The following is a 57,671-nucleotide window of genomic DNA, read 5'->3' on the forward strand; positions in this document are numbered from 1 at the left end:
TCGCGAAACAGCCGCACAGGCTTGCGACCGCTGTCCAGCCATGACTGCCATCCACCCTGGGGTTGCAGCACAACCTGATTGCCGCCAGGCGGAATGTCGACTTTGAGGGTGTGCTGTACGTCGAGTACGAAATCCAGCGTGACGCGATCATCGTCCGGCTGAAATTGCGATCCGAAGCTGAAATCGCCACTGGGCCCCATGCTGTAGGTCAATGAACCGGTATACAGGCCCGAAGACATACCCAGGGGATTGGGCGTGCGCAATTCGTAAGCGAAGTCGAGGGTGTCGAAATACATCGACGGAATGGTGGCCGTGGTCGCCTTGGTACACAGCGCTTCGACAGGCGTTTTCCAGAAAAACCGGTAACTGTTCGGCGAGAAGAAACCGACACCGCTGTAGCGGCAGGGCGAGGGTGCGTACACCCAACTGCTGCCGCTCCACAGCAATTGATGGCCACGCAGCACGTCGCTCACACCAACCAGCTCGTGTGCCGGCTGACTCAGGACATACGTGGAGCCGATGCCGGTAATACGCACCTCTACGGTTTCGGTCTCCATCGTTTCGGCGTTGGTCACGGTCAATCGGCGCCAGTTGGCCGGCACCTTTATGCCCACACCCCAGCCAGGCGGGAGACTGGACTTTGAGTCGAATCGAACCGGCAACTGAATACTGAACACCGAGTTTTCCGCACATTGACCGGGATAACTCGCGCAATAACCGCTATTCGGAGTCTTGTTCACGAACACGTTCTTGCTCGGTTGCGCAGGGTCGGGTTGAAACAGCGCGCGGATCTCCTGGTTCACCGCCTGCGCCTGCCCCATGCTCAACGCAAGCGTCAGGCCCAACCCGTAAATCGCAGGCCTTGAAAGCGGTTTGATTGGTTTTGCAGTCATGTTCATTACTCAGCGCCTGGCGTACTGGCACTGAACATCAGCAGTACGTTGCCGTAATAGTTCCCTGAACGGTATCCGCCTACGGGCTCGACCGGCTCGATCTTCAGCGCGACGCGCTTGCCGGCGGCGGCCTCCTCCCGGGAGAGCACTTGTCGCGGAAGGACGTGAGAGCTCAACTCCACATTGTTGAACGTGACCCGCAATTGGATAATCTCTCCCGGCCTGCCGTTTTCCAGAAAAGGATCAAGCAGCAGGCGGGCATCAATGGCGCTGCTGTCATGGCGTGCATCGAAATTCTTCTCCAGGCTGCCCAGCGTGGCTTTCGGATAATCCCAGAACAGTTGCTGGGGCCGGTGAATCCAGTCCGGCTCTGCTGGAATCACATAGAACGGGCGGCTGGGAATGGTCAGCGACACTTCGAAGGTGTGCTCTTCTCGCGCTCCCCAGGCCTCGCTGCCGCTCAGGCTGGCGGCGGCCAGCAGCACGAGCGCGGTAGATTGCTTGATCATTTTGGTTACCCGGTGCGTCATTGGAAAACCGTGTTAGCGGCTGGCGATCTTCATGGTCTTTTTGGCGTTGCCTTCAATCAGGAAGAAGCGGTACTCGCGACCCTTCTCCTTGTCGAAGGCGAACGTCCTGCCAGCCAGAACGTGATGTTTGGTGGTCGCCCCGCAGTCGCTTTCCTTGCTCAGCGAGCAGCTTTTGAACTCGTCGACGATGACCACGGTGTTGCCGTTGTTGCGCAGTTCGTAGCGGTTCTCGGTGTCATTGACTGCCGTGTCGAAACGCGCATCCCTGGGCCGCACGAAGAAGATCGTGCCGAACCCGGTCATGACGTTGACGCCCGCCGAGAGTGATTTCCTGTATTCGTCGCGCTCTTCGCCGCTGACCACGAAGTCGTCTTCCTTTTCCGGTACCACCGGTACGAAGCGCACGCGAAAATAACGCTCTTTATCGCGAGCGCCCATGTACAGCAGACGCGTGCCCTGCATGCCCTGCGCCGGCACGATCAGCCGTGCCGGGCTGGCCATCAGGCCGTTTCGCGAGGCGCCATCGGCAGCGTTCACCACCGGAATTTCCTGCGGCGTACCGTCGGTGCCGTAAACGATTTCCAGGACATTGATCTTGACGAACGCCGTGGCGTCGCCGCTGTTGAAGACCCGTTTGAGATAGGTGCTTTTATCGGCATCGAGATAGTCGTACACCGTGCCGACATTGATCTGCGGCCCGGCCTGCGCCGTCAGGCAAAACAAGCTGAGCAGGCTCAGCAGCAAACTGCGATTCATTGTTTCAACTCCACTGGATTGGAAAAGGCCCTGTCTGACGTGCTCATACATCCGAATCCCATATAACGGTCACGTTGCCGCGCAGCCTGTCGGCGACGCCGGGTCTGAGCAGAAAATCGATGGCGAATGGGGTCATGTCGAAATGCAGAGTGCCGGGCTTGCGGTCGACATACAGGCCTGGCTGGAACGGACCGGCCCACGTGTTGAAGTTCAAACGATGACGGGTGACCGTCTGGCCGGGACTGCCAGGACCACTGATGCCGGGAGGCAACGACATCCAGACCTGGATATCTGTGGTGTTGCCCTCAGCACTGCCCAATCTGCACGTGTTCCCTCCGGGAGAGTTGCACAGCATCATGACCTTGAAGCGCGACGACGCTGAGATGTAGAACAGCTGATCGCGAAAAACCTGCGTCGGTTTGCGCCCACTGTCCAGCCAGGACGCCCAGCCGCCCGCCGGCTCCAGGGTTACGTTGTTGGCGCCAGGCGGAAGATCGATCTTCAGGGTGTGCTGTACGTCGAGTACGAAGTCGAGATTGAGGCTGGCATCGTCCGGGCGCAGCACCGAGCCGAAATCGAAGTCGCCAGCGGGTCCGATGCTGTAGGCCATCGAACCGGTATACAAACCTGAAGACATGTTCAGCGGATTCGGCGTACGCAACTCGTAGGCAAAATCCAGAGTTTCGAACGATATGGTCGGAATCATGAACGCCGTATATTTGGTGCAGCGCGCTTCTACCGGTGTTTTCCAGAAAAAACCGTAGTGGCTGGGACCGTAGGGCAGATTTCCGCTGAAGAGGCAAGGCGCGGCGGCGTTCACCCAACTGCTGGTTGTCCACAGCGCACGGTGTCCTTCGAGGTCATCGTCAGCCCCCGTCAGTTCTTTGGCCGGTTGACTCAGGCGATAGGTGGATCCGATACCGGTAATGCGGATTTCGACAGTCTCCACCTCCTGGGTATCGGCATTGGTCACCGTCAGCCGCCGCCAATTGGCAGGTGCCTTCACCGGTATGCCCTCGCCAGGCAGGAGAAAACGACTGGCGTTGAAATTCACCGGCACGCGAATGCTGAACATGACATTTTCCGCGCACTGGTTCGGGTAATTCGCGCAGTAACCACTGTTCGGCGTTTTGTTGACGAATACGTTTTTCGTCGGCTGGGCGGGATCCGGGCGAAACATTGCGCGAATTTCCTGACTCGCGCCGTGAGCGGTGGATATCCCCAACGCCAGTGCCAGTGCGCAACCCTGTGCTAAAAGCTTCATCATCAGCCCGCCTTCTGTGCAGTGGAGGTAACGTCCGCCAGGGTGTCCGGCGTGCAGCGCAGATCGCCGATCATCAACACGTTGTTTTCGCTGCGATGGTCGGCCTCGTTGAGGCGGAACTGGCACAGCAGTTGGTTGCCCTGACGCACTTCCAGGGTCGGCGAGCCGGCATTCATTTCCATCGAGAAGAAGCCGTCGACTTCGGTCACGCCCCGGCTGGCATGGTTGATCACGTGGTGGCCCTTGAGGGGCTGCCCGCGTCCATCGACCAGGCGACCGAGCACGGTCAGGGTTTTCATCACGCGAATCTTGCGGTACTCGACCCCGCCCTTGTTCAGGTGATAGCGAGTGCGCGCCGGTTCGATGGTGGCAGCCGGGACGGCGTTGCCTTCGAAATCGAAACTCACCGAGCTGTTCTGGTAGGCGGTGATCGGAATGAAATTGCGCCCCGGTTTCAACGCCGTGCCGCTGCCGCTGTAATCGTCGGCACGCAGGACGATGTCCTCGATATCCGACTCCACATCAACGATCATCCCGGCGCCGCGCACTTCGCTCTGGCTGGTCATGAGCATTTGCTCACCGCCAACCACCAGGGTGCTGTCAACGTTTAGGCCGCCGGTGAAATTGCCGTTGTACGACGAACGCTGGATGAAGCCGTCGCCGTTGATCGAGTCGGTGCGGAAGTTGGCCAGGCTGGAAACACCCAGGCCATAGGTGTCGGTCAGCGCGGTCACCGACACGCTCTGCAGCACGTGATCCTTCAGTTCCTTGCGCCAGCCGAGCGAGGCATTGTTGTCGCGTTTGCCATCGCGAGCGGTGCGTGAACCGATGCTGCCGGTGAGTTGCTGGCCAGGCGCGCCGAGTGCCAGGTTGATGCTCAGATCGACGCCGCGGTTGCGCGCATCGCCGCTGCTGTAACTGCCGGGCCGATCGAAAATCGACAGGCGCCAACTGGCATCGCTGCCCAACAGCACGGTGCGCTGGGTCCAGCCCAGATCGACGCCCATACCTTCGACATTGCCTTCGCTGTGCGAGACCCGAGCGTTGAGCGAACTCTTGCTGCTCACGCGGTGGTTGAGCGCCAGCGATGAATTGCTGGTCTGGCCAACGAAGACGTTACGCGGACGAATACGAGTGCCGTCAGGCAATGTGTCATAGGTGTTGGTGGTGTCGAGCCAGCTGCGGTTGTGGCTGATCACCAGACTGCCCGAGCCATAGTTGTAAAGGCTTTGCAGATCCAGACCGGTGCCGTAGTCCTCGGTCTTGTAGACGTTGGCGTACAGGCTGAGGTGGTTGGCCAGGGTCCAGTCAATCGACGTGCCGTACTGCAGTTTTTCGCGGATCTGGCGCGCCGAAGCGCCGATAATCACCCGCGGGTGCAGCAGATAGTTCACCGCCGCGCCGGCGGTGGGACTGCCGCTCGACTGCGTGTCCCAGTTGCTCAGCAGTTTGCTTTCTTCGCCGGCGAACAGGTTATAGCGCCAGCGCTCGTCGAGGTTGCGCCAGTTGTTGGGCTTGTACACCAACTCCTGAGTCGTCGAGGTGATCTGGCCGTCTTCGATCAGGCGCACCTCCACTTCATAGATGCCGCCGGGCAAAGGTCGAGTGTCGAGCGTCTGCAATCCGGCCGGCACCGATTGCGTATTGATCAGCAGACCGTCGCGCCAGATCTCCACCGACCCCTGACGATTGGCCGTTACATAGATCGGGTAAACGCTGGGCATCGGGCTGTTGATGGCGAGGCTGTCGGAGCTGCCGTACATGACACCGACTGCCGTATCGGGGCTGGTACCAAACGTACGCGGCTGACGCGTCAGTCCTTCGGAATTGGGGGTGAAATAGCCCAGGCGGAAGAAACTGCCTTGCAGTTCGCGCTGGGTGTGCAGCTCGTGCACGGCGTGGTACAGCTTATCGTCGGGGCCGCCGAGCCGGGCAACTTGCAGGTTGAGCGTCTGGCTCCAGTTGCCCAGGCTGGAACTGGCTTCCAGGCCAAAACGTCCACCCAGGTCCTGATCCTGACCACCGTTGAGATTGAGCTGGTTGCGCACCATCAGGCCGCTGCTGCCCCCGCTCGGCTGTTCGTAATAACGCTTGGCCGCTACGTCGCGTTCGGCGTTTTCGGTGGCGATCGAGACCAGCGAGTTCTCCAGGTTGTAATGCACCGCCAGAAACTGGTCTGGGCACGAGCCGCTGCACGCCCCCAGAGGCACGCCGGGCTTGAAAAAACTCGCCCATTTTTCCCGCTCGGCAGGGCCGAAGCGGTTTTCGCTGGTGTCGGTGAATTCGAGAAGCGTAATGCGATCATCGCGAGACAAGACCACCATGGCCTCACCCAGCGGCTGCTGATCGACTTCGACCCGCACCGCCAGCGGTACATCGAAGAAATGCTCCTCGAAATCTGCGGGCAAACCTTTTGCCTGCGCCAGCAGACTGCGTGGTGTGGTACCGGCGGTGTTGGATGCGACGGCTGCGCTGGCACAAAACAACAGCGCAAGCGCAGCCGCGATGGGGGTCATCGGGAACATGAACTTGTACTCAGATTTTTTCTAACGAAGGAAAATCCGGCGGGGCGGACACGGGTGTACGCCCCACTGGTCAGTGTTCTGCATGAACGAGAACACTTAGCGCCTGATCATGGGATCAAGGTGCTGGCGGAACGGCGTCGAAGATCATCGCCACGGAACCGGTGTAATCACCTGGCTGGAAGCTGTTGCCCTTGGCGGAGATTTTCAGCGGTGCGCGGTAGTTGACGTCAGACTCGGCTTCACCCACGACCAATTGCGGAGTCAGTGTCAGTTCCTTGTTGTTGAGCATTACTTGCAGGTCGATCGAACTGCTGCCGGAAACCAGTTTCGGCTGGCTTTCGAGGCTGGCATGAACCGAGCCATTGTTATTGCGCACATCGAAGAAACCATTGACTTCGGCCATTTTGCCGGTGCTTGGCTGATAGCTCATGTCCTGGTCCTTGTTGACCAGATCCGGGTCGGTCGGTACGACATAGAAACCATTGGTTGGCACGTGAGCGATCAGACTGATGGAGTGCGACGCTTCGCCCGCAGCGAAGGCGGTCGAGGACATTGCCAGAAGAGCCAGTGGAGCAGCGATTGCGATTTTCTTGAACATCGTTCAGTACCTGTTTGCTTTATATAGGGGGGTGTCATTGAAAGTTCACAAACGCTTTTGCTCATCGACCGCCGGAGCAACTTGAACTTTCAATGGCGGGCATCATCGACTGTTGCCTCTGGAATGTAAGCAGGCAACTTCCGACAAACTCGTAGTTAAACAACCCCACACCCCGCCAGAAAAAAGAACAAAAAACAGATACTTGCAACATTCACTGTAAGTTGCGCCCTACACACAGTTACAGGCAAAAAACCATACAGCAACTTAGCCGCTTTAAAGCGGCAACTTGCGAGGAATTAGAATATATACTCAACTACAACTAGAGCGATAACTTTAACTTTAAGGTCACCGCTTTGATTTCTGCATGAAAAAGCGTTTTCCGGCTATTTTTTGCCTTCACCGCTCGTCCGCCCAAGCCAAAGCGAGGTCAAAAACGTCTTGCACAGGCCTTAAGATATATCTTAAGTTGTATCTAAATACGACGAGAGAGAGAAAGCATAAATGAGAGACCATCATTCCCCACACCGCGAGCACGGCGATGGCCGCGACGGCTTCGAGAAGCGCCCCGGTCGCGAACGCGGCGGCCGTGGCCCGCGCGTCTTCGCCCCCGGTGACCTGAAATTGCTGTTGCTGGCGCTGATCGCCGAGCAGCCCTGCCACGGCTACGACCTGATCCGGCAGATCGAAGGCATGTTCGACGGCGCTTACAGCCCCAGCCCCGGGGTGATCTACCCGACCCTGACCTTTCTGGAAGAGAGCGATCTGATCGCCGGTGATGCCGAGGCTGGCAAAAAGCGTTACAGCGTCACCGACGCCGGTCGTCTGTCTTTAAGTGAACAAGCGGTGGCGCTCGACGGCGTACGCATGCGCATCGACGTCAGCAAGCGCTCGCTGCGCGGCCATGATCGTCCGGCGGAAATCCACGAAGCGGTGCATAACCTGCGCCATGCCTTGCAGCTGCACCACGGCCGCTGGAGCGCCGAAGAAATCCTGCGGGTGCGCGACCTGCTCAACGACACCGCCAAAGCCATCGTCGACGGCCCTGCCGTTCAACCTGCCTCGGAGAAAGCCGAATGACTGCAGTCGATACTCAAACCATTCACCGCGTGATGCACGAAATCAAACGGCGCAAACTTGAAGTGCTGCGCGTCACCGACCTGACCCCGCGCATGCGCTGCATCACCCTTGGCGGGCCGGAACTGGCCGGGTTCATCAGCCTCGGGACGGACGATCACGTCAAACTGCTGTTCCCGCAGAATGCCGAACAGGCCGCCGCGCTGGAAACTCTGCAACTCGGCGCCGGCAAGGACAACGGCCCGCTGCCGCAGATGCGCGACTACACCCCGCGTCGTTACGACCTGGAAAAAATGGAGCTGGACATCGATTTCGTCCTGCACGGCGACGGCCCTGCCTCGACCTGGGCGGAGCAGGCGCAACCGGGGCAGTTCCTGCATATCGGCGGGCCGCGCGGTTCGATGATCGTGCCGGACATCTTCGACAGCTACCTGCTGATCGGCGACGAAACCGCCCTCCCCGCCATCGCCCGGCGCCTCGAAAACCTCGCGGCGAATCGCAAGGCGCTGGTGGTGATCGAAGTGGAAAACGGTGCCGAGCAGCAAGTGCTGGAAAGCGCGGCGCAGTTCAATGTGATCTGGGTGCTGCGCGAAGGCGGCAAGGACAATCTGCTGACTACCGTCAAGCAACTGCAAGTGCCCAAGGGCAATCTGTATGCCTGGGTGGCGACCGAAACCAAGGTCTCGCGGCAGATCCGCCGGGTGCTGATCGATGAGCATGGGCTCGACGAACAGTTCATCAAGGCGGTTGGCTACTGGCGGGCGGAAGGCTCTGACGAGGAGTGATTTTCCTCTGACCACAATTCCCCTGTGGGAGCGAGCTTGCTCGCGAAAGCGGTGTGTCAGTCAACATCCATGCAAACTGATACACCGCATTCGCGAGCAAGCTCGCTCCCACACTGGATCTCAACTTCGTGCGGACAATCTGCGGTCGAGACCGATAATCAGCAACCCCACCAGCACAAACCCCACCAAGATCCCGCCGGCATTCGCCAGCACCTGTGGATAACCCAGCACCGCCACATCAATGAACGGATACGCATAGGCGCCGAGCAGATGTCCGCGCAGCAAGGCGTAGATGAAATACACCAAGGGGTAGATCAGCCACAGCGGCAGGTGCCACAGGCGCAACGTGCCTTTGGGGACGCAGCGCCACCAATAGCCGAGAAACAGCAATGGCATGACGTCGTGGAGCAATTCATCGGCAACAAACTGCCAGCCTTCGGGATGCCACAAGTGCCGCAGCAGGATGCTGTAGGCCAGAGCGACGACGGCGATGCTCACAGCGATCCCGCTGCTGACCCACGGTTGCAGAAACCAGCGCCGCGCTGCGGATGCGCGCTCGGTGGCAGCGCAGGTCAATACCGTCGCCACCAGGGTGTTGGTCAATATGGTGAAGTAGCTGAAGAAACTCACCAGCCCGCCCAGCAGGCTGGCGCCGATGCTCAATCGTGCGAAGAGAATCAGGTACAGCTGAATTGCCAGCCCCGCCCAGCCCAACACGGCCAGGCCGGTGATCAGGCGTCGGCGCCTCGCGCTGTCCATCTCAGAGCGGTCGCTTGGTGCGCATCAGCTTCACGTACAGGCGTTCGACCTTCTCCCGCGCCCATGGGGTTTTACGCAGGAAGGTCAGGCTCGACTTGATGCTCGGATCGCTCTTGAAGCAACGGATGTCGATACGCTCGGCCAGCCCCGACCACTCGTAGTGAGCAACCAGTGCATTGAGGATCTGTTCGAGGGTCACGCCGTGCAGCGGATCGGGGGATTGTTCGTTCATGCCGGGCCTTTGGGCGAAGTGATGTGCAGAAGCCGCGCACCTTAGCCGAGGGGCCGGGCGGGTGGAAGGCCTTCCTTTCAAATGTAGGTCAAGGTCAAAAGATCGCAGCGTTCCGCAGCTCCTACAGGTACGCATTTCAACACGAGAGCTGCCGAAGGCTGCGACCCTTTTCGTACTGTTACCAAATCCGAAAGGATGCATGTTCATAAAAGGCCTTTGTCTTTTTGTTACAGATCATTATCCTGCCGCCCTTTCGCTGAAACGCTTCACTGCCTGCGACAATCTGAAGCGCTCAGCCAGCACTTGAAAAACATCAAAAAAAGACTTCTACATGCCTGACTTTTCCTTCTCCCGGGACAGCGCTATCTCTGCCCTGCGTACTCTTGGCGGCTGCACTGCCCTCGGCCTTGCCACCTGCGTCCACGCAGCTCCCGCGTTCGACAGTGAATCACCGTACATGCTCGGTGACTGGAACGGCACGCGCACGGAACTTGCGGAAAAAGGCTACGACTTCAAACTCGATTACACCGGCGAAATGGGCAGCAATCTGCACGGCGGTTACGATCACGACCGCACCGCCCGCTACAGCGACCAGTTCGGCCTTGGCACCCACTTGGATCTGCAAAAGATCCTCGGTTGGAACGACGCCGAGTTTCAGCTGACCATCACCAAGCGCAGCGGCAACAACATCAGCAACGACCGCATCAACGATCCGCGCGTTGGCGGCTTCACTTCCGCCCAGGAAGTCTGGGGCCGTGGCCAGACCACGCGCCTGACGCAGATGTGGTATCAGCAGAAATTCTTCGATCAGAAGCTCGACTTCAAGGTCGGTCGGTTCGGCGAAGGCGAGGATTTCAACAGCTTCCCTTGCGACTTCCAGAACCTGGCCTTCTGCGGCTCGCAGGTCGGCAACTGGGTCGGCGGCATCTGGTACAACTGGCCGGTCAGCCAGTGGGCGCTGCGGGTCAAATATCACCTGACGCCGGAGCTGTATGCGCAGGTCGGCGCCTATGAGCAGAACCCGTCGAACCTCGATCGCGGCAACGGTTTCAAACTCAGCGGCAGCGGCACGCAAGGTGCGATCCTGCCGGTCGAACTGGTGTGGACGCCGAAGCTCAACGGCCTGCCGGGCGAATACCGCGCCGGTTACTACTACAGCAATGCCAAGGCCTCCGACGTCTATAAAGACCGCAATGGCCAACCGGCAGCGCTGAGCGGCGAAGCCTACCGCAGCGCGTCGAGCAAGCACGGCGTGTGGCTGGGCGTGCAGCAGCAGGTGACCAGTATCGCCAGCGACCACTCGCGCGGCTTGAGCCTGTTCGCCAACGCGACGATGCATGACAAGAAAACCAATTCCATCGACAACTACGTGCAGGCCGGCCTGACCTACAAAGGTCCGTTCGATGCCCGCGCCAAGGATGACATCGGTTTCGCCCTCGCTCGTGTGCACGTCAACCCGGCCTATCGCAAGAACGCCGAAATGACTAACCGCGCCAACGCCGTCTACGACTACGACTACGACAATCCGGCGTTCCTGCCACCACAGGACACCGAATACAGCGCCGAGCTGTATTACGGCGTGCACGTGACCAACTGGCTGACCGTGCGCCCGAACCTGCAATACATCCGCCACCCCGGTGGCGTGAACGACGTCGACGACGCCCTGATCGGCGGGATCAAGATCCAGTCGTCGTTCTAAAGATCACAGTTAGCCCCTGTGGGAGCGAGCCTGCTCGCGAAGGCGGCCTGTCAGTCGCTGCAGTGTTGCCTGATACACCGCTTTCGCGAGCAGGCTCGCTCCCACAGGAATGCATTTCGTTAGCCGAACAAGTTTTTATCTGAACCATGCCTGCGCCAAATCGTCATCTAAAGTGACTACAGCGCGGGACTACATAAACGTCACGGAGAATCACACTATGAGCACCGAAAGTGCTTCGAGCCGGGGTCGGCTACTACCCGCCCTGCTCGGCATCCTGCTTCTACTGATGGGCCTGGCCATGCTGGCCGGGGGAATCAAGCTGAGCACGCTTGGCGGCTCGCTGTACTACCTGCTGGCCGGTATCGGCATCGCCCTGAGCGGCATCCTGCTGCTGATGCGCCGCCGCGCGGCACTGGGCCTGTACGCCATCGTGCTGTTTGCCAGCACGGTGTGGGCATTGTGGGAAGTCGGTCTGGACTGGTGGCAACTGGTGCCACGTCTGGCGCTGTGGTTTGTCCTCGGCTTCGTGATGCTGCTGCCGTGGTTCCGTCGTCCGCTGCTGCTCAACGGCCCGGCGAAAATCGGCACTGGCGGTCTGACCGTCGCGGTAATTCTGGCCGGCGTAACCGCTCTGGCCAGCCTGTTCACGCATCCGGGCGAAACCTTCGGCGAACTGGGCCGCGACACCGCAGACATGACCAGCACCGCACCGGCCATGCCGGACGGCGACTGGCAGGCCTACGGTCGTACCGAGTTCGGTGACCGTTACTCGCCGCTCAAGCAGATCACCCCGGAAAACGTCGGCAAGCTGCAGGAAGCCTGGCGCATCCAGACCGGCGACCTGCCAACTGCGGATGACCCGGTCGAGCTGACCAACGAAAACACCCCGCTCAAAGCCAACGGTATGGTCTACGCCTGCACCGCGCACAGCAAAGTGCTGGCACTGGACCCGGACACCGGCAAGGAAATCTGGCGCTTCGATCCACAGATCAAGAGCCCGGTCGGCTTCAAGGGCTTCGCCCACATGACCTGCCGTGGCGTGTCGTATTATGACGAAGCCGCCTATGCCAAGTCTGAAAACGCTGGCTCGGCCGTCATCTCCGAAGCCGGCCAGGCCGTCGCTCAAGCCTGCCCGCGTCGCCTGTACCTGCCAACCGCTGATGCCCGCCTGATCGCGTTGAACGCCGACACCGGCAAGATCTGCGAAGGCTTTGGTAACAAGGGCGTAGTCGACCTGACCCAAGGCATCGGCCCGTTCACTGCTGGTGGCTACTACTCCACCTCGCCAGCGGCGATCACCCGTGATCTGGTGATCATGGGCGGTCACGTCACCGACAACGAATCGACCAACGAGCCATCGGGCGTGATCCGCGCCTTCGACGTGCGCGACGGTCACCTGGTGTGGAACTGGGACAGCGACAAGCCGGACGCCACCGAGCCTCTGGCCCCGGGCGAAACCTACAGCCGCAACTCGGCGAACATGTGGTCGCTGGCCAGCGTCGATGAAAAACTCGGCATGGTTTACCTGCCACTGGGCAACCAGACTCCAGACCAATGGGGTGGCAACCGCACTCCAGGCGCAGAGAAATTCAGCGCCGGCCTCGTCGCCCTGGACCTGGCCACCGGTAAAGTGCGCTGGAACTACCAGTTCACCCACCATGACCTGTGGGACATGGACGTGGGCAGCCAGCCAACCCTGCTCGACATGAAAACCGCCGACGGCGTGAAACCTGCGCTGATCGCCCCGACCAAACAGGGCAGCCTGTACGTCCTCGACCGGCGTGACGGCACGCCGATCATTCCGATCAAGGAAATCCCGGTACCGCAAGGCGCTGTCAAAGGCGACCACACCGCACCGACCCAGGCCCGTTCGGACCTCAACCTGCTGGCCCCGGAACTGACCGAAAAAGCCATGTGGGGCGCCAGCCCGTTCGACCAGATGCTGTGCCGCATCCAGTTCAAGGAGCTGCGTTACGAGGGCCAGTACACCCCGCCATCGGAACAGGGCAGCCTGATCTATCCGGGTAACGTCGGCGTGTTCAACTGGGGCGGCGTCTCGGTCGATCCGGTTCGCCAGCTGCTGTTCACCAGCCCGAACTACATGGCCTTCGTCTCGAAAATGGTCCCACGCGAGCAAGTCGAAGCCGGCAGCAAACGCGAGAGCGAAACTTCGGGCGTGCAGCCAAACACCGGCGCGCCATACGCGGTGATCATGCACCCGTTCATGTCGCCACTCGGCGTACCGTGCCAGGCCCCGGCCTGGGGCTACGTCGCCGGTATCGACCTGACCACCGGCAAAGTCGTGTGGAAACGCAAGAACGGCACCAGCCGCGACAGCTCGCCAATCCCGATCGGCTTCACCCTCGGCGTACCGAGCATGGGCGGTTCGATCGTGACTGCCGGCGGCGTCGGCTTCCTCAGCGGCACCCTCGACCAGTACCTGCGCGCCTATGACGTGAATACCGGTAAAGAGCTGTGGAAATCGCGTCTGCCAGCCGGCGGCCAAGCGACCCCGATGACCTACACCGGCAAGGACGGCAAGCAATACGTGCTGCTCGTTGTTGGTGGCCACGGCTCGCTGGGCACCAAGATGGGTGACTACATCATTGCGTACAAACTGCCGGAATAAGATTTAACGGCGGTAAAACAAAGGCGCCACCTTGTGAAGGGTGGCGCCTTTTTACATAGAGGAGCGCTCAAAATGCTCCATCCACGGCAGAGCATGTACCAATGAAGGCTATCCTATTTCGCTCGCGGCTATTTGAGCGTCGATTGACTGTTGTACATCCGCCAAGGTTGCAAACAGACCGCCAAGGTTCCCGGCAGAGTAGAGAATCTGGAAACGGTAGCCTGAGTTGGCAGGACCATGTTCCAAAATGGTCCAGCCTCGATAGGTTGTCGTAATAGGGGAACTGATAATTTATCTTCTTGATTTTGCGCACTTCCCTAGTGTGAAATCGCCCTACCAATGTCGTACAACATTATAAAAACCGTCAACTGTCAGAGTTGATAGGTATTCAATACGCATTCGAGATAAGGACCAATCCGAAGCGGAATATGAACAACTCTGGGAAAGAGTGCGCCTTCCGCATTAAAACCCAAAGAGCATAAGCTCGATCGAAACCCAGCAAAAACGGACTAAAAAACTGTCATCTATGACAGTAGCCATCTATATCAAAAAAGATGAGGATGCAGTCGCATTAATAGCACTTCTTGCCAGGAAAGTAACTGCGCACCTCCTGAGCCGTGGTTCCGGAAGCTGCATTGAATATTCAAGGAGATCAACCATGAACAATACGAGAAACAGGGGCGCTGCGCTCTTGATAACCATCATGGCGCTGACTGCTTCAACGTTTGTCAAAGCCGACGCACTTACAGACAAGGCAAACAATTGCAATAAGGCGCTGAGTGAGCTGAAGACTATCGGAGTGACGCCTGGCGAATACAGTTGCGAAGCAAATACGAAGAAGGAAATGTACTGGCGAGCCTATGCACCAGGGGAGTTATTTAGAAAAATTCTTGATATTTGCGAAGCAAATGGACCAGTCACATCAGTTCCCTATGAATTATCAGAAGTCGTTGCGTGTAACTACTACTCTCCAGCGGGCTTTAGCAAATAACTGCACTACGACATATTTGGACAAGCGATCCCATAGCTGATGATGCCGGCGGGTTAGTGCTAAACAATGTGCTTAAGATGGCGAGTCTCCTGTGGGCGCTAGCCTGCTAGCGATTGCGGCCTGACATCCAACATCTGGGTTTACTGAAAGTGCCCCATTTCAAGCAGGCTAGCTCCCACAGGTTGAAAAGTGTTTGTCTTTGGGAAAGGTGCTTGTCCTACAGATGTTGAAAGTGGCGCGGAGTTTTCCGACAGTCGCGTCGGTTGTGCCTCGGAAATCGGCTGGATAGGCTCTGGGGGGCGCTGCAAATTCAGCAAATTTCTCGGCCTGTTTGCTGGTCTCAATCATCAAGCTCTATTCTGTCGCACCATAGATCACCCGAAAATGCCTCATATTTTGAATTGTATAACTCTGTCTACTGTCAGAAATTACAGCGACTCAAGACAGGTTCGAGATGGACCGCAATGAATTTGATCTATGGGTGATTCGCCAGATCGAGATGACCTCCCGATAGACATCGCCTTTTCTGTATTTACTCTTTTCAGAATCACCAAAGATAAGTTGTGCCCCCCCTATATAACTGGCCTTGGTAGCATAAGATCGCGAATAGGCATAAAAACCTGTCAGAGGTGACAGTTAACCTTTTATGCCGTTTCTTCCAGACTTTCTTCTCCCACCCAAGTCAGTCAAGGAAGCACACGTGATAACTCCAAAAGCGTCTCCAGCGGTCTTCGCAGTCGGTTCACTCACCGTAGATGTGAAAGGCACCATTGGCGGTACATATTTAGACCTGACCAGTTATACGGCGACCGCCTCATCGGTATCTTTCAATCCGTTAGGGGGTTACGACTTTTCCTTTCGGGAAAACGATGGCTTGTCGAGCAAACGAACCCTGTCCATCTCGCTTCGCAACCTGCTGATTCCCTCCCCACCCGACTACTCTGAAAGTGTCGTTACGGAACGGGGCATCTTCGTCTATGAATATGACATGAAGTCCTCTTCAACTATCGCGGTCACTCAACCCAACCCCAACCTATACCGATATGCCTTCAACGATTTCAAACTTTCCGGCAAGGCACGACACACGGATGACACGCGTGAAATCACCTGTAACGGGTTCTTTCTGCTTCAGGAACTGACGTGGCCTTTGTAATGAGCTTGGTCAGGTAAACCCGTACCCAAATGCAGAATGTAAAAAAATCAAAAGCCCCTCACCCTAACCCTCTCCCAGAGGGAGAGGGGACTGACCGAGGTGTTTGGAAGAGGTACGCCGACGTGCGATACCACGCTGAACTCAGACTTTGAAAAACACATAAACCGGCCCCCTCTCCCTCGGGAGAGGGCTGGGGTGAGGGGCAAATCCACCACAAAACCAAAGCCGACTACGCTGTGCTCCTCACCACTCGATAGGCCGAGTGTCAGCTCGCCGGCTCTTGATCTTGATCCACGGGCGACGTCGGAAGGCTGAGTGGTGGGATTGATCCGGGCGTGGGAGCGCAGCGACCGTTTGGCGCAGCCAAACACAGAGAGGAGGTGCAGCGAAGCAAACCGTAGGCGCAGCACCCGAAGCAAGGATATACCCCTAAACCCCAAGAACCTGGTCGGCCCAAAGGCCGCCAAGTCAAAAGCGTGAACCCTGTCAAAACCCTGAACACACAAGTAGAAACACCGCCCCCCATTGAAACCACCCAAACCCTGCCCCATCTAAGACCCATACCCCATTGCGCAGGTGCCCCATGACCGACCAGCAAGATCGCCCGGACAACCACGACGACTACGAAACCGACCACATCGAACACACCTCCTCCGGCACCGGCCTGGCGCTGCCCGGGCAAAACCTGCCGGACAAGGTCTACATCATCCCGATCCACAACCGTCCGTTCTTTCCGGCCCAGGTCCTGCCGGTCATCGTCAACGAAGAACCGTGGGCTGAAACCCTCGAACTGGTCAGCAAATCCGAACACCACTCCCTGGCCCTGTTCTTCATGGACACGCCCCAGGAAGACCCTCGCCACTTCGACACTGGCGCCCTTCCCGAATACGGCACGCTGGTCAAGGTCCACCACGCCAGCCGCGAGAACGGCAAACTGCAATTCGTCGCCCAGGGCCTGAGCCGCGTGCGCATCAAGACCTGGCTCAAGCACCACCGCCCGCCGTATCTGGTCGAAGTCGAATACCCGCATCAGCCGACCGAGCCGACCGACGAGGTCAAGGCCTACGGCATGGCGCTGATCAATGCGATCAAGGAGCTGCTGCCGCTCAACCCGCTGTACAGCGAAGAGCTGAAGAACTACCTCAACCGTTTCAGCCCCAACGACCCATCGCCGCTGACCGACTTCGCCGCCGCCCTGACCTCCGCCACCGGCCCCGAGCTGCAAGAAGTGCTCGACTGCGTGCCGATGCTCAAGCGCATGGAGAAAGTCCTGCCGATGTTGCGCAAGGAAGTCGAAGTCGCGCGCCTGCAAAAGGAGATTTCGGCAGAAGTTAACCGCAAGATCGGCGAGCATCAGCGCGAATTCTTTCTCAAGGAGCAACTCAAGGTCATCCAGCAGGAACTTGGCCTGACCAAGGACGACCGCAGCGCCGACCTCGAACAGTTCCAACAGCGCCTCGAAGGCAAAACCCTGCCGGCGCAGGTGCAAAAACGCCTCGAAGAAGAAACTCACAAACTGTCGATCCTCGAAACCGGCTCGCCGGAATACGCGGTCACGCGCAATTATCTGGACTGGGCAACATCGGTACCGTGGGGCGTGTACGGCGAGGACAAACTCGACCTCAAGCACGCGCGCAAAATTCTCGACAAACACCATGCGGGCCTCGACGACATCAAGGATCGCATTCTCGAATTCCTCGCCGTCGGTGCGTACAAAGGCGAGATCAGCGGCTCGATCGTGCTGCTGGTCGGCCCGCCGGGTGTGGGTAAAACCAGCGTTGGCAAATCCATCGCCGAATCCCTCGGCCGGCCGTTCTACCGCTTCAGCGTCGGCGGCATGCGCGACGAAGCCGAAATCAAGGGCCACCGCCGCACCTACATTGGCGCGCAGCCGGGCAAACTGGTGCAGGCGTTGAAAGACGTCGAAGTGATGAACCCGGTGATCATGCTCGACGAGATCGACAAGATGGGCCAGAGCTATCAGGGTGACCCGGCCTCGGCACTGCTGGAAACCCTCGACCCGGAACAGAACGTCGAATTCCTCGACCACTACCTCGACCTGCGCATGGATCTGTCGAAGGTGCTGTTCGTCTGCACCGCCAACACCCTCGACTCAATCCCCGGCCCGTTGCTGGACCGGATGGAAGTGATTCGCCTGTCCGGCTACATCACCGAAGAAAAGGTCGCCATCGCCAAGCGCCACCTGTGGCCGAAACTGCTGGAAAAGGCTGGCGTATCAAAAGGCAGCCTGAGCATCAGCGACACCGCGCTCAAAGCCCTGATCGACGGTTATGCCCGTGAAGCCGGCGTGCGGCAGCTGGAAAAGCAAATGGGCAAACTGGTGCGCAAAGCGGTGATGAAGCTGATCGACGATCCGAAAGCGGTAATCAAACTCGGGCCGAAAGACCTTGAAGCCTCGCTCGGCCATCCGGTGTTCCGTAACGAACAAGTGCTGTCCGGCACCGGCGTAATTACCGGCCTGGCCTGGACCAGCATGGGCGGCGCCACCCTGCCGATCGAAGCCACGCGGATTCATACCTTGAATCGTGGCTTCAAGCTCACCGGGCAACTCGGCGATGTGATGAAGGAATCGGCGGAGATTGCCTACAGCTACGTCAGCTCGCACCTCAAGCAGTTTGGTGGTGACGCGAAGTTCTTCGACGAAGCCTTCGTCCACCTGCACGTACCCGAAGGCGCGACGCCAAAGGACGGCCCGAGCGCCGGCGTGACCATGGCCAGCGCCCTGCTCTCCCTCGCACGCAATCAGCCACCGAAAAAAGGCGTGGCCATGACCGGCGAATTGACCCTGACCGGGCACGTATTGCCGATCGGCGGCGTACGCGAGAAAGTGATCGCGGCGCGCCGGCAGAAGATTTTCGAGCTGATTCTGCCGGAGCCGAACCGGGGTAATTTTGAAGAACTGCCGGATTATCTGAAGGAAGGGATTACTGTGCACTTTGCCAAGCGGTTTGCGGATGTGGCGAAGGTGTTGTTTTGACCGGTAGCCCGTAGCCCCTCACCCCAGCCCTCTCCCCAGGGAGAGGGAGCCGACCGAGTTGGCTTGCGCTATTCATCGACCTGAAATACCGAGGCGATTATGGATGCGCTGACGCGCGCTCAGGTCGGCATACCTCGCCAATATCCCGCGGTCAGTCCCCTCTTCCTCTGGGAGAGGGCTAGGGTGAGGGCTTGGCGTTAGTCCAGTAAACGCGGCACCCGGCTGTCACACTTTGTCTCATCTTCAGTTATGCTCGCCGTTCGTCGTAACCGCCGGAGCTGCTGACCCCATGTCCCCCACTCGCCTGTTTCTCCCCCTCGCCCTTTCCTTGCTGGCCGCCTGCGCCACGCAACCGAAACACAACGTGACTGTGGAAAAACAACGCGAATGCCCCGTGCGGCTCAACGTCGGGCAAAACCTGATCATCAGCCTGCCAAGCAACCCGACCACCGGCTACCGCTGGGCAATTCAGGATTCGGCTGGCGGCGTGTTGCGCGCGCTCAGCCCGGAGGTTTACAGCAATCCGGAAGATGCCGGCGTGGTGGGCGCAGCGGGGGTTTCGACCTGGCGCTTCCAGGCCTTCGCGGCCGGCACCGGGCGTTTGCGCCTGACTTCGCAACAACCGTGGGCACCGGAAGTGCTGCCAGTGGAAACCTTTGACTGCGCCATTTCGGTAAATTGATCGTGTGCTGGCTGATTCTGGCGCTGATGGGCGCGGTGACGTTTCTCTACGGTGTCAGCACCCATGCGGCGTTGCTGTGCCTGTTGGTCATACCATTGCCGTTGCTGGCGCTGCTCGGCTGGCTGCACGATGCGCCGCCCAGCGACTATCGGCGCTGGATCAGCCTGGTCCAGCTACCGGCTGGACCAGTAGGGCATCGCCGCTTCGGCGTTTAATAACGATGAAAAACTTAACCAAAGTTCATAACCATAAACTGCTCAACGTATCTCGAAACGTTATAAAAACCTGTCAGTTCTGACAGTAGCCGGTATATTCCTGCCTGCTTAGTATTCCTTGGGTTAACTCATCACCAATCTAAACAAGGAAGAACACCATGAGCTTTTTCAAGAAGAAAACTTCTGCACATCAGCTGGATCCTTTTATCTCCGTCAACTGCGATCTCAAGGCCAAAATTTCCAACCGAGTAGAGCTTTATACTCAAAACTTTGAATTCGCTCAGGACAGCAACAGCGATTCGATTGCACTGCTTGGGCGTGCCTATGAAAACGGCTTTGGCAGTTCAAAAAAAGGGATGAGCTTCGTTTTTTCCCGCAATATTCAATCAGACACTTATACCCCTGGCGCAGCGTTCCCGTTTCAAGAACTCTATTATTTCGAGTCTGGCGCCAATGACGATTTCTTGACTTTCTACACTTACAAACCTGAAAGCGGGAGTGTTTCCGTTGAGGTCGTGGCAAACAGCTCTGAACAGTTGAGCTACATTTTGAACTTTGACTTTAAAGGCAAGGACGATAGGACCGAAACTCTGCGAGTCGTTGGTGAAGCAAAATTCAATGTATTTATGCGTAGTCGGTAATTCACCCTGATGATGAATGACCAAGTCTCGCTCCTCGACTTGGTCATTCATTGCTCCTTCCCGCCATCCGCTGCACGCGCTGCCTGGCAGAGCAATATCCCCGCGCTTTATCAGACAACCCAAGCATCCGCGTCCCACTTTGGCTAAAATGCCGGCCTTTTCCACCGACACCGCCGGACACCGCCGTGAGCAAAGAACCCGATCGCCTATTCGCCCAGCCCTTGGCCCAGGTGCCTGACTTCGCCTTCAATGAAGACGTGGTGCGGGTGTTCCCGGACATGATCAAGCGCTCGGTGCCGGGTTACCCGACCATCGTCGAAAACCTCGGCGTGCTCGCCGCGCAATTCGCCCAGCCCAACAGCGTGCTCTACGACCTCGGTTCGTCGCTCGGCGCAGTCACTCAAGCCCTGCGCCGTCATGTGCGCACCGACGGTTGCCGGGTCATCGCGGTGGATAACTCGGCGGCGATGGTCGAGCGCTGTCGCGAATACCTCAACGGTCAGGATTCGATGTTTCAGGAACTGCTGCCGGTGGAGGTAATTGAGGGCGATATCCTCGCGCTGCAATTTGAGCCCGCCTCCGTAGTCGCGCTGAACTTCACCCTGCAATTCATCGCCCCGGACCAGCGCACCGCGTTGCTCTCGCGGATTCGCCAATCGTTGTTGCCCGGCGGCGCGCTGATTCTCTCGGAAAAGCTGCGCTTCAACGATGCCGAAGAGCACGCGCTGCTCACCGACCTGCACGTAGCGTTCAAACGCGCCAACGGCTACAGCGAACTGGAAATCGCCCAGAAGCGCAGCGCCATCGAAAACGTCATGAAACCCGACAGCCTCGAAGAACACCGCGAACGCCTGCTGGCCGCCGGGTTCTCGAAAGTCGTGCCGTGGTTCCAGTGTCTTAACTTTGCCTCGTTGATTGCCTTGCCATGATTGATCTGTCCCCCCTCGCCCGCCGTCTGGCCGGTACTCCGCTGGCCGAATGGGCCAACACCCTGCAAGCGCAAATCGACAAGAAAATGGACAAAGGCCACGGCGATCTGGAACGCTGGCAAAGTGCGCTGGACGCCTTGCCGAAGATCCAGCCAAGCGAAGTCGACCTGCTCAACGGCCTGAAACTCGACACCGACTGCGACGACGACACGCGCGCGCAGATGCGCACCGCACTGATGGGCCTGTCGCCGTGGCGCAAAGGGCCGTTCGATCTGTTCGGTGTGCATGTCGACACCGAATGGCGTTCGGACTGGAAGTGGTCGCGGGTCTCCCCGCACCTCGACCTGAAGGGCAAACGCATCCTCGATGTCGGCTGCGGCAATGGCTACTACATGTGGCGCATGCTCGGCGCCGGTGCCGACAGCGTGATCGGGGTCGACCCGAACTGGCTGTTCTTCTGCCAGTTCCAGGCGGTGCAGCGTTACTTGTCCGAGCCGAATGCCTGGCACCTGCCATTCCCGTTCGAAGACCTGCCGCCGAATCTGGAAGGCTTCGACACGGTGTTTTCCATGGGCGTGTTCTACCACCGCCGCTCGCCGATCGAGCATTTGCTGGCTCTGAAGGATTGCCTGGTCAAGGGTGGGGAACTGGTGCTGGAAACCCTGGTGGTCGAAGGCGACAAGCACCAGGTGCTGGTGCCGGAAGATCGCTACGCGCAGATGCGCAACGTGTGGTTTTTGCCGTCGGTGCCGGCGCTGGAATTGTGGCTGCGTCGGGCCGGGTTCAGCGATATTCGCTGCGTGGATGTCAGCACCACGACAGTGGAGGAACAGCGCGGGACTGAGTGGATGAAGTATCAGTCGCTGAGTGATTTTCTTGATCCGGAGGATCACAGCAAAACCATTGAAGGGCTGCCGGCGCCGATGCGGGCGGTTATCGTCGCCAGGAAGTAAGCGTATTTTCCCATGACCGCGGTGGGCCTACCCCTCACCCCAGCCCTCTCCCCAGGGAGAGGGAGCTGATTGTTGAGCTTTCCAAACTTGCATCCGACTCGGTATTTCAGGTCGGCGGATTTGGTCCATCCAACTCGGTCGGTCCCCTCTCCCTCTGGGAGAGGGTTAGGGTGAGGGGCTTTTGGTGCGTCTGGCGCGGAAAAACTCGGTCAGCACCGCGCCACATTCCTCAGCCAGCACCCCGCCCTCATACAACACCCGGTGATTCAAAAAGCCCTGGCTGAAAAACTGCCCCTGACTCTGCACAATCCCGGCTTTCGGTTCCAGCGCGCCATACACCACCCGCGCCACCCGCGAATGCACGATCAGCCCGGCGCACATGCTGCACGGTTCCAGCGTCACATACAGCGTGCTGCCCGGCAGGCGATAGTTATCCACTGCCTGCGCGGCGGCGCGGATCGCGACCATTTCGGCGTGGGCACTCGGGTCGCTGGTGCTGATCGGGCAATTGAAGCCGCGACCGATGACCACGCCATCCTGCACCAGCACTGCGCCCACCGGCACCTCACCGAGGGCGGCGCCCTGTGCGGCGAGGGTCAGGGCTTCGCGCATGAAGTCGCGGTCGCGGCTGCGGTCGATGATCGCCGCCGGGCGGATCTGGCGCATCACTTCACCTCGATCGCGGCCATCAAGCCGGTTTCCATGTGGTCGATGACATGGCAGTGGAACATCCACACCCCTGGGTTATCCGCCACCAGCGCCACTTGCGCACGCTCGTTCTTGCCCAACAGATAGGTGTCGGTGAAATACGGCACGACTTTGTGCCGGTTCGACGCGATCACCTTGAAGCTCATGCCGTGCAGGTGGATCGGGTGCTGGTACTGGGTCATGTTCTTCAATTCGAAAATATAGCTCTGGCCCAGTTTCAGGCTGGCAATCGGCCGGTCAGCACAGGTCTTGTCGGTGATGTCCCAAGCCTTGCCGTTGATCTGCCACAGGCTCGGCGGTTTGCCGTTTTCGGTGTTCACCGAGACCGAGCCGACCCATTCGAAATTGAAGTTGAGTTTCTCCGCATTGGCCAGATCCGGCTCGGCCACCGGGTTGGGCGGCAGGGCTTTCGGCCAGTCCGTCGGCGCGTCGGTATTGGCGACTGAACGCAGCGTGCCCAGACGCACCGGGCCGTTACGCAGCGACAACTCTTCACCCGCCGCCGGGGCCTTGATCGCCAGGCAAATGCGCATGCCAGGGCCGAGCCAGTATTCCTTGCCCAATGGTCGTGGCTCGACAGGGTTGCCATCCAGCGCGTAGATCTTCGCTTCGACCCCAGGAATATTGATGCGATAGGTCAGGGTGTTGTCGAGGTTGAGCAAACGCACCCGGGTGATCTGCCCGGCCGGCAGATCAATCACCGGCAACGGTACACCATTGATCGTCGACAGCCGCCCGGCGGTACCGCCACGGGCCGCTTCGCGGGGGATGCTGAACTCGACGAACTGGCCTTGCTCGTCGATGTGCCAGTTCTTCAGGCTCAGGGTTTTCTCGTACTTGAACCCGGTCGGCTCGCGTTCTTCGATGATCAGCGGCCCGACCAGCCCGCGCCCCAGTTCCTCGCTGCTGCTGACATGCGGGTGATACCAGTAGCTGCCAGCGTCCGGCACGCGGAATTTATAGTCGAAATATTCGCCCGGCAATACCGGCAGTTGCGACACATAAGGCACGCCGTCCATTTCCAGCGGCAGGCGGATGCCGTGCCAGTGGATGGTGGTCGCCACCGGCAGGTGATTGATGAAACGCACCCGCAGCCATTCACCCTGGCGTACACGCAACTCGGTGCCCGGCGCCGACGGGCCGAATGCCCAGGCCTCGGTCTTGTGCCCCGGCACCAGCTCCACATCGAGCGGCGCGGCGATCAGTTCATAGTCGTGGCCGGCCTCGGCGTCGGCCATCTTGCCCAGCCAGTAACGCGACGCGCCTCCCGCGCCCACGCCAACGACAACAAGACCGGCCAGGCCACCGAGGATTTGGCGACGGGTAAAGGACATGAACTCAACTACCTCACGTATCAGCGACAGACCCCGAGGGATCCGCAAAAAGGCGAATACGATACACCCGCAGTTGAGAAACAGTAAGGGCGACCTGCGGCCGCACGTCTTGTCGGCCCTTATGCGCGCAGCCCGGTAATCAGGTGCAGCACGCCACCTTCAAGCGGCATAACGCCCGCCACACCGGCCACACTCAGGGCCTGACGGTCGACACGGGCCTCGTCATGCAGCGCCACGCGCACCCGGGTCAGCGCCAGCGGTTGCTGCGACTTGAGGTTATCCACACCGCCCAGCGCCGCCACGATCTCGGCGCTCAGGCCGGCAACCGAATCGGCGGCAGCTTTCACCTCTTCCGGCACCAGATCCGGCGTCAGTGCTTTCCAGAATGCCTGCTGCAATTTGTCGAACATGTTCAATTCTCCATAATCGGCGAGGCAGCGATGTTGGCCTCATGAAAGCGCTGCAAGGCTTCGCGCACATCGCCAGCGCTTTCCAGGTTCGAGACCTGTTCGGCGATGATGCGACAGTCGGCCAGATTCACCTCGCGCACGGCCGACTTGATCGCCGGAATCAACGGCACGCTCACCGACAATTCATCCACCCCCAGCCCCAGCAGCAACGGTACGGCGAGACGTTCAGACGCCATGGCGCCGCAGACGCCGACCCATTTGCCGTGGGCATGCGCAGCCTTCACCGTCATCGCGATCAGGCGCAGCACCGCAGGGTGAAAACTGTCCGCCTGGCTGGCCAGGCGCGGATGATCGCGATCCATGGCCAGGGTGTATTGGGTGAGATCGTTGGTGCCGATGGAAAAGAAATCCACGTGCGGCGCCAGCACATCGGCCATCAGCGCAGCGGCAGGCACTTCGATCATGATCCCCAGTTTCGGCAAGTGCATCAGTCCCAGCACCCGCGCCTCCTGCTCGAGGATGTGCCTGGCCGAACGCAGCTCGGCAAGATTGCTGACCATCGGCAACATGATGTGCAGACGCGTCAGCTCCGAGCAGGCCAGCACGGCGCGAAATTGCTCACGCAACAGTTGCGGTCGCTCAAGGCACAGACGAATGCCGCGCAGGCCGAGGAAAGGATTGGTTTCGCTGTCCATCGGCACATATGCCAGCGGTTTGTCGCCACCGACATCGAGGGTGCGCACCACCAGATTGTGGGCCGGCCCGATGGTGCGGGCGATGGCGCTGTAGGTGGCCACTTGTTCATCGTGGCTCGGCGCTTGCTGCCGATCCAGATAGAGAAACTCCGAACGCAGCAGTCCAACGCCACTCGCGCCCAGTTCCATGGCTTGGGCGGTTTCGCCCTGCGAGGCAACGTTGGCGGTGACTTCGATGTGCTGACCGTCACGGGTACAAGCCGCTTCGCTGGCCTGGGCCAGTTCCTGCTGATGACGCTGGCGCTGGCGCTCATGTCGCGTGCGCAATTGATCGATGGACTCGGCGTCCGGGTGCAACTGCAATTCGCCTTTGTCGGCATCGAGCAGCACCCGCGTGCCGTTGCCGAGCCCGAGCATTTGCAATGGCATACCGCAGATCGCCGGCAAACCGCAGGCTCGCGCGAGGATCGCGACATGGCTGGTGGCGCCCCCGCCAACGGTGGCAAACCCGAGCACCTTGCGCGTGTCGAGCCCGGCAGTCTGTGAAGGGGTCAACTGATCGGCGATCAGAATGGTGTCGTCCGGCAACTCCAGCGTCTGCTCGTGAACACCGAGGATCAGCTTCAGCACGCGCTGGCCGACATCATCCAGATCCGCCGCGCGCTCAGCCAACAAGGCATTGCCCAGCGAGCGAAACATCGCCGCCGTTGCATCGGTGCTGGTTTTCCAGGCAAACGCTGCGCTTTTGCCTTCATCGATCAAGGCATGGGCCTGATCCAGCAGGCTCGGGTCGGCCAGCAGCTCCTGATGCGCCTTGAAGATCTCCGCCTGCGCTAGGCCGCTGGCGGTGTCGCGCAGATGTTGCAGGGCCATGTCGGCTTCGATCAGGGCCTGGCTCAACGCCTCCAGTTCATTTGGCGGCTCGGCGCCGAACTCGTTGACCAGAAGCGACGCTTCGACGATCTGCATGACTTGGCCCAACGCCGAACCGGGCGAGGCGCAGACACCGCGCAGGATGTTCGGCATTTCTGCCGCATCGGCTTCGACCGGTGCGGGCGCTGTCACCGCTTCGCCGCAGCCTTCGCTCAGCAATCGGCCCAGCGCTTCGACGGCGGCTACGGCATCTTCACCTTCGGCGCTGACCTGCACACTGTCGCCATGGGCCGTTTGCAAAGCCATGATTGCCACCAATGATTTGCCGTTGGCTTGCGCTTGCAGCTTGTGCAGATGGATGGCCGCTGAAAATGCTTTGGCCGCTTGGGCAAATACTGCCGCCGGCCGAGCGTGCAGACCGTTGGGATTGGGCAAGTTGATCGGCTGCGAGAACACCGCATCGCCCGGCACCGGCGCTGTGTTTTCGCTGGCGGCTGCGCCGACCACGACGTCCAGCACTGGCTGGCCCACCTCGACCAACCCGGTTGAGCCAACGAGCGAATCGAACGGCTCGCCGCTGACCACCAGCATCAAGGTCAACAAACTGCGCGCGTGCAGGGCAATGTAGTCAGCATCGAAGTCGATCAGCGCCTGCCCCGCTTCGACCCGCTGCCCCGCTTCAACGCGACGGGTGAAACCTTTGCCGGCGAGATTCACCGTGTCCAGGCCGATATGCATCAACACCTGCACACCCGCGTCACTGGTGATGGTGAGCGCGTGCCCGCTGGCCTGCACATCGCTGACCACACCGGCCAACGGTGCGCAGAGCGTTGACGAAGTCGGGTCGATGCACAAACCGTCGCCGATGATCCGCCCGGCAAACACCGGGTCGGGCACCTGGTCCAGCGCCATCAGCACGCCGGATAAAGGAGCCAGCAGCTGCAATTGTTGGGGTGTGGCCATGACATCACCTGAGCTTGTATTGATTGAATGAGCGGTCGCAGCCGCTTTGCTTATTTCCACCAGTATTCAACCTGCAAGCCGACATTGGCGCCGTGCCGCGCGTTGCCGAAGGTGCCCGTGTCGGAGAGTGCCGAGCCTTTGGCCAACAGGTTGGCGGCACGCTTGGCTGCCTGGTTCCAGCTGGCATAGGTGTAATACAGACGCACCTCGGGCCGCGCCCAGAATTCCGGGCCTTTGGGTGACCAGGTCGGCGCGAAGGTGAACTTGCTCAGCTTGCGCGTGCCGTCCGCCGCCTCGACCTGATCGTGCCCCAGTTCGGTCACCAGTTTGAACTGCTCGCTCAGCGCATAGGCCGGGCGCACGCCGAGTGACAGCCAGTTCTGGCCGGCGCCGCCCTGACGAATATCCTTCTGATACACCGCCTGCAATTGTCCGCCAAAACGTGGCGTCAGTTGCCAGTCGAAAAACTCGACGATGCGATAGCTCTTGTTGCGGTCATCAAGCCTGACGTTACCGGTATAGCCCAATCCGGTGCCCGGCCCTTCGCCGTATTGCAGCGCCAGTTTGTTCTTGCCACCGAAAAAGTCCTGCTGCACGTGCTGGGTGGTGATCGCCCAGCCACGGTGAGCATCGCGGCTGTCGGGCTTGTCGATGTAGCTCAGGCCGAACTCCAGTTCACCGCCCGGGTTACTGTTGAAACCGCCGACATTGAAGTCATAGCGGTTGATGTAATCCTTTTGGTAAAGGTTGTCCTTGCGCGAAAACGCGTAGCTGTATTTCAAGCCACCGAGCAACACATCTTCAATGCCTGCCCCGGTGGCGCTCTGGTTCCAGTAATAGAAATCGGAAATATGGATGTCGTTACGTTTGTAGTAGCGCCGCCCTGCCCACAGCGAACCGCCGTTGAGCGCGGGCATCGCCGACCATTGCGCATACGCCTGCGGCAAACGAATCGAGCCGTTGTCTTCCTTGAACGTCAGGCTGCGGTCGTAGCGGTTATACAGCGAGGCCATGCCGTCGACGCTCAGCACCGAGCCGTCGTCGAGGGTGTACAGATCCTGGCGCAGCTCGAGCTCACCGTACTGCTCGCACTCGTTACCGAGGCGATATTTGGTCTGCGCGCCGGGCAACTGGAAACACGACTGGCTGCTGCTATTGACCGATGTACCGACACCGCTGCGCAGATAGCCGCCGAACTCCAGCGCATGTGATGACGTGGGCATTGCCAGACAAATCCCCGCGACTGCCAGACTGTAATTTATGGTTGCTCTCATATATGCCACCCGTTGTTTTTATTGTGTGGTTGCAGGAATTCAGCGCGCACAAATCCCCCGCGCAGCGTTCTGCGTGTTTTTTCAAAGGTTGTTATTCAGTTAAAAATCAGGGGTCGGTCAGGTGCAGCACGAAGGATTCGTAAGGTCGCAACTGCAGTAACCGCGTGCGTTGCGGACAGTCCGGGTAGTTGCTGATCAACAAGCGCTGCTCCTGGGCTTCGTCGATCAGCGCCGGTAGCTCGACCTCACAGGCAGTGCCATAGAAGTTGTTCACCACTAACAAGCGTTCTCCCGTCCCCTCGCGCAGGTACGCCCAGACCTGTGGATGCTCCGGCAACAACTGGCGATAGATGCCATCGGAGATCAACGCTTCAGTGCGGCGCAAAGCGATCAGGCGCCGATAGTGATGCAGCACCGATTCCGGGTCGTGCAACTGATGCGCGACGTTGATCTGCGCGGCATTGGCCGGCACGCCGATCCACGGTTCGCCGCGAGTGAAACCGGCGTTGTGCCCGGCGTGCCAGTGCATCGGCGTGCGCCCGTTGTCGCGGGACTTCTGCATGATCGCCGCCATGTTGTCGAGGTCGCTTGCCCCGGCTTCACGCTTGAGGCGAAAGATATTCAGGGTCTCGACATCACGGTATTGCTCGATGCTCTCGAACCCCGGATTGGTCATTCCCAATTCTTCGCCCTGATAAACGAAGGGCGTGCCCTGTAGAAAATGCAACGCGGTGCCGAGCATCTTCGCCGACAGCTCGCGGTATTCGCCGTCATTGCCGAACCGCGAGACCACGCGAGGCTGATCGTGGTTACACCAGAACAGCGCATTCCAGCCGCCGCCCGCCTGCATGCCGGTCTGCCAGTCGGAGAGAATCTGCTTGAGCTGGAGGAAGTCGAAATCGGCGCGGACCCACTTCTGCAGGTTCGGGTAATCGACCTTCAAGTGATGAAAGTTGAAGGTCATCGACAATTCTTTCGACTGCGGATTGGAGTAGCGGATGCAGTGTTCGAGGCGGGTCGAGGACATCTCGCCGACGTTGATCAGCTCATGCCCTTCGAAGACTTCACGGTGCATCTCCTGCAAGTACGCATGCACGTTAGGCCCATCGGTGTAGAAGCGCCGACCATCGCTGTCGTCCTCGGGGAAATCCGCCGGTTTCGAGATCAGGTTGATCACGTCCAGACGAAAGCCACCCACACCCTTGTCGCGCCAGAAACGCATCATCTTGAACACTTCGTCGCGGACTGTGGGGTTGTCCCAATTGAGGTCGGCCTGGGTGTGGTCGAACAGGTGCAGGTAATACTGGCCGGTCTGCGCTTCGTACTCCCAGGCGGAACCGCCGAATTTGGATTCCCAGTTGTTCGGCTGGTCGCGCCAGATATAGAAGTCGCGGTAAGGATTGTCGAGGCTGCTGCGCGCCTGCTGGAACCAGACGTGCTCGATCGAGGTGTGGTTGACCACGATGTCGAGCATCAACTTGATCCCGCGTTTGCCCGCTTCGGCAATCAGCAGCTCACAGTCGGCCATGCTGCCGTAGCTAGGATCGACCGCGTAGTAGTCGCTGATGTCGTAGCCGTTATCGCGCTGCGGCGAGCGCAGAAATGGCGTGACCCACAGGTAATCGACCCCCAGCCATTGCAGGTAATCGAGCTTGGCGACGATGCCGAGCAGATCGCCAGTGGCGTTGCCCGCATGGCTGTGAAAGCTCTTCGGGTAGATCTGATAGATCACCGAACGTTGCCAGTCTTGCATGGCGGATTTTCCTCTTGAATTTTACGATGTCGGTAGGAGCTGCCGGAGGCTGCGATCTTTCGATTTTGAAAGGCAGGATCAAAGGATCGTCCGATCGCGGCCCGAGCCTCCGGCAGCTCCTGCAGTTCGACTTCACGCGACCCGGTAACCCGGACGGACAATCTTCATGCTCAGCACGCAGGTCAGGGCAAACGGCACGAGCATGGCGATCAGCATCCCGATGACGAACATCGGGATGAACTGCGGAATGATCGAGATGAAACCGGGCAGGCCACCGACGCCAATGGCAGAAGCCTGGATCTTGTTCAGCGAGAGGAACATGCAACCTAGCGCCGAACCGGCCAGCGCGGCGTAAAACGGAAATTTGTAGCGCAAATTGACGCCGAACATCGCCGGCTCAGTGATGCCGAAATACGCAGAAATTGCCGAGGTCGAAGCCATGCTCTTGTCCCGCGCATTGCGCGTCATCCAGAAAACCGCCAGTGCCGCACTGCCCTGCGCCAGATTGGACATGACAATCATCGGCCAGATGAAAGTGCCGCCCTGGCTCGAGATCAATTGCAGGTCCACGGCGAGGAACATGTGGTGCATGCCGGTGATCACCAGGGGCGCATAAAGCAGGCCGAAAATCAGACCGCCCACCAACGGCGCCAGATCGAACAGCATCACCAGCCCTTCGGTGATATAGATGCCGATATGCCGGGTCACCGGGCCGATGATCGCCAGCGCCAGCACGCCAGTGACAACGATGGTGGTGATCGGCACCACCAGCAACTGCACCGCGTTGGGCACGCGTGCGCGCAGCCATTTTTCGATCACGCTCATTACGTACGCCGCCAGCAGGATCGGCAGGATCTGCCCCTGGTAACCGACCTTTTCCACCTGGAACAGGCCGAGGATGTCGAAGTACGGCAGCTGCTGCCCATCCAGCCCGGCCACCGCCTTGCCGTAATTCCAGGCGTTGAGCAGGTCCGGGTGCACCAGCATCAGACCGAGGACGATGCCGAGGATTTCGCTGCCGCCGAAACGCTTGGCCGCCGACCAGCCCACCAGCGCCGGCAGGAACACGAACGAGGTGTTGGCCATCAGATTGATCAGGCTCCACAACCCGTCGAGGTTGGGATAGGCATCCAGCAGGGTCTGGCCATCGATGAACATGCCCTTGGCGCCGAGCAGGTTGTTGATGCCCATCAACAGGCCGGCAATGATCAGCGCCGGCAGGATCGGCATGAACACATCGGAAAACACCCGCACCAACCGCTGCACGGCGTTGATCTTCTCAGCGCTTTTCTGTTTAACGTCGGCGATGGTCGATGCCGCGAGACCTGTCTGCTGGCGCAGTTCGGCATAAACCTTTTCAACATCACCCGGGCCGATGACCACCTGATACAACCCGCCGGTGAAGAACGAACCCTTGACCAGATCGACGCCGTTGAGGGCGGCCACATTTACCAGCGCGGGGTTCTTCAGCGCCAGACGCAAACGCGTCACGCAATGCGCCGCCTGCTCGATGTTGTCACGGCCACCAAGGCTTTCCAGCAGCTCCTTGGCGATGTTCGGATAGTCATGGCTCATGCTTGTTCTTCCATCGTGGATTGTTGTTATTGGCAGCACGCCGAGAGGAAAAATACTCGTCTGTACGAGTTAATGCAACAACTCGTCTGTACGAGTTTGCATCCGTGCATGAACGTCAGAAAAATGCGGATTCTTCCTACTCTGACCTAAGATGTTTTCCTTCGTCCGCATGGACAAACCCCTACCCTGCCCTTAAGGTTCGGGGTTTTGAGCACCGTCGGCACAGAGTCCAGCCATGAGCAAATACAACCAGATCTACAGCGATTTGCTTGCCAGCATCACCACCCAGCGCCTGGAGCGCGGCGCCCGGCTGCCTTCCGAAACCGAACTGATGGACACCTATCAGGCCAGCCGCGGCACGGTGCGCAAGGCTATCGACCAATTGCAGGAGCGCGGGTTTGCCCAGAAGGTTCACGGCAAAGGCGCGTTCGTGCTGTCGACCAACCCGATCGAATTCCAGCTCGGCGGCATCGTCAGTTTTCAGGAGACCCACCCGCGACTGGGCAACGACGTCAGCACCGAAGTGGTCGAGATGTGTCAGGTGCCGCTGGAAGGTGCATTGCTTGAACATATCAATGCCGAACCCGGCAGCCCGATCACCCGGATCAAGCGGGTACGGCGCATCGACGGCAAACGCGTCATCCTCGACATCAACCACTTCGTCAGCGACGTCATCCCCGACCTGTCTGCAGACATCGCCGAACATTCGATCTACGCCCACATCGAGCAGACCCTGCAACTGCAGATCGCCTACGCTCAGCGCACCATCGAAGCCGTGCCGTCCAGCAAGGACGACCAACAACACCTGGACCTCGACGGCCAGAGCCATGTCATCGTGGTCAGCAACCAGACCTTCCTGCAGGACGGCCGCCAGTTCGAATACACCGAATCGCGGCATACGCTGGACAAGTTCTATTTTTCGGATGTGGCGCGGCGGTAATAGCCGCTGGCAAGCGAGCCCGTTTCAAAATATGTGGTTGGCTGACAAGCCGCTATGACCTCCGGTAGTATGCCGCCGTGGCTATGGAACACCTTCCTTCTATCCTCCATGAACTAGGGGTTCCGCTCTCCACACCGCGCCTGCTTATTGCAGGCGTTTTCGTATCGATTGCACAGGTGAGCTTCAGCTCACTGGAAACGGCGACCAAGGAAGAAATCATGATGAATCAGGAGCTGTTCCTGCGGCGCCGTACAAAACTTCACGTCCCTGCCGGCTCTGGCGGAGCCACACGCGCGCAGATCGCATCAGCGGTCAAAGAAGTCGCGGCGTTCCGATGTGTACTTTCCGAGTCGCTGATCGAGCAGATCGGCTTGCTCTCTGCGGTAGAACTCAAGAATTGGCTGCGTGAAGTCATTCGCGTCCTGCGGCGTCGCAGCGGTGCTCATGTACATCACCGACCGTTTTATCCTGACTTCCCCAATCAAGTCCTCGAAGCAACAGAGGCGGAGTTGTATCTCAACGCCGTCATTCACTACCACACACTTCGGCGCCTGCCACCCAGCGAACAGGTTCGGCCAGCCATGCTTGAAGGCAACTTCATCCATTGGGTTATCGAACCGGGAAGTGTCAGCGAGTTCGAGGCATTGCTCGAGCCGCTGGTCTCATCGCGTACCTCGCTGTCCGAAGAGGAAGCCGCGGATGTCACTTGGTTTATCCGAACTTACAGAAACGACGTGTTCCGTCTGCTGCCCGATACCATCCCGTTCCGCGAGATTCGCGCGCTGGTCGGCGGCGCGCTGATCCTGCATATCGGTGACGATGCCCGGGTCGAGGAATTCCTTGAGCAAAATGTCGAAACGGCAACCGACGTGCTGCGCGTGGCGATCGCACTGCATGGCGGAGACGTATCGCTGGCAACGGCTCTGACGCGCTTTAGCAAAATGAAACGTTCGATGCGTCGCAAGCTGTTGCGCCTGCTCGACCGCATGCCCAACGCTACCGAGGATGTGATGCGCCAGGCCGAGCGCTGGAAACGTCTGGCCGAAGTCCTGCATCCAGGCGATTACGCTGAGAAGTATCCTCGGGCATTCGCGGCCATCACCGCAGCGCGACGCAACGATCCGCCAGCCTCGTTCGGGTCGCGTGTCGAAACCATGCTTGCCCAACGCCAGATCGCCGCGCTTACGCCGGTGCTGCAGGATCGTCCCGGAGAATTCGCGCGCCGTCTGGACGTAATGTTACGGCGTGCCACAGAACCGGACGCGGTGCTCGACGCCTTTGCGGCTGTCGCGGCGCAAGTGTCCTCACCTGTGTTGCTGCAATTGCTGTCCCATGTAAATGCCCCGCGCCCCCTGCCCTTGCGGGCGTTCACACCTAAAGGAGCGCTGGCAAAAGTCTTCGGCACTGCTGATCGTCGAGAGTCGATCGCACCGCAGGTATTGGCACGTGCCGCACAGATTTGCGAGAACGCCCTGATCGCGCGTTTCACGTTGCTGCCACCACTGGGGCGTTGTTTCATCGATCCGGCGTTGCGCGAATACCGGGTGCCACTGGCACAGCGCGCCGCAGCGAAGTCGCTGCGCACGCTGGTGCGCGGCAGTCGACTGCCGATGCCCGACACGCGATTCATCCGCCTGTTCCTGTGGTGGAAGAATGGTCGTGACCGCACGGACATCGACTTGTCTGCCGCCTTCTTCGACACTGACTTCGTCTTCAAGGAAGCGGTCGCCTATTACAACCTCAAAGGTTATGGCGGTTACCACAGCGGGGACATCGTCGACGCGCCCAACGGCGCCTCCGAATTCATCGACCTCGACCTTGATGTTCTCGTCAAAAAGGGCGTCCGCTATGTCGTCACGTCCCTCAATTCGTTTACCTGGCAGCCATATTGCGACCTTCCTGAATGCTTCGCGGGCTGGATGGCCCGCGCCGATACGGCATCTGGCGAAGTGTTCGAGCCTCGCTCCGTGGTCGACCGCATCGATATCGCCTCCGACACGAGTATCTGCCTGCCATTCGTGATGGACCTGGAGGAGCGACGCATGATCTGGGCAGATCTGGGGCTGACTTCATCGCCCCGCTGGAACAACGTCGACAACAACCTCAGCGGAGTTTCGTTGATGCTACGCGCCCTGGTGCATACACCAAGGCCGGATCTGCACACGCTTTTCGATTTACATGTGCGGGCACGAGGCGAACGAGTGGGCTCTGCAGAGCAGGCGCAGAGGGTGTTCGCACCTGAACAAGGTCTGACGCCGTTCGATACGGATCTGATTCGGTCCGAATATCTTTGAAAACCTGCGTCTGCATTCGCTGCCCCTCAACGGGACAACCAACATGCAGTAACCGGGTAACACCCTCCCCTTGAGCGCGTCGGTCATCCTCGACCTTTGCCTCAAGGATGAACACCCGCATGACCATTCCCGAACGCCGTCTGCTGCCGAACGCAGCGGACAAAACCGCCCTCAAGGCCATCGCCACCAGCATCGTGCAGACCTGCCCGAGCCTGCTCGACGCGGCCCGGCAAGTCGCGATCGAACTGCTGACGGACAAAGGGCTATCCGGCCTTGATCCCGACGAGGTTTATTTCCATCGTTTCAAAACGGCGCAAAGCAGCACGCTGACCTTCACCGGTTGGGAACACTTGCTGGAAAAGCCTTATGAAACGCTCACCCTCACGCAGTTGGTGATCCATCGCTTTCGTGCAACCGATCAAGACAACGCAGATTTGCTGGGCCTTTACTGTGGCTTCTACTCGGATGGCCCGGACGCGGAGAATTTCAATCAGGACAACGAAGTGCGACTGCTTGGCAGCGACGTGCTGAAGGCGTTCTGGGCCGTCGATTTCAGCACGCGCTACACCGGTCAGTTGACGAAATTCTGGCAAACCTCGTCGGAAGATTTCCGCGCCCTGGCCAAGTGCAACTTCCTCAGTCAGGCCGTGCAGGCGCTGCAAGAGGGTGATGTTGACGGCAATGACTTCCAACGCATCGTCACCTCGCTGATCGGCCCGATTACCTGGCCCATTACCCTGCAAATGTTGCGAGCCACATACCCGGTCGGCGCGCAAGTGCGCACGCTTGATCTGGACGGCCATGTCGCCACCAACGTCCTGCGTCTGGTCGAAGACAGTGGCCGGCAGACTCTTTACCTGCCGGGAGAACCTCAGGCCTTTCGACTGATGGACACTGCAGCGGATCTGCACTGGTGGTTGCTCGATCAGATGAATTCAGAGCAGAAACGCCCCTTGTTTCTGAAGCACTTCTCGCTGGCTGACAGCAATCACATCACCGAGAACCTCACCGATCTGATGAACCGTTTGGTGAGCACCTGGGGCCACAGCGATCATCGGATGATCAACCGCAGCAACGTTGCGATCAGCGGTGACGCCTTCACTTGGTTAAGCGAGTCGACCCGTGCGGGCATGGCTGCCGAGGCGCATCTGGTGCTCACATCCAACAGTGACCTGCGCAAGAAACTCTGGACCGGGTATCTGAGCGCCGGCCTGAAGGTGTTCGGCCCGATGGCGGCCGTGGGCTGGCCGGTGGCTTTGCCGTTGATTGGCGCCGGTATCGCGAACATGGGGCTGAACATCGATCAGGCGATCAACGGCATTACGGCAGCCGAGCGTAGAGCCGGGGTCATCGGTGCAGTGCTCAGCGCGATCGAAACCGTATTCAATGTGCCGTTCCTGATCGGTACTGGCGCGCAGCTGGAAGTTGGCCCACAGGTCGAGTATGCCGAGGCTGAAGAGATGCTCGGGCTGATCGAGCTTTCCTCGGCTGACACGCCATCATTGCCGCCCGTGGATCCGCCACCGGTCACCGGGACGGAAGCAGCTACCAGCGAGTTGACCAACGAGATCCCCGAAGAAGCGACATCCGTTACCGCCACTGAGCTCTTGACCATGACTGCCACACGGCACGGTCCGACTTTTCCAGAGGTTCCTGCCAGCTATCGATGCAACGAGTTGCTTGCGCAACATTCAGTAGAGGCGACGCCGGGAAAATATGAAGGCATTTACCGTCTCGACAAGGAGCCCGGTTACGCCATCGAAATGGATGGCCAGGCCTACTACGTACGTTACTTCGCCGACTCTCAGGACAGTGGCAACTGGGCAATCGTCAATCCCGAGCGCCCCAATCAATTCGCCTATTCGTTGCCGGTTCGCTTTGGGAGCGCCGGCAAATGGGAGCGTATGCCTGCGCTGCGGCTGCGGGGTGGTGGCCAGTGTGCGGGCAAGGCGTGTGCGCCGGAGACTGAAGTGAGCTCGTCCGGGGGCACGCCATCGGTGGAAATGCGATGCCTCGAACCGCTTCCAGGCGTTCCCTGTCCGCTGCGCCTGGTTACGAAGCTCAAAGGCGTTTCAGAGAAGGAAAAGCCAGGAATGAGAAGATGGGCAATGAACCTGCCCAGCGCATCGGCCGAGTCAGCAGGCGCTCGACGCCGCTTTTTATCAACGACCGAGCGGTACGTGGAACATTTCAGCGAAGAACGCAGGGCTCTGCTGAACAAGGCAGAAAAATTCCACCGGGAGTTGAAATGGATCAACCTGCCCGAGCGTCCGGACATTCCGCAAATCAGTCCCCAGATGCAGGTCGATGACCTGATTGATCGCATCTTTGCCAATACCGATGGGCTGGCGGTCGGTGAAACCCTTGATCGCATCGCCAGCATGCGCTTCATGATCGAAAACATGCCAGCGTTCGCGCGGCATATTCAAACCCTTTATGTGCGTGGGCTGCTGAGCGATTTTGCCCAGAATGATCTCAACCAGTTCTTCCTGTCGGGGGACATGTCAGAGGACCTGCGAACTTATCTGTCCGGGCTGGGTACCGATCCCGAGAACAGGTTCAACGTTCTCGAATTGGTCAAGACTGCCCAAGCCAATGGCATCCGGGTACACGGACTCGATGCAGCGCACACCTACACGCTGAAACGACCGCTCCTTTCGATCGAAGAACAGATGATCAAGACTCGCCTCTCAACAACAATCATAGAGAGTGACAAGCTTCTCAACAGAACGAAGAAGTGGGTAGCCTTGGTCGATGCAACGAATATCAATATGTTCAGAGATCTGCCAGGCATAAGCGAACTCAGGGGCGGCATCGGTTTGCGCATTGAAGAAGTCTGGCCCGAGGAGACCGCAGACATCAGCATTGACCCGGGGGTGGAAGTCGCCCGCGGTCCGTTTTACAACTGGGCAATGACCAGCAACGATTTCGACGTTCTGTTCGCTGACCTGCGATTGCAGATCAAGTGCCCCATGCCGCAATGGAATGCGGCAGCGCTGGAAAAGCTTCTGCATCGTAACGGCATGTTCGTGATTCAGAAGACCGAACCCGACATATACACACTGGTTCGCCGCAACAGCGACAGCGACATTGTGCGAACAAGGGTGCATTGCACAACCGCGGGCCGGTTTTATATCTGGGACCTGTCAATGCCTCGCATCACCGGCAGGAATTTCCACGACATCGCCGCAGTAGCGGAGCGCCTGATCGAGCTCGGCTTCACCCTGCAAAGTCGTTTACCCACCTGACCTGTTTTCAGGGGCCTGAAACGAAAAAACCCTTGGCTTCACGCCAAGGGTTTTACGTTACTCGAACCGCAGCGGGATTATTCCCACTCAATCGTCGCCGGCGGCTTGCTCGATACGTCATAAGTGACGCGCGAGATGCCTTCGATTTCGTTGATGATGCGGCCGGAGACGGTTTCCAGCAGTTCGTAAGGCAGGTGCGCCCAACGTGCGGTCATGAAGTCGATGGTTTCCACGGCACGCAGGGCCACGACCCAGGCGTAACGACGGCCGTCGCCTACCACGCCGACCGATTTGACTGGCTGGAACACCACGAACGCCTGGCTGACCTTGTGGTACCAGTCGGCTTTGCGCAGTTCTTCGATGAAGATGTGGTCGGCGCGACGCAGCAGGTCGGCGTATTCCTTCTTCACTTCACCGAGGATGCGCACGCCCAGGCCCGGGCCCGGGAACGGGTGACGGTAGACCATGTCGTACGGCAGGCCGAGTTCCAGACCCAGACGACGGACTTCGTCCTTGAACAGTTCGCGCAGTGGCTCGACCAGTTTCAGGTTCATTTCTTCCGGCAGGCCGCCCACGTTGTGGTGCGACTTGATTACGTGGGCCTTGCCGCTTTTCGCGCCAGCCGACTCGATCACGTCCGGGTAGATGGTGCCCTGAGCGAGGTATTTGATGTTTTCCAGTTTGTTCGACTGGGCATCGAAGACGTCGATGAAGGTGCGACCGATGATCTTGCGCTTCTTTTCCGGGTCGGCTTCGCCGGCCAGGTTGTTGAGGAACTGCTCCTCAGCGTTGGCGCGGATCACCTTGACGCCCATGTTCTCGGCGAACATGGCCATCACTTGCTCGCCTTCGTGCAGACGCAGCAGACCGTTGTCGACGAAGACGCAGGTCAGTTGATCGCCGATGGCTTTGTGCAGCAGTGCGGCAACCACCGAGGAGTCAACGCCACCGGACAGGCCCAGCAGTACGTTGTCGGTGCCGACCTGGGCGCGGATGTTGGCGATGGCGTCTTCAGCGATCTTCGAAGGCGTCCACAGGGCTTCACAGCCGCAGATGTCGAGCACGAAACGCGACAGGATGCGCCCGCCCTGCTTGGTGTGGGTCACTTCCGGGTGGAACTGCACGCCGTAGTAAGCGCGGTCGTCGTTGAACATACCGGCGATCGGGCAGCTTGGGGTGCTGGCGAGGATGTGGAAGTCTTCCGGCATCTTGGTGACTTTGTCACCGTGGCTCATCCACACGTCAAGGCCGAACAGGCCATCGGCGTCGATGTGGTCTTCGATGCCGTCGAGCAGGCGGCTCTTGCCGACCACGTCAACGCGGGCGTAACCGAACTCACGCAGTTCGGAACCTTCCACCTTGCCGCCCAGTTGCTCGGCCATGGTCTGCATGCCGTAGCAGATGCCGAACACTGGCACGCCCAGATCGAACACCGCCTGGGGGCAGCGCGGGCTGTTGGCTTCGTGCACGGACTCGGGGCCGCCGGCGAGGATGACGCCTTTAGGGGCGAATTCGCGGATCGCATCTTCGTCCATGTCGAACGGGTGCAGTTCGCAGTACACGCCGATCTCGCGCACGCGGCGGGCAATCAGCTGGGTGTATTGCGAACCGAAGTCGAGGATCAGGATGCGGTGAGCGTGAATGTCGAGGGCCATGACTCATTCTCATGTAGTGAATCAGAAACAACTCGGGGCTGAATGAACAGCCCCGGTGATTTAACGTTTTGCTGGAAGCCTCAACCTACGCGGTAGTTCGGCGCTTCCTTGGTGATCTGCACGTCGTGAACGTGGGACTCGGCCATGCCGGCACCGGTGATCCGCACGAACTCGGGCTTGGTGCGCATTTCTTCGATGTTGGCGCTGCCGGTGTAACCCATCGAGGAACGCAGGCCGCCCATCAACTGGTGAATGATCGCGCTCAGGGTGCCTTTGTACGGCACACGGCCTTCGATGCCTTCCGGAACCAGTTTCTCGGCGCCTGCCGAGGAGTCCTGGAAGTAACGGTCGGACGAGCCCTGGGCCTGGGACATGGCGCCCAGCGAACCCATGCCGCGATAAGCCTTGTACGAACGACCCTGGAACAGTTCGATCTCGCCCGGGGCCTCTTCGGTACCGGCGAACATCGAGCCCATCATCACGCAGGACGCACCGGCCACGATGGCCTTGGACAGGTCACCGGAGAAACGGATACCACCGTCGGCGATCAACGGCACGCCAGTGCCTTCAAGGGCGGCGGCGACGTTGGCGATGGCGCTGATTTGCGGCACGCCGACACCGGCGACGATACGGGTGGTGCAGATCGAGCCAGGGCCGATACCGACCTTGACTGCGTCGGCGCCCGCTTCGGCCAGGGCCTTGGCGGCAGCGCCGGTGGCGATGTTGCCGCCGATCACCTGCACTTCAGGGAAGTTCTCCTTGACCCAGCGTACGCGGTCGATCACGCCTTTGGAGTGACCGTGTGCGGTGTCGACCACCACTACGTCCACGCCGGCGTTGACCAGTGCGGTCACGCGATCGCCGGTGTCTTTACCGGTGCCGACCGCAGCGCCAACGCGCAGACGACCTTGATCGTCCTTGCTGGCCAGCGGGTAGGCTTTGGCTTTTTCGATGTCGTTGACGGTCATCATGCCTTTGAGGGCGAATTTGTCGTCGACGATCAGCACGCGCTCGATGCGGTGCTTGTGCAGCAGTTCACGGACGTCGTTCTTGTCGGCGCCTTCCTTGACCGTGACCAGGCGCTCTTTAGGCGTCATCACTTCGCGGACAGTAGCTTCCAGACGGTTTTCGAAACGTACGTCGCGGGAGGTGACGATGCCGACCAGGTCGCCATCGTGCAGTACCGGAACGCCGGAGATATTGTGCAGACGGGTCAGTTCGAACAGATCACGCACCGTGGCATCGGCCTCGATGGTGATGGGATCCTTGACCACACCGGCTTCGAACTTCTTGACCTTGCGCACTTCGGCAGCTTGCTGCTCGATGGTCATGTTCTTGTGGATAATGCCGATGCCACCTTCCTGAGCCATGGCGATTGCCAGACGGGCTTCAGTAACGGTGTCCATGGCGGCAGAAACCAGAGGAATATTCAGTTCGATGCCACGGGTAAGACGGGTCTTGAGACTGACTTCGTTGGGAAGCACCTCGGAATAACCGGGCACTAGGAGAATGTCGTCGAATGTCAGAGCTTCTTGGCTGATACGCAGCATCGCGGGGGCTCCCGAGCGGGAAAATGGAAGCGCGCCATTATAGTCAGACACCCCCTGCTGTTCAATGTAAAACTCAGCCTAATTGATAGATGGAAAAGCCCGCTTTTTGTAGGAGCTGCCGAAGGCTGCGATCTTTTGATCCTGTCTTTGAAAAGCAAAGTCAAAGGATCGCAGCCTTCGGCAGCTCCTACAGGGGTCAGAGCTCGACCTTTACCCAACTTACAGGTTGATCGAGCCAATCGGCGAACTCGTCGATAAAGCTCTGTTTGAACCCCGCTTCCAGCCAATTGTTGAAAATGAAGCCGAGGTTGGAAAACGCGCATTCCTGCAAAAACAGGAAGCCGTTGATGTCGTCCTCGTGCCCGCATTCCGGGCAGGTGAAATTGTCGGTGCGCCCTGGAAACCAGTCTTCAAGACTTTCGAACAGCGCCTCGCCCACTTCGCGGCGGCACTGCGCGCAACCGGCCTCTTCGAGAAAGCCCTTGGCCGGTGTGTAGATGCAGCGTTTGGTGACGATCTCCAGGCCATTGATCGGCTCGCCGAACGGCAGCGCTTGCGGATGCAGCACCACAGCGCGAGCACCATCAGCGATGGCGTGCGCCATACGGTTGCCGGTGCGGCCGCAGGTGGTCAGCTGTTCTTCGATGATGTTCTTGCGCACCAGCCAGCGCACGATCGCCCGCGCCCGGGGTTCGTGCACCGGCAGGGTGGAGATTTTCGGGACGATGATGCTTTGCGAGTTCATGGTGGAGCCTGCTGCCAATATTGAAGATTTCCAATGTGGGAGCGAGCCTGCTGGCGAAAGCGCAGTGTCAGGCTGCATTTTTGTTGCTGACCCACCGCATTCGCGAGCAGGCTCGCTCCCACAAGGAACTGCGGCCGGCAGCTTAATCCCTCAACAAATCCGGTCAAGTGCTCAAATAGCGCGCGATCAAGGCAATCCCGCTGGCCAGTACCAGCCACGTCACCAGCCGTACAAATGCCTCGCGCGACAACCTCATGGTCAGCCGCCGGCCGATCCACAAGCCCAGCGCCATGGCCGGCAACAGACACAGCGCCAGCATCAACAAGGGTAGCTCGGCATACACACCGGCGATGACAAACAGGCTCAGGCGCACCACGGTACTGCAACTGATCAACGCACTTTGCGTGGCCCGCGCCGCGTCCTTGGGCAGGCGGCTGTTCAGATAGATCGCGTAAAGAAAGCCGCCGCTGCCAAACAACGCGCCGAACAAGCCGCCCACCGTGCCCATCGGCACCGCCCACGCCGCCGACAACTGTGCCGGCCGCGCTTTCACCCACAGGCTGTAAACCGCATAGGCGCTGATAAACAGCCCCATCAACAGCAGCAACAGATCGGATTTCAGATTCAGCAGGAAGATCACCCCCACCGTGCAGCCGATCGCCATGCACGGCAGCAGCCTGAGCAACTCCGGCCTGGCCACGTCCCGCCGCGAGGGCAGCAGATTGCCGAACGCGGCGACGAAATCCAGCAACACCAGTAGCGGCACGATTTTCGACAGTGGCATGAACAGGATCAGAATCGGCCCCGCGACCAGCGCCGTGCCGAAACCGGCGATGCCGAATACGATGTAGGCCAAGGCGATGGCCAGCCCGATGACCGCCCAACCGCCCGCGCTCCACGACCACTCCCCCAACAGCTCCATCATGCTCATCAATTCATTTCCTTATTAAGTCGCCAATACTCCGCTGTAGGAGCTGCCGAAGGCTGCGATCTTTTGATCTTGATCCTGAAAAAACAAGATCAAAAGATCGCAGCCTCGTTGCACTCGACAGCTCCTACAGGGTTCGTGCAATGAGCAGAAGAATGCCTTTAAACTGCGCCCCATGATTAAAGATCCCTTTGCAAGACTCGGCCTGGACCGTGAAGTCCTGACCGTCAGCCAGCTCAACGGCCGCGCGCGGGTGTTGCTTGAAGACGTGTTCAGCAACATCTGGGTCGAAGGCGAAATCTCCAACCTCGCACGCCCGGCGTCCGGCCACGTCTACTTCACCCTCAAGGACAGCGGCGCGCAGGTGCGTTGCGCGTTGTTCCGGCAGAACGCCGCCCGCGTGCGCCAAGCGTTGAAGGACGGTCTGGCGGTCAAGGTGCGTGGCAAGGTTTCGCTGTTCGAAGGCCGTGGCGACTATCAGCTGATCCTCGACACCGTGGAGCCGGCCGGTGACGGCGCGCTGCGTCTGGCCTTCGATGCACTGAAGGAAAAGCTCAGCGCCGAAGGCCTGTTCAGTGCCGAACGCAAAGTGCCGCTGCCCGCGCATCCGCAGCGCATCGGCATCATCAGCTCGCCGACCGGCGCGGTGATTCGCGACATCATCAGCGTATTCCGCCGCCGTGCGCCGCAGGTACAACTGACCCTGATTCCGACCGCCGTACAGGGCCGCGAGGCCACCGCGCAAATCGTCCGCGCGCTGAAAATGGCCGATGCCCGAGGCTTCGATGCGCTGATCCTCGCCCGTGGCGGAGGCTCGCTGGAAGACCTCTGGTGCTTCAACGAAGAAGCCGTGGCGCGCGCGGTCGATGCCTGTGTCACGCCGATCGTCAGCGCCGTCGGCCATGAAACCGATGTTTCGATCAGCGATTTTGTCGCCGACGTCCGCGCCCCCACGCCCTCGGCCGCCGCTGAACTGCTCGCCCCGGATTCCAGCCATCTGCTCCGTCAGGTCGAGAGCCTGCACCGGCGTCTGGTGATGCGCATGCGTGACCGCTTGATACGCGATCGCCTGCGTCTCGAAGGCATGGCCCGACGGTTGCGCCATCCCGGCGAACGTCTGCGCCAGCAGGCGCAACGTCTGGATGATCTGGACATGCGCATGCGCCGCGCTTTCGAGCGCAGCCTCAATACCCGCCGCGAACGCCTGATCCGTCTGGAAACCCGCCTCGCCGGGCAACACCCGGGACGCCAACTGGCCATGCTTCGCCAGCGCCTCGACAGTCTTGCCGAACGCCTGCCCCGGGCCATGCGCGATGCTTTGAAACAACGCCGGCAGCAATTGCACAGTCAGATGCAGACGCTGCACGTGGTCAGTCCATTGGCGACCCTCGGTCGCGGTTACAGCATCCTGCTCGACGAGCGTGGCCATGCGATCCGCAACGCCGCGCAGACCCACACCGGCCAGCGCCTGAAAGCCAAACTCGGCGAAGGCGAACTGCAAGTGCGCGTCGAGGACAATCACCTGACGCCCGTCACCCTCTCTTTACTGGACTGATCCATGCCGCGTTTTCTCGCTCCGCTGCTGTTGCTCTGCCTGACCTTCAACGCCCACGCTGACAGTTACATCACTCGGCTCCTGAACAAACCGGTGCCGGGCGGCGTCGCCGTGGTGGATCTGGGCACTGCCGCGCAGGCGCCGAAAGCCACTTATCAGGGCAAACCGGTGCTGGTGGTCAAGGAGCAGAATAACTGGCTGGCGATCGTTGGCGTGCCGCTGACGGTCAAGCCCGGCGCGCAGCAGATCAGCAGTGGCGGGCGCAACTTGCCGTTTACGGTGGGCAGCAAGAAATACCCGGAACAGCACATCACCCTGAAGAACAAACAGCAGGTCAATCCGAACGCCGACAACCTCAAGCGGATTGAGGGTGAACTGGCGGAACAGATCGCGGCTTACCGCAGTTTCAGCCCGAACACGCCGAGCAATCTGCTGCTGGACAAACCGGTCAACGGGCCGCTGTCGAGCAAGTTCGGCGTGCGTCGTTTCTTCAATGGCGAAGAACGTAATCCTCATGCCGGTCTCGATTTCGCAGTGCCCGCGGGCACGCCGATCAAGACCCCGGCGGCAGGCAAGGTGATTCTGATCGGCAATTACTTCTTCAACGGCAACACGGTGTTCGTTGACCATGGCCAGGGCTTTATCAGCATGTTCTGCCACATGTCGAAGATCGATGTGAAGAACGGCCAGCAACTGGCCCGTGGCGCGGTGGTGGGCAAGGTCGGCGCGACCGGCCGCGCGACCGGGCCGCATATGCACTGGAACGTCAGCCTGAATGACGCGCGGGTGGATCCGGCGATTTTCATTGGTGCTTTCCAACCTTGAGTATGTGTTGAGGCGACCGGCCTCTTCGCGAGCAGGCTCGCTCCCACACTGGATCTTATTCACAACAAAGATCCCCTGTGGGAGCGAGCCTGCTCGCGAAGGCGGCCTGTAAAACACCGCCATACTCGATGAATCTCCAAAAACTCAATTGCGCCCCAATCTAGCCTTACGCAAACATCAACAACTTCCACCGCCTTAAGCGCAATAAATTCCCGCAAAATCCCGCTTTCCGGGTATTCCTCTCAATTTTTTCCGACTGCTTGCCATCCTTTCCCCTCGCGGTTAGGGTTGAAGCCATGAAAACCTCTCACACCCTCATTCAGCTTCGCCAGCACCGCAGCCTGTGCCTCGTCAGCGCACGACTGCCAGGCTGAATCGCTGCGCCTCGTCCCACGCTTTTCCAAGAACATTCGTTCAACCGGCAGGCCGCCTCTTCTCGGCCCAGACAACAAGGAATTTCCCGATGAGCATGCTCAAAGATCCGTCTTCGAAATACCGCGCGTTTCCCGTCATCAACCTGCCGGATCGCACCTGGCCGTCGAAAACCATCGACGCCGCGCCCATCTGGTGCAGTTCCGACCTGCGTGACGGCAACCAGTCGCTGATCGAGCCAATGGACGCGGCGAAGAAGCTGCGCTTCTGGAAAACCCTGGTGCAAGTCGGTGTGAAGGAAATCGAAGCGTCGTTCCCCGCCGCGTCGCAAACCGACTTCGACTTCGTGCGTACCCTGATCGAAGAAGGCCACATCCCGGACGACACCACCATTCAGGTGCTGACCCAGGGCCGTGAAGACCTGATCGAGCGCACCTTCGAATCCCTGCGCGGGGCGAAGAAAGCCATCGTTCACCTGTACAACGCCACCTCGCCTTCTTTCCGTCGCATCGTCTTCAACCAGGACAAGGACGGCATCAAGGCCATCGCCGTCAACGCTGCCAAGCTGTTCGTCAAATACGCAGCCATGCAGCCAGAGACCGAGTGGACCTTCGAATACTCGCCGGAAACCTTCAGCGCTACCGAGCTGGAATTCGCCAAGGAAGTCTGCGATGCCGTGATCGAGGTGTGGAACCCGACGCCTGAGCACAAGATGATCCTCAACCTGCCGGCCACGGTTGAATGCGCAACGCCGAACGTTTACGCGGACCAGATCGAGTGGTTCGGCCGCAACATCAATCGTCGTGACAGCGTGATCATCAGCCTGCACACCCACAACGACCGTGGCACTGGCGTGGCCGCTACCGAGCTGGGCCTGATGGCCGGCGCCGACCGCGTCGAAGGCTGCCTGTTCGGCAACGGCGAGCGCACCGGTAACGTCGACCTCGTCACCGTCGCGCTGAACATGTACACCCAGGGCGTCGACCCTGAGCTGGACTTCTCCGACATCGACGGCGTGCGCAAAGTCGTCGAAGAATGCAACCAGATCCAGGTGCATCCGCGTCACCCATACGTTGGCGATCTGGTGCATACCGCGTTCTCCGGCTCGCACCAGGATGCGATCCGCAAAGGCTTCGCCCAGCAGAAACCGGACACCCTGTGGGAAGTGCCATACCTGCCGATCGACCCGGCCGACATCGGTCGCAGCTACGAGGCAGTGATCCGCGTCAACAGCCAGTCGGGCAAGGGCGGCATCGCTTATTTGCTGGAGCAGGAATACGGCATCAGCCTGCCACGTCGCATGCAGATCGAGTTCAGCCAGGTCGTACAGCGTGAGACCGATCGCCTGGGCCTGGAGATGACCGCCAAGCAGATTCACTCGCTGTTGATCAGCGAATACCTGCAGGCCAACACCCCGTACGCGCTGGTCAGCCATCGTCTGCAGGAAGAGAACGGCAACAGCGCCGTCGAAGTCGAAGTGGCGAGCAAAGGTCAGGGCGAAACCAACCTGCACTGGCGCGGCAAGGGCAACGGCGCACTGGAAGCACTGGTCGCCGGACTGCCGATTCCGGTGGAAATCATGGACTACAACGAACACGCGATCGGCGCGGGCACCAATGCCAAGGCTGCGGCCTACATCGAACTGCGGGTGAACGGTGAACGTGCGGTGCACGGCGTGGGTATCGATGAAAACATCACCACCGCCAGCTTCAAGGCATTGTTCAGCGCACTGAACCGCTCGCTGAGCCAGCCAGAGGCAAAAGCAGCGTAATCGACCGCTGAAATGCGAAAGGCCCCGGAGTGCGAACTCCGGGGCCTTTTTTTGCCTACAGGTTTCTGGCTGACTTTTATGGCCCCTTCGCGAGCAGGCTCGCTCCCACATTTGGAATACATTTCCCTGTGGGAGCGAGCCTGCTCGCGAAGGCGTCCTGACAGGCGCTGGGAGTATCAGGTGAACTGAAAGGTGTCGGCATCCAGGTTCGCCGGAAAGCGCTCGCGATACGCCGCCAACGGCGCCGCTTCCACAATCACCTTGAACACACCATCCGCCTCCCCCGCCGCCAGCAACGTCTCGCCCTGGAAATCCAGGACCTGACTGTCGCCGGTATACGCGAAGCCCTTGCCATCGCTGCCCACGCGATTCACCGCCGCCACATAGCAGAGGTTTTCAATCGCTCGCGCCGGCAGCAGGCGGTTCCAGTGCAGACGCCGTGCGCCCGGCCAGTTGGCGGTGTACAGCAGCAGATCGGTGTCCTGCGCGTCGCGGCTCCACACTGGGAAACGCAGGTCGTAGCAGATCAGCGGACGAATCCGCCAACCCTTGAGCTCGAACTGCACCTGGCGCTCGCCCGGCGTGTAATGGTTGTGCTCGCCGGCCATGCGGAACAGGTGACGCTTGTCGTAATGCAGCACTTCGCCGTCGGGCCGCGCCCAGAGCAAGCGGTTGCGATGGCTGCCGTCAGCCGCCTGAATGATCACGCTGCCAGTGATGACCGCATCGAACTTCGCCGCCTGCGCCCGCAGCCATTTACTGGTCGGACCGTTTTCGGCTTCGGCGAGGGTTTCCGATTCCATCGAGAATCCGGTGGTGAACATCTCCGGCAGGATGATCAGATCGGCGCCACGGGCCTGTTCCAGCAGCAGCTCGAAATGCTCGAGGTTGGCCTGGCGGTCGTGCCACGCCAGGCTGGTCTGGATCAGCGCCAGGGTCAGGTCTGGCAATGCACTCAGATCACGCATAGTTTCGCCGCCGCTTCACGCAGCGTCTCCTCGCGTTTGGCAAAGCACAGGCGTATCAGGCGCTGGCCTTGCGGTGGATTCTGGTAGAACACCGACACCGGAATGCTCGCGACACCGTGCTCGCGAGTCATCCACATGGCCATCTCAACGTCGTTCAGATCCGGACGGATCTGCGAATAATCGACCAATTGGAAATAGGTGCCGGTGACTCGGGTAAAACTGAAGCGCGACGGCGCGAGCAGATCGCAGAACAGATCGCGCTTGGCCTGATAGAAACCCGGCAGCTCTTCAACGTGCTCCGGGTGCTCGGCCATGTAATCGGCCAGCGCGTATTGCAGCGGCGTGACGCCACAGAAACTGACGTACTGATGCACCTTGCGCAATTCGGCTGTCAGCGCTGGCGGGGCGACGACGTAGCCGGTTTTCCAGCCGGTGACGTGGTACGTCTTGCCGAACGAACTGACCACGAACGCGCGCTGATACAGCTCTTCATGGGCCAGCACGCTGACATGCGGCACGCCGTCGAAGACCAGGTGTTCGTAGACTTCGTCGCTGATCAGATAGATGTCGCGATCACGGATCAACGCCGCCAGTTGATCGAGCTCGGCGCGGCTGATCAATGCGCCGCTCGGGTTGTGCGGGGTGTTGATGACGATCATTTTCGTCCGCGGGCTCAGGGCCGCGGCGAGCTGATCGAAGTCGATGGAGAAATCGACCGGATTCAGCTGCACATGCACGCAACGACCACCCGCCAGCTCCGTCGCCGGTGCGTAGCTGTCGTAGCACGGATCGAAGACGATGACTTCGTCGCCGCTGTGGATAACGGCCTGAATCGCGCAGAAGATCGCTTGGGTCGCGCCCGGGGTCACCGTCACTTCATGATCGGCATCGACACTCACGCCATAGCTGCGGGCGATCTTGGCCGCGATCTGCTGACGCAACGCCGGCAATCCGGTCATTGGTGAATACTGGTTATGGCCACTGGCAATATGCCGCCCGACCGCATCACGCAGCGACTGCGGGCCGTCGAAATCCGGGAAACCCTGGGACAGGTTGATCGCGCCGGTCTGCGCCGCGAGCTGAGACATCTGCGTGAAAATAGTGATGCCGACATTCGGCAGCTTGCTGGTGATCATCGGAGGCCCCTTGCAGGTGAAACGCAAGTTTCAAGCCTCAAGCTGCTAGCTGCAAGCAAAAACCCGCGCCCACAAAAAAGGGCTTCATACGAAGCCCTCTCTGCTTTTACTTGAAGCTTGCAGCTCGAAACTTGAAGCTGCTTTTTTATTTCTTGTCGCGGCGCTTCTTGCTGGCTTTCTTGTTGTGCGACATCAAGCGACGCTTCTTGTTGACCTGGCGGTCGGTCAGCGTGTTCTTGTTGCCTTCGTACGGGTTCTCGCCGCCCTTGAACTCGATGCGGATCGGCGTACCGACCAGCTTCAGTACACGACGGTAAGTGTTTTCCAGATAGCGCACATAAGACTTCGGCACTTTCTCGATCTGGTTACCGTGGATCACGATGATCGGCGGGTTCGCACCACCCAAGTGGGCGTAGCGCAGCTTGATCCGGCGGTTGTTGACCATCGGTGGCGCGTGCTCGCCTACCGCATCTTCGAGAATCTGGGTCAGACGGTTGGTCGGCCAGCGGGTAACAGCGGACTTGAACGAGTTCTGCACCGAGGCGTAGAGGTTGCCCACGCCCGTGCCGTGCAACGCCGAGATGAAGTGAATGTCGGCGTAGTCGACGAAGAACAGTCGGCGTTGCAGCTCGACTTTGACGAAGTCGCGCTCGCTCGGCGTCATGCCGTCCCACTTGTTGATCGCGATGACCAGCGCACGACCGGATTCGATCGCGAAGCCCAGCAGGTTCAGGTCGTGATCGACCACACCCTCGCGGGCGTCCATCACGAAGATCACCACGTTGGCGTCTTTGATCGCCTGCAGGGTTTTGACCACGGAGAATTTTTCGACTTCTTCGTGGATCTTGCCGCGCTTGCGCACACCTGCGGTGTCGATCAGCGTGTACTTCTCTTCATTGCGCTCGAACGGAATGTAGATGCTGTCGCGGGTGGTGCCCGGCTGGTCATACACGATGACCCGGTCTTCACCGAGCATGCGGTTGACCAGGGTCGACTTGCCGACGTTCGGACGACCGATGATGGCGATCTTGATCCCGTCTTTTTCGCTCGGACCAGGAATGCGCTTGGCTTCCTCGCCTTCGGCAACGACTTCTTCCTCTTCGCCTTCAGCCGGCTCGTCATCATCGCGCGGGAATTCGCTCAGGGCGGCTTCCAGCAATTGCGTGATGCCACGGCCATGGGCGCCAGCGATCGGGATCGCGTGGCCCATGCCCAGCGGGGCGAATTCGGCGCGGGCCATTTCCGGATCGATGTTGTCGACCTTGTTGGCAACCACGTGGGAGCGCTTGTTACGTTTGCGCAAATGCTCGGCGATCATCTGGTCGGCAGCGGTAAAACCGGCCTTGGCATCTACCAGAAACAGCACCACATCGGCTTCTTCGATGGCCAGCAGCGACTGCTCGGCCATTTTTTCGTCCATACCATGTTCGTCACCGGAGATACCGCCGGTGTCGATCAGAATGTAGGAACGCCCTTGCCACTTGGCCTCACCGTACTGGCGATCACGGGTCAGACCGGACAGGTCGCCGACGATGGCGTCACGCGTCCTGGTCAGGCGGTTGAACAAGGTGGACTTGCCGACGTTCGGTCGGCCCACCAGGGCGATTACGGGAACCATGCGGCTCTCCACTTCGTTATTTCAGAAAATACAAAAGCCGCTGCGAGGCAGCGGCTGGTGCTCGGGGCAACACCCGGGGGCGCTGCAAACCCTGCTGATGCAGGGCCGCTTGGGGATGAACCCCAAGCATAGTTGTTACTTGATGGTCAGGGCTTCCAGTTTGCCGCTGTTGCCATACACATAAATCGTGTCACCCACCACCAGCGGACGGGCACGCAGGCCGTCGCTGTCGATGCGCTCACGGCCGACGAAACGACCGTCGACCTGACTCAGCAGATGCAGATAACCTTCCAGGTCACCCACAGCTACGTAGCTGGAGAACACTTCCGGTGCCGACAGTTGACGGCGAGCCAGCGAGTCGTTGCTCCACAGTGCGGTGGTGGAACGCTCGTCGACGCCTTCAACGGTGCCCGAGGACAGGCTCACGTAAACGCTGCCGAAACCCTGAGCGATACCGGCGTAGCTCGACGCATCGCGCTGCCAAAGTTGACGGCCGCTTTCCAGGTCCAGTGCCGCAACGCGACCCTGATAACTGGCCACATACAGCGTGCCGCCGGACAGCAGCAGACCGCCGTCGATGTCGACCACGCGCTCCAGTTCCGAACGACCCTGTGGAATGGCAATGCGCTGTTCCCACACCGGCACGCCGTTGGAGATGTCCAGCGCGACTACTTTACCGGTCGACAGGCCAGCTACCGCCAGACGGTTGGTCACCAGCGGAGCACTGGTGCCACGCAGGGTCAGGACCGCCGGGGTGCTGTCATACACCCAGCGCTGGTTGCCGGTGGCAGCGTCCAGACCGATCAGACGATCGTCCTGGGTCTGCACAACGACCACGTCGCCATTGTTGGCCGGCGGCGCGAGGACTTCACTGTTGACGCGGGCACGCCACTTCTCTTCACCGTTGCTGGTGTCCAGAGCGACGACTTCGCCACGCAGGGTACCGATCAGTACCAGACCGTAACCCACGCCAACGGCGCCGGAGACAGGCAGTTCCAGATCCTGGTCCCACTTCACGTCGCCGTTGCTGCGATCCAGCGCCATCACCACACCGGTCACATCAGCGGCGTAGATGGTGTCACCGTCGATCGCCGGCACCAGCATGTTGTAGGTTTCGCCCTGACCGTCACCGATCGAGCGGCTCCACTGCTTCTGCAGAACCACTTCTTCTTTGAAGTCGGTCAGTTCGGCCGGTGGCAATTCTTTCTTGCTGTTGCTGCTGCAACCCGCGGCCAGAAGGGCCAGAGCCAGCAATGCTGCATGCTTCCAACGGATCACGTCACGCATCCCCTTTGGCCAGGTCGTCGAGCTTGATTTGAAGGCCACCGACCGCCGCTTCATCCGACAGTGCCGCCTTGGCTTTTTGATACGCCTTGTTCGCGTCATCGGTACGGCCCAAGCGCACCAGCAGGTCGCCCTTGAGTTCTTCGCGAGTCGCCAGGAACGCTTTGTCGGCATCGCCGTCGAGCAGTTTCAGGGCGTCTTCGGCCTTGTCCTGCGCGCCTAGCACCTGCGCCAGACGCTGACGGGCGATTTCGCCCAGCGCCGGGTTGGCCGGTTTGTCGACGATGGCTTTGAGTTCGGTTGCCGCGTCGTCCAGCTTGCCGCTGTCGACCGCTACTTTGGCGACGAACAGGCTGCCGTACTGCGCGTAGGCCGAACCGCCGTATTCGCTGTTGAGCTTGCCGGCCAGATCCGCAACGCGGGCGGCATCAGGCTTGCCGTCAGGCGTCAGCGTGGTTTCCAGCAATTGCTGATAGAGCACCGAGGCGCCTTGCGACTGGTTGCTCTGGTATTTGTGATATGCCTGCCAGCCGAACACGATGACCAGCGCCAACAGGCCGCCGGTGACCAGAGGTTTGCCGTTGCGTGTCCACCAGTCCTTCAAATCCGCCAACTGTTCGTCTTCGGTACTCGACACCCCAATACTCCTTAATCGCTAAATCGGCTGTTAAGACAGCTTCAACCCTGCACGACGCAGGTGGCCAGGTGAGCGGCGAGCGCATCCCAGGCAATGCTTTGTTGTTCGCCCTGGCCACGCAGGGGTTTGAAACCTACCACTTGCTGGGCCATTTCGTCGTCACCGAGGATCAATGCGTACAGCGCACCGCTCTTGTCGGCCTTCTTGAACTGGCTTTTGAAACTGCCGGCGCCGGCATTGACTTGCAGGCGCAGGTTTGGAAGTTCATCGCGAACCCGTTCGGCCAGGGCCAGACCGGCCAGCTCGGCTTCTTCACCGAAGGCGCAGAGGTAGACGTCGACCTGACGGGAAATTTCCTGCGGGATCTGCTCAAGGGTTTCGAGCATCAATACCAGACGCTCGATGCCCATGGCGAAACCGACGCCCGGGGTTGGCTTGCCGCCCATCTGCTCGACCAGCCCGTCGTAACGGCCGCCCGCGCACACGGTGCCCTGGGCGCCGAGCTTGTCGGTGACCCATTCGAAAACGGTTTTGCTGTAGTAATCGAGGCCACGCACCAGTTTCGGGTTGAACACGTAAGGAATGCCAACGGCATCCAGACGCGCCTTCAGGCCTTCGAAGTGAGCGCGGGACTCGTCGTCGAGGTAGTCGGCCATTTTCGGTGCATCGACCAGCACGGCCTGGGTGTCGGCATTTTTTGTGTCGAGCACGCGCAGCGGGTTGGTTTTCAGGCGACGCTGGCTGTCTTCATCGAGTTTGTCGTGGCGCGCCGAGAGGTACTCGACCAGCGCTTCACGATAGCGACCACGGGATTCGCTGGTGCCGAGGCTGTTGAGCTCGAGCTTGACCGCATCACGAATGCCCAGCTCGCCCCACAGGCGCCAGGTCATGATAATCAGCTCGGCGTCGATGTCCGGACCGTCGAGGTTGAACACTTCCAGACCGATCTGGTGGAACTGGCGATAACGGCCTTTCTGCGGACGCTCGTGGCGGAACATCGGGCCGATGTACCAGAGTTTCTGCACCTGACCACCGCCGGTGATGCCGTGTTCGAGCACTGCACGTACGCAGGCCGCAGTGCCTTCCGGACGCAGGGTCAGGGAGTCACCGTTGCGGTCTTCGAAGGTGTACATCTCTTTTTCGACGATATCGGTGACTTCGCCGATCGAGCGCTTGAACAGCTCGGTGAACTCGACGATCGGCATGCGGATCTGCTTGTAACCGTAGTTATCCAGCAGACGCGCCACGGTGCCTTCGAAATAACGCCACAGCGGGGTCTGTTCGGGCAGGATGTCGTTCATGCCACGAATGGCTTGCAGAGACTTGCTCACAAAATTTCCTTAATTCATTCGATCAGCCGCGCGCGATAACGGCAGCGTCAGCTTCGACCTTTTCGGCCGCTTTCTGGCGGATCAGCTTTTCCAGCTCGTCCACCAGATTGTCATTCGTCAGCTTCTGCGACGGCTTGCCGTCGATGTAAATCAGGTTGGGCGTGCCGCCGGTCAAGCCGATATGGGCTTCCTTGGCTTCGCCGGGACCATTGACCACGCAACCGATGACCGCGACATCCAGCGGCACCAGCAGGTCTTCAAGGCGCCCTTCCAGCTCGTTCATGGTTTTCACCACATCGAAGTTCTGCCGCGAGCAGCTCGGGCAGGCGATGAAGTTGATGCCACGGGAACGCAGATGCAAAGACTTGAGAATGTCGTAACCGACCTTCACTTCCTCGACCGGGTCGGCCGCCAGCGAGATGCGGATAGTATCGCCAATCCCTTCGGCGAGCAGCATACCTAGGCCAACGGCGGATTTCACTGTGCCCGAGCGCAAACCCCCAGCCTCAGTGATGCCGAGGTGCAGCGGCTGGACGATTTCCTTGGCCAGCAGGCGGTAGGCTTCGACGGCCATGAACACGTCGGAGGCCTTAACGCTGACCTTGAAGTCCTGGAAATTCAGGCGTTCGAGGTGTTCAACATGACGCAAAGCGGACTCGACCAGCGCGGCCGGGGTCGGCTCGCCGTATTTCTTTTGCAGGTCTTTTTCCAGCGAACCGGCGTTGACGCCGATGCGGATCGGAATGCCGCGATCGCGGGCAGCATCGACCACGGCACGCACGCGGTCTTCACGACCGATGTTGCCCGGGTTGATACGCAGGCAGTCGACACCCAGCTCGGCCACGCGCAAGGCGATCTTGTAGTCGAAGTGAATGTCGGCCACCAACGGCACTTTGACCAGTTGCTTGATCTTGCCGAACGCCTCGGCGGCGTCCATGTCCGGTACCGAAACGCGAACGATGTCGACCCCGGCGGCTTCCAGACGATTGATCTGCGCCACGGTCGCGGCGACGTCATTGGTGTCGCTGTTGGTCATGCTCTGCACAGCGATCGGCGCATCGCCGCCCACCGGTACGTTGCCGACCCAGATCTTGCGCGATTCGCGACGTTTGATTGGAGATTCGCCGTGCATGACTTATTGACCCAACTTCAGGCGAGCAGTCTCGCCACTGGTGAACGGAGCGATGTCGACCGGTTGGCCGTTGTAGCTGACCTGTGCCGCGCGAGCGACGCCCAGACGTACGGCGAGCGGCGGCTTGCCGGAAACACTCACGCTGTCGCCTTTATGCTTCAGACCACTGAAAATCACTTTGCCACGGCCATCGGTCACCTGTGCCCAGCAATCGCCGGTGAAGTGCAATTGCACCTGGCCTTCGCCGGCAACCGGCGCAGCTGCTTCAGCGCTTGGCGCTTGAGCAACCGGCGCGGTCGGGGCCGGTGACGCAGGGACATTCGGCGCTGGAGTGGCCGGAGCCGCCACCACTGGCGCAGGCGTCTGTGCCGGAGCGCTTGGCGCAACTGCCGGGGCAGCCGGCTCGGTTGCTGGCGCTGCGGACTCGGCGCCGGTGGATTCAGCACTGGTTTCCGACTGCGGCAAGGCCAGCGATGTCGAATTGTCAGCCTGATTTTCGGCGACAGCCTGGTCTTCCGGCTCGTCGATCGGGTGGATCTGCGTGGTGCCGTCTGCGCCTTCGACTTCGACGTGCTCCGGTGCGAGGCTGGTCAGATCGCGGGTGCGCTGCGAAGTCTGATCCTGCCACCAGACGAAACCGCCGCCGATGACTGCGATCAGCAGCAACAGGCTGACGATACGCAAAATGGTGTGGGAGACCCGCACCGGCTCTTCGATACGACCGAGGGCGTGAACATTGCTGCCCTGGGAGTCGGTGCCGGTGGACTGGTCGAACTGCTGAACCAGAACGGTCTGGTCCATGCCGAGCAATTTGGCATAGGCGCGAATGTAACCGCGAGCGAAGGTATGCCCCGGCAGCTTGTCGAAAGCGCCGGCTTCAAGATTGCTCAGGGATGTCACGGTGAGGTTGAGCTTGAGGGCCACTTCGGCCAGCGACCAGCCATTGCTTTCGCGGGCCTGGCGCAGGGTCTCACCGGGATTTACGCGATTCGCTGCTACAACTTCGGGATGCGCCGCTTTCATCATTGCTCCGACAGGTATTGCTGATATTCCGGCGTACCGGGATAGAGTCGTTTTAATTGCAGACCGTAACTGGCTGCCTTGTCGCGATCTTCAAACACTTTTGCCAGCCGAACGCCGAGCAATAGACTACGTGCATTTTGTTCGGTGAGCTGGCTGAAACGGTCGTAATAGTCACGCGCGGGCACATAATGCCTGTCTTCGAAGGACAACTCAGCCATTTCCAGCAACGCCCGTGGTTGTTGGCGGTTCAGGCGCAGGGCTTTTTCCAGCTGTTGCTGCGCCAGATCACGCTGGCCAAGCTTGGCGGCGGTCATGCCGAGGTTTTCGAAGACCCGCGAACGCTCAGGATACAGGGTATCGGCGGCCGCTTGTTCAAAACGCTCGTAGGCTTCCTTGTAGCGCTGTTCTTCGTAGAGAAAACTGCCGTAGTTGTTGAGGATGCGTGCATCGGCAGGACGTGAGGACAGGGCCTTGCGAAAGTGCTCGTCGGCAAGTGCCGGCTCCATCTCGGCCTGAAACACCAGACCGAGGGCCGCATTCGCGTCGGGGTCGGAACTGTCCAGCTCCAGCGCCTTCTTCAAGGGCACCTTGGCGCGTTCGGTCATGCCCTGCTGCAGGTAGCCCAGTCCCAACTGCACGTAGGCAGCCCGCGCTTCATCGCGCCCCTTGCTGGTCTTCATCGGGTTGTAGTCACCCGACAGGACACAACCAGCACACAGGCTGGCCATCAGCAACAGCAGCGCAAAGCGCAGGGACATAGAGATCCTC

General features: G+C 59.7%; 45 protein-coding genes and 2 pseudogenes (1 of these 47 running past the window's edge). 19 read left to right on the plus strand and 28 right to left on the minus strand.

The window, feature by feature from the left end:
- From ND528_RS21765 to ND528_RS21790, 6 genes are all read right to left on the minus strand, one after another.
- On the minus strand, nucleotides 1-893 hold the 5' portion of the coding sequence (locus tag ND528_RS21765) for a hypothetical protein (RefSeq protein ID WP_408005058.1). The gene continues 358 nt to the left of window position 1, outside the view; only the first 893 of its 1,251 coding nucleotides appear in the window; it begins with the start codon at nucleotides 891-893; its stop codon lies beyond the left edge, outside the window.
- A 5-nt stretch (nucleotides 894-898) separates the two neighbouring features.
- Nucleotides 899-1,402: a CS1 type fimbrial major subunit gene (locus ND528_RS21770; protein WP_178083615.1), complete on the minus strand. Its 504-nt coding sequence runs from the start codon at nucleotides 1,400-1,402 to the stop codon at nucleotides 899-901.
- A gap of 33 nt (nucleotides 1,403-1,435) precedes the next feature.
- Nucleotides 1,436-2,179 carry a molecular chaperone gene (locus ND528_RS21775; RefSeq protein ID WP_263471219.1) on the minus strand — a complete coding sequence of 248 codons (744 nt, stop codon included), beginning with the start codon at nucleotides 2,177-2,179 and terminating at the stop codon, nucleotides 1,436-1,438.
- Between the two features lie 43 nt (nucleotides 2,180-2,222).
- Nucleotides 2,223-3,443: a hypothetical protein gene (locus tag ND528_RS21780; protein ID WP_137214082.1), complete on the minus strand. Its 1,221-nt coding sequence runs from the start codon at nucleotides 3,441-3,443 to the stop codon at nucleotides 2,223-2,225.
- Between the two features lie 2 nt (nucleotides 3,444-3,445).
- Nucleotides 3,446-5,968, minus strand: a complete 2,523-nt coding sequence (locus tag ND528_RS21785) for a CS1-pili formation C-terminal domain-containing protein (protein ID WP_130909646.1) — start codon at nucleotides 5,966-5,968, stop codon at nucleotides 3,446-3,448.
- A 115-nt stretch (nucleotides 5,969-6,083) separates the two neighbouring features.
- Nucleotides 6,084-6,566, minus strand: coding sequence for a CS1 type fimbrial major subunit (locus tag ND528_RS21790; protein WP_130909645.1), 483 nt, complete (start codon nucleotides 6,564-6,566; stop codon nucleotides 6,084-6,086).
- A gap of 501 nt (nucleotides 6,567-7,067) precedes the next feature.
- Here ND528_RS21790 and ND528_RS21795 point away from each other — a divergent pair.
- The 3 genes and pseudogenes from ND528_RS21795 to ND528_RS28300 form a co-directional block, all read left to right on the plus strand.
- A complete protein-coding gene (locus tag ND528_RS21795) occupies nucleotides 7,068-7,643 on the plus strand; it encodes a PadR family transcriptional regulator (RefSeq protein WP_130909644.1) in 576 nt (191 codons plus the stop codon).
- Complete coding sequence (locus tag ND528_RS21800) at nucleotides 7,640-8,425, plus strand: siderophore-interacting protein (RefSeq protein WP_263471221.1); 786 nt, start codon at nucleotides 7,640-7,642, stop codon at nucleotides 8,423-8,425. The genes ND528_RS21795 and ND528_RS21800 overlap by 4 nt, the downstream gene beginning before the upstream one ends.
- 24 nt (nucleotides 8,426-8,449) lie before the next feature.
- Nucleotides 8,450-8,536, plus strand: a pseudogene (locus ND528_RS28300) (metal ABC transporter ATP-binding protein); the annotation flags it as partial.
- A 9-nt stretch (nucleotides 8,537-8,545) separates the two neighbouring features.
- Here the strand turns inward: ND528_RS28300 and ND528_RS21810 are convergent.
- Together ND528_RS21810 and ND528_RS21815 are read right to left on the minus strand one after the other, a co-directional pair.
- Nucleotides 8,546-9,184: a Pr6Pr family membrane protein gene (locus ND528_RS21810; RefSeq protein WP_263471222.1), complete on the minus strand. Its 639-nt coding sequence runs from the start codon at nucleotides 9,182-9,184 to the stop codon at nucleotides 8,546-8,548.
- A gap of 1 nt (nucleotide 9,185) precedes the next feature.
- Entirely contained in the window at nucleotides 9,186-9,416 is a 231-nt protein-coding gene (locus ND528_RS21815) for a VF530 family protein (RefSeq protein ID WP_073473244.1), read from the minus strand.
- Nucleotides 9,417-9,747: 331 nt separating this feature from the next.
- Here ND528_RS21815 and ND528_RS21820 point away from each other — a divergent pair, with 331 nt between their 5' ends.
- The 10 genes and pseudogenes from ND528_RS21820 (at nucleotide 9,748) to cmoB (ending at nucleotide 22,306) form a co-directional block, all read left to right on the plus strand.
- On the plus strand, nucleotides 9,748-11,115 hold the full coding sequence (locus ND528_RS21820; protein WP_263471223.1) for a carbohydrate porin: 1,368 nt from the start codon (nucleotides 9,748-9,750) through the stop codon (nucleotides 11,113-11,115).
- A gap of 217 nt (nucleotides 11,116-11,332) precedes the next feature.
- The gene (locus ND528_RS21825; protein WP_263471224.1) at nucleotides 11,333-13,744 is read left to right on the plus strand and encodes a glucose/quinate/shikimate family membrane-bound PQQ-dependent dehydrogenase; all 2,412 of its coding nucleotides are present in this window, start codon (nucleotides 11,333-11,335) and stop codon (nucleotides 13,742-13,744) included.
- A 658-nt stretch (nucleotides 13,745-14,402) separates the two neighbouring features.
- Nucleotides 14,403-14,735, plus strand: a complete 333-nt coding sequence (locus ND528_RS21830; protein ID WP_263471225.1) for a hypothetical protein — start codon at nucleotides 14,403-14,405, stop codon at nucleotides 14,733-14,735.
- A gap of 700 nt (nucleotides 14,736-15,435) precedes the next feature.
- Nucleotides 15,436-15,888: a hypothetical protein gene (locus ND528_RS21835; protein ID WP_130910396.1), complete on the plus strand. Its 453-nt coding sequence runs from the start codon at nucleotides 15,436-15,438 to the stop codon at nucleotides 15,886-15,888.
- A 583-nt stretch (nucleotides 15,889-16,471) separates the two neighbouring features.
- On the plus strand, nucleotides 16,472-18,886 hold the full coding sequence (gene lon, locus ND528_RS21840) for an endopeptidase La (RefSeq protein ID WP_024014191.1): 2,415 nt from the start codon (nucleotides 16,472-16,474) through the stop codon (nucleotides 18,884-18,886).
- Between the two features lie 289 nt (nucleotides 18,887-19,175).
- Nucleotides 19,176-19,568 (plus strand): protease inhibitor I42 family protein, encoded by a 393-nt coding sequence (locus tag ND528_RS21845; protein ID WP_263471226.1) that lies wholly within the window; start codon nucleotides 19,176-19,178, stop codon nucleotides 19,566-19,568.
- Between the two features lie 2 nt (nucleotides 19,569-19,570).
- Nucleotides 19,571-19,735, plus strand: a pseudogene (locus ND528_RS21850) (lysoplasmalogenase); the annotation flags it as partial.
- A 206-nt stretch (nucleotides 19,736-19,941) separates the two neighbouring features.
- On the plus strand, nucleotides 19,942-20,424 hold the full coding sequence (locus tag ND528_RS21855; RefSeq protein WP_130910397.1) for a hypothetical protein: 483 nt from the start codon (nucleotides 19,942-19,944) through the stop codon (nucleotides 20,422-20,424).
- A gap of 185 nt (nucleotides 20,425-20,609) precedes the next feature.
- Complete coding sequence (gene cmoA, locus ND528_RS21860) at nucleotides 20,610-21,353, plus strand: carboxy-S-adenosyl-L-methionine synthase CmoA (RefSeq protein ID WP_041479911.1); 744 nt, start codon at nucleotides 20,610-20,612, stop codon at nucleotides 21,351-21,353.
- Nucleotides 21,350-22,306, plus strand: a complete 957-nt coding sequence (gene cmoB / locus ND528_RS21865) for a tRNA 5-methoxyuridine(34)/uridine 5-oxyacetic acid(34) synthase CmoB (RefSeq protein WP_263471227.1) — start codon at nucleotides 21,350-21,352, stop codon at nucleotides 22,304-22,306. Before cmoA ends, cmoB begins: the two co-directional genes overlap by 4 nt.
- Before the next feature lie 165 nt (nucleotides 22,307-22,471).
- Here the strand turns inward: cmoB and tadA are convergent, their stop codons facing one another.
- The 7 genes from tadA to treP all read right to left on the minus strand — a co-directional run bounded on the left by tadA (nucleotide 22,472) and on the right by treP (nucleotide 31,891).
- Nucleotides 22,472-22,972 (minus strand): tRNA adenosine(34) deaminase TadA, encoded by a 501-nt coding sequence (gene tadA, locus ND528_RS21870; protein WP_263471228.1) that lies wholly within the window; start codon nucleotides 22,970-22,972, stop codon nucleotides 22,472-22,474.
- The gene (locus ND528_RS21875; protein WP_263471229.1) at nucleotides 22,972-24,348 is read right to left on the minus strand and encodes a multicopper oxidase family protein; all 1,377 of its coding nucleotides are present in this window, start codon (nucleotides 24,346-24,348) and stop codon (nucleotides 22,972-22,974) included. Before ND528_RS21875 ends, tadA begins: the two co-directional genes overlap by 1 nt.
- Before the next feature lie 119 nt (nucleotides 24,349-24,467).
- Nucleotides 24,468-24,758, minus strand: coding sequence for a PTS transporter subunit EIIB (locus tag ND528_RS21880; RefSeq protein WP_263471230.1), 291 nt, complete (start codon nucleotides 24,756-24,758; stop codon nucleotides 24,468-24,470).
- A 2-nt stretch (nucleotides 24,759-24,760) separates the two neighbouring features.
- Complete coding sequence (ptsP, locus tag ND528_RS21885) at nucleotides 24,761-27,289, minus strand: phosphoenolpyruvate--protein phosphotransferase (protein ID WP_263471231.1); 2,529 nt, start codon at nucleotides 27,287-27,289, stop codon at nucleotides 24,761-24,763.
- Between the two features lie 50 nt (nucleotides 27,290-27,339).
- A complete protein-coding gene (locus ND528_RS21890; protein WP_263471232.1) occupies nucleotides 27,340-28,563 on the minus strand; it encodes a maltoporin in 1,224 nt (407 codons plus the stop codon).
- A gap of 106 nt (nucleotides 28,564-28,669) precedes the next feature.
- The gene (treC, locus tag ND528_RS21895) at nucleotides 28,670-30,316 is read right to left on the minus strand and encodes an alpha,alpha-phosphotrehalase (protein WP_263471233.1); all 1,647 of its coding nucleotides are present in this window, start codon (nucleotides 30,314-30,316) and stop codon (nucleotides 28,670-28,672) included.
- 132 nt (nucleotides 30,317-30,448) lie between these two features.
- Nucleotides 30,449-31,891 (minus strand): PTS system trehalose-specific EIIBC component, encoded by a 1,443-nt coding sequence (gene treP / locus ND528_RS21900; protein WP_263471234.1) that lies wholly within the window; start codon nucleotides 31,889-31,891, stop codon nucleotides 30,449-30,451.
- A 235-nt stretch (nucleotides 31,892-32,126) separates the two neighbouring features.
- Between treP and treR the strand changes: the two genes are divergently transcribed.
- From treR to ND528_RS21915, 3 genes are all read left to right on the plus strand, one after another.
- Nucleotides 32,127-32,831, plus strand: coding sequence for a trehalose operon repressor (treR, locus tag ND528_RS21905; protein WP_263471235.1), 705 nt, complete (start codon nucleotides 32,127-32,129; stop codon nucleotides 32,829-32,831).
- An 83-nt stretch (nucleotides 32,832-32,914) separates the two neighbouring features.
- Nucleotides 32,915-35,125, plus strand: a complete 2,211-nt coding sequence (locus ND528_RS21910; RefSeq protein WP_263471296.1) for a TerD family protein — start codon at nucleotides 32,915-32,917, stop codon at nucleotides 35,123-35,125.
- A gap of 119 nt (nucleotides 35,126-35,244) precedes the next feature.
- Nucleotides 35,245-38,373, plus strand: a complete 3,129-nt coding sequence (locus ND528_RS21915; RefSeq protein WP_263471236.1) for a membrane-targeted effector domain-containing toxin — start codon at nucleotides 35,245-35,247, stop codon at nucleotides 38,371-38,373.
- A 77-nt stretch (nucleotides 38,374-38,450) separates the two neighbouring features.
- On the opposite strand, the gene guaA is transcribed toward ND528_RS21915, so the two are convergent.
- The 4 genes from guaA to ND528_RS21935 all read right to left on the minus strand — a co-directional run bounded on the left by guaA (nucleotide 38,451) and on the right by ND528_RS21935 (nucleotide 43,254).
- Nucleotides 38,451-40,028: a glutamine-hydrolyzing GMP synthase gene (gene guaA, locus ND528_RS21920; RefSeq protein WP_042608327.1), complete on the minus strand. Its 1,578-nt coding sequence runs from the start codon at nucleotides 40,026-40,028 to the stop codon at nucleotides 38,451-38,453.
- An 80-nt stretch (nucleotides 40,029-40,108) separates the two neighbouring features.
- Nucleotides 40,109-41,578: an IMP dehydrogenase gene (guaB, locus tag ND528_RS21925; protein ID WP_016773343.1), complete on the minus strand. Its 1,470-nt coding sequence runs from the start codon at nucleotides 41,576-41,578 to the stop codon at nucleotides 40,109-40,111.
- A gap of 196 nt (nucleotides 41,579-41,774) precedes the next feature.
- Complete coding sequence (locus tag ND528_RS21930; RefSeq protein WP_263471237.1) at nucleotides 41,775-42,323, minus strand: sugar ABC transporter ATPase; 549 nt, start codon at nucleotides 42,321-42,323, stop codon at nucleotides 41,775-41,777.
- Between the two features lie 163 nt (nucleotides 42,324-42,486).
- A complete protein-coding gene (locus tag ND528_RS21935) occupies nucleotides 42,487-43,254 on the minus strand; it encodes a sulfite exporter TauE/SafE family protein (protein WP_263471238.1) in 768 nt (255 codons plus the stop codon).
- A 172-nt stretch (nucleotides 43,255-43,426) separates the two neighbouring features.
- Here ND528_RS21935 and xseA point away from each other — a divergent pair, with 172 nt between their 5' ends.
- The 3 genes from xseA (at nucleotide 43,427) to leuA (ending at nucleotide 47,774) form a co-directional block, all read left to right on the plus strand.
- The gene (gene xseA / locus ND528_RS21940; protein ID WP_263471239.1) at nucleotides 43,427-44,806 is read left to right on the plus strand and encodes an exodeoxyribonuclease VII large subunit; all 1,380 of its coding nucleotides are present in this window, start codon (nucleotides 43,427-43,429) and stop codon (nucleotides 44,804-44,806) included.
- Between the two features lie 3 nt (nucleotides 44,807-44,809).
- Nucleotides 44,810-45,631, plus strand: a complete 822-nt coding sequence (locus ND528_RS21945; RefSeq protein ID WP_083353522.1) for a peptidoglycan DD-metalloendopeptidase family protein — start codon at nucleotides 44,810-44,812, stop codon at nucleotides 45,629-45,631.
- 463 nt (nucleotides 45,632-46,094) lie between these two features.
- Nucleotides 46,095-47,774 (plus strand): 2-isopropylmalate synthase, encoded by a 1,680-nt coding sequence (leuA, locus tag ND528_RS21950; protein WP_016773339.1) that lies wholly within the window; start codon nucleotides 46,095-46,097, stop codon nucleotides 47,772-47,774.
- 176 nt (nucleotides 47,775-47,950) lie between these two features.
- On the opposite strand, the gene ND528_RS21955 is transcribed toward leuA, so the two are convergent.
- From ND528_RS21955 to pilW, 9 genes are all read right to left on the minus strand, one after another.
- Complete coding sequence (locus ND528_RS21955) at nucleotides 47,951-48,742, minus strand: amidohydrolase (protein ID WP_263471240.1); 792 nt, start codon at nucleotides 48,740-48,742, stop codon at nucleotides 47,951-47,953.
- Complete coding sequence (locus ND528_RS21960; protein ID WP_263471241.1) at nucleotides 48,730-49,878, minus strand: pyridoxal phosphate-dependent aminotransferase; 1,149 nt, start codon at nucleotides 49,876-49,878, stop codon at nucleotides 48,730-48,732. Before ND528_RS21960 ends, ND528_RS21955 begins: the two co-directional genes overlap by 13 nt.
- Before the next feature lie 145 nt (nucleotides 49,879-50,023).
- Nucleotides 50,024-51,496, minus strand: coding sequence for a ribosome biogenesis GTPase Der (der, locus tag ND528_RS21965; protein WP_024014210.1), 1,473 nt, complete (start codon nucleotides 51,494-51,496; stop codon nucleotides 50,024-50,026).
- Between the two features lie 135 nt (nucleotides 51,497-51,631).
- Nucleotides 51,632-52,783: an outer membrane protein assembly factor BamB gene (gene bamB, locus ND528_RS21970; RefSeq protein WP_016773335.1), complete on the minus strand. Its 1,152-nt coding sequence runs from the start codon at nucleotides 52,781-52,783 to the stop codon at nucleotides 51,632-51,634.
- The gene (locus ND528_RS21975) at nucleotides 52,776-53,417 is read right to left on the minus strand and encodes a tetratricopeptide repeat protein (RefSeq protein ID WP_016773334.1); all 642 of its coding nucleotides are present in this window, start codon (nucleotides 53,415-53,417) and stop codon (nucleotides 52,776-52,778) included. Before ND528_RS21975 ends, bamB begins: the two co-directional genes overlap by 8 nt.
- 41 nt (nucleotides 53,418-53,458) lie before the next feature.
- Nucleotides 53,459-54,748 carry a histidine--tRNA ligase gene (hisS, locus tag ND528_RS21980; protein ID WP_263471242.1) on the minus strand — a complete coding sequence of 430 codons (1,290 nt, stop codon included), beginning with the start codon at nucleotides 54,746-54,748 and terminating at the stop codon, nucleotides 53,459-53,461.
- 22 nt (nucleotides 54,749-54,770) lie between these two features.
- The gene (ispG, locus tag ND528_RS21985) at nucleotides 54,771-55,880 is read right to left on the minus strand and encodes a flavodoxin-dependent (E)-4-hydroxy-3-methylbut-2-enyl-diphosphate synthase (RefSeq protein ID WP_016773332.1); all 1,110 of its coding nucleotides are present in this window, start codon (nucleotides 55,878-55,880) and stop codon (nucleotides 54,771-54,773) included.
- A 3-nt stretch (nucleotides 55,881-55,883) separates the two neighbouring features.
- Nucleotides 55,884-56,903 carry a RodZ domain-containing protein gene (locus ND528_RS21990; RefSeq protein ID WP_263471243.1) on the minus strand — a complete coding sequence of 340 codons (1,020 nt, stop codon included), beginning with the start codon at nucleotides 56,901-56,903 and terminating at the stop codon, nucleotides 55,884-55,886.
- Nucleotides 56,903-57,661 (minus strand): type IV pilus biogenesis/stability protein PilW, encoded by a 759-nt coding sequence (gene pilW / locus ND528_RS21995; RefSeq protein ID WP_212617078.1) that lies wholly within the window; start codon nucleotides 57,659-57,661, stop codon nucleotides 56,903-56,905. Before pilW ends, ND528_RS21990 begins: the two co-directional genes overlap by 1 nt.
- Between the last annotated feature and the right edge of the window lie 10 nt (nucleotides 57,662-57,671).

This window comes from Pseudomonas mercuritolerans (assembly GCF_025706525.1).
GTDB classification, from domain to species: domain Bacteria; phylum Pseudomonadota; class Gammaproteobacteria; order Pseudomonadales; family Pseudomonadaceae; genus Aquipseudomonas; species Aquipseudomonas mercuritolerans.

Coding starts and splice junctions, on each gene's coding strand:
- ND528_RS21955 (WP_263471240.1), bottom strand. CDS start 48,742: ATGCGTGATCTGAGTGCATTGCCAGACCTGACCCTGGCGCTGATCCAG.
- leuA (WP_016773339.1), top strand. CDS start 46,095: ATGAGCATGCTCAAAGATCCGTCTTCGAAATACCGCGCGTTTCCCGTC.
- ND528_RS21960 (WP_263471241.1), bottom strand. CDS start 49,878: ATGATCACCAGCAAGCTGCCGAATGTCGGCATCACTATTTTCACGCAG.
- ND528_RS21930 (WP_263471237.1), bottom strand. CDS start 42,323: ATGAACTCGCAAAGCATCATCGTCCCGAAAATCTCCACCCTGCCGGTG.
- ND528_RS21845 (WP_263471226.1), top strand. CDS start 19,176: ATGTCCCCCACTCGCCTGTTTCTCCCCCTCGCCCTTTCCTTGCTGGCC.
- ND528_RS21935 (WP_263471238.1), bottom strand. CDS start 43,254: ATGAGCATGATGGAGCTGTTGGGGGAGTGGTCGTGGAGCGCGGGCGGT.
- lon (WP_024014191.1), top strand. CDS start 16,472: ATGACCGACCAGCAAGATCGCCCGGACAACCACGACGACTACGAAACC.
- bamB (WP_016773335.1), bottom strand. CDS start 52,783: ATGCGTGACGTGATCCGTTGGAAGCATGCAGCATTGCTGGCTCTGGCC.
- ND528_RS21810 (WP_263471222.1), bottom strand. CDS start 9,184: ATGGACAGCGCGAGGCGCCGACGCCTGATCACCGGCCTGGCCGTGTTG.
- ND528_RS21915 (WP_263471236.1), top strand. CDS start 35,245: ATGACCATTCCCGAACGCCGTCTGCTGCCGAACGCAGCGGACAAAACC.
- ND528_RS21855 (WP_130910397.1), top strand. CDS start 19,942: ATGAGCTTTTTCAAGAAGAAAACTTCTGCACATCAGCTGGATCCTTTT.
- ispG (WP_016773332.1), bottom strand. CDS start 55,880: ATGCACGGCGAATCTCCAATCAAACGTCGCGAATCGCGCAAGATCTGG.
- guaB (WP_016773343.1), bottom strand. CDS start 41,578: ATGCTGCGTATCAGCCAAGAAGCTCTGACATTCGACGACATTCTCCTA.
- ND528_RS21990 (WP_263471243.1), bottom strand. CDS start 56,903: ATGAAAGCGGCGCATCCCGAAGTTGTAGCAGCGAATCGCGTAAATCCC.
- treR (WP_263471235.1), top strand. CDS start 32,127: ATGAGCAAATACAACCAGATCTACAGCGATTTGCTTGCCAGCATCACC.
- ND528_RS21815 (WP_073473244.1), bottom strand. CDS start 9,416: ATGAACGAACAATCCCCCGATCCGCTGCACGGCGTGACCCTCGAACAG.
- xseA (WP_263471239.1), top strand. CDS start 43,427: ATGATTAAAGATCCCTTTGCAAGACTCGGCCTGGACCGTGAAGTCCTG.
- tadA (WP_263471228.1), bottom strand. CDS start 22,972: ATGCGCCAGATCCGCCCGGCGGCGATCATCGACCGCAGCCGCGACCGC.
- guaA (WP_042608327.1), bottom strand. CDS start 40,028: ATGGCCCTCGACATTCACGCTCACCGCATCCTGATCCTCGACTTCGGT.
- ND528_RS21775 (WP_263471219.1), bottom strand. CDS start 2,179: ATGAATCGCAGTTTGCTGCTGAGCCTGCTCAGCTTGTTTTGCCTGACG.
- pilW (WP_212617078.1), bottom strand. CDS start 57,661: ATGTCCCTGCGCTTTGCGCTGCTGTTGCTGATGGCCAGCCTGTGTGCT.
- ND528_RS21795 (WP_130909644.1), top strand. CDS start 7,068: ATGAGAGACCATCATTCCCCACACCGCGAGCACGGCGATGGCCGCGAC.
- cmoB (WP_263471227.1), top strand. CDS start 21,350: ATGATTGATCTGTCCCCCCTCGCCCGCCGTCTGGCCGGTACTCCGCTG.
- ND528_RS21820 (WP_263471223.1), top strand. CDS start 9,748: ATGCCTGACTTTTCCTTCTCCCGGGACAGCGCTATCTCTGCCCTGCGT.
- der (WP_024014210.1), bottom strand. CDS start 51,496: ATGGTTCCCGTAATCGCCCTGGTGGGCCGACCGAACGTCGGCAAGTCC.
- ND528_RS21910 (WP_263471296.1), top strand. CDS start 32,915: ATGGAACACCTTCCTTCTATCCTCCATGAACTAGGGGTTCCGCTCTCC.
- ND528_RS21780 (WP_137214082.1), bottom strand. CDS start 3,443: ATGAAGCTTTTAGCACAGGGTTGCGCACTGGCACTGGCGTTGGGGATA.
- ND528_RS21945 (WP_083353522.1), top strand. CDS start 44,810: ATGCCGCGTTTTCTCGCTCCGCTGCTGTTGCTCTGCCTGACCTTCAAC.
- ND528_RS21890 (WP_263471232.1), bottom strand. CDS start 28,563: ATGAGAGCAACCATAAATTACAGTCTGGCAGTCGCGGGGATTTGTCTG.
- ND528_RS21770 (WP_178083615.1), bottom strand. CDS start 1,402: ATGATCAAGCAATCTACCGCGCTCGTGCTGCTGGCCGCCGCCAGCCTG.
- ND528_RS21785 (WP_130909646.1), bottom strand. CDS start 5,968: ATGTTCCCGATGACCCCCATCGCGGCTGCGCTTGCGCTGTTGTTTTGT.
- ND528_RS21825 (WP_263471224.1), top strand. CDS start 11,333: ATGAGCACCGAAAGTGCTTCGAGCCGGGGTCGGCTACTACCCGCCCTG.
- ND528_RS21880 (WP_263471230.1), bottom strand. CDS start 24,758: ATGTTCGACAAATTGCAGCAGGCATTCTGGAAAGCACTGACGCCGGAT.
- ND528_RS21790 (WP_130909645.1), bottom strand. CDS start 6,566: ATGTTCAAGAAAATCGCAATCGCTGCTCCACTGGCTCTTCTGGCAATG.
- ND528_RS21830 (WP_263471225.1), top strand. CDS start 14,403: ATGAACAATACGAGAAACAGGGGCGCTGCGCTCTTGATAACCATCATG.
- ND528_RS21800 (WP_263471221.1), top strand. CDS start 7,640: ATGACTGCAGTCGATACTCAAACCATTCACCGCGTGATGCACGAAATC.
- ND528_RS21875 (WP_263471229.1), bottom strand. CDS start 24,348: ATGTCCTTTACCCGTCGCCAAATCCTCGGTGGCCTGGCCGGTCTTGTT.
- treC (WP_263471233.1), bottom strand. CDS start 30,316: ATGCAAGACTGGCAACGTTCGGTGATCTATCAGATCTACCCGAAGAGC.
- ptsP (WP_263471231.1), bottom strand. CDS start 27,289: ATGGCCACACCCCAACAATTGCAGCTGCTGGCTCCTTTATCCGGCGTG.
- treP (WP_263471234.1), bottom strand. CDS start 31,891: ATGAGCCATGACTATCCGAACATCGCCAAGGAGCTGCTGGAAAGCCTT.